The 57,671-nt window shown below is 39.4% G+C and carries 41 protein-coding genes and 2 pseudogenes; 10 read left to right on the top strand and 33 right to left on the bottom strand.

Annotated elements, in window-relative coordinates; genetic code table 11:
• Positions 1-238 precede the first annotated feature (238 nt).
• Positions 239-2,416 carry a GUN4 domain-containing protein gene (locus H6G79_RS21225; RefSeq protein WP_190594854.1) on the top strand — a complete coding sequence of 726 codons (2,178 nt, stop codon included), beginning with the start codon at positions 239-241 and terminating at the stop codon, positions 2,414-2,416.
• 508 nt (positions 2,417-2,924) lie between these two features.
• On the opposite strand, the gene H6G79_RS21230 is transcribed toward H6G79_RS21225, so the two are convergent.
• Both H6G79_RS21230 and H6G79_RS21235 read right to left on the bottom strand, forming a co-directional pair.
• Positions 2,925-3,938, bottom strand: coding sequence for a DUF6745 domain-containing protein (locus tag H6G79_RS21230; RefSeq protein WP_190594855.1), 1,014 nt, complete (start codon positions 3,936-3,938; stop codon positions 2,925-2,927).
• Positions 3,939-3,974: 36 nt separating this feature from the next.
• The gene (locus H6G79_RS21235) at positions 3,975-5,048 is read right to left on the bottom strand and encodes a WGR domain-containing protein (RefSeq protein ID WP_190594856.1); all 1,074 of its coding nucleotides are present in this window, start codon (positions 5,046-5,048) and stop codon (positions 3,975-3,977) included.
• Between the two features lie 566 nt (positions 5,049-5,614).
• On the opposite strand from H6G79_RS21235, the gene H6G79_RS21240 reads away from it, so the two are divergent.
• The 4 genes and pseudogenes from H6G79_RS21240 to H6G79_RS36875 all read left to right on the top strand — a co-directional run.
• On the top strand, positions 5,615-5,854 hold the full coding sequence (locus H6G79_RS21240; protein WP_190594857.1) for a hypothetical protein: 240 nt from the start codon (positions 5,615-5,617) through the stop codon (positions 5,852-5,854).
• Positions 5,855-6,173: 319 nt separating this feature from the next.
• Complete coding sequence (locus tag H6G79_RS21245; RefSeq protein ID WP_190594858.1) at positions 6,174-7,550, top strand: NAD(P)/FAD-dependent oxidoreductase; 1,377 nt, start codon at positions 6,174-6,176, stop codon at positions 7,548-7,550.
• A 688-nt stretch (positions 7,551-8,238) separates the two neighbouring features.
• The gene (locus tag H6G79_RS21250; RefSeq protein ID WP_190594859.1) at positions 8,239-10,362 is read left to right on the top strand and encodes an acylase; all 2,124 of its coding nucleotides are present in this window, start codon (positions 8,239-8,241) and stop codon (positions 10,360-10,362) included.
• A 192-nt stretch (positions 10,363-10,554) separates the two neighbouring features.
• Positions 10,555-13,439 (top strand): annotated as a pseudogene (locus H6G79_RS36875) (tetratricopeptide repeat protein); the annotation flags it as partial.
• A gap of 343 nt (positions 13,440-13,782) precedes the next feature.
• Here the strand turns inward: H6G79_RS36875 and H6G79_RS21265 are convergent.
• The 8 genes and pseudogenes from H6G79_RS21265 to sufR form a co-directional block, all read right to left on the bottom strand.
• Complete coding sequence (locus H6G79_RS21265) at positions 13,783-14,118, bottom strand: HepT-like ribonuclease domain-containing protein (RefSeq protein WP_190594860.1); 336 nt, start codon at positions 14,116-14,118, stop codon at positions 13,783-13,785.
• Positions 14,115-14,405 (bottom strand): nucleotidyltransferase family protein, encoded by a 291-nt coding sequence (locus H6G79_RS21270; protein WP_062295024.1) that lies wholly within the window; start codon positions 14,403-14,405, stop codon positions 14,115-14,117. Before H6G79_RS21270 ends, H6G79_RS21265 begins: the two co-directional genes overlap by 4 nt.
• Before the next feature lie 365 nt (positions 14,406-14,770).
• A complete protein-coding gene (locus H6G79_RS21275; protein ID WP_190594861.1) occupies positions 14,771-15,226 on the bottom strand; it encodes a hypothetical protein in 456 nt (151 codons plus the stop codon).
• Between the two features lie 410 nt (positions 15,227-15,636).
• Positions 15,637-15,738, bottom strand: a pseudogene (locus H6G79_RS36880) (UDP-glucose 4-epimerase); the annotation flags it as partial.
• Positions 15,739-15,765: 27 nt separating this feature from the next.
• On the bottom strand, positions 15,766-16,383 hold the full coding sequence (locus tag H6G79_RS21280; RefSeq protein WP_190594862.1) for a cupin domain-containing protein: 618 nt from the start codon (positions 16,381-16,383) through the stop codon (positions 15,766-15,768).
• 59 nt (positions 16,384-16,442) lie between these two features.
• Positions 16,443-17,018: a sigma-70 family RNA polymerase sigma factor gene (locus tag H6G79_RS21285; RefSeq protein WP_190594863.1), complete on the bottom strand. Its 576-nt coding sequence runs from the start codon at positions 17,016-17,018 to the stop codon at positions 16,443-16,445.
• 313 nt (positions 17,019-17,331) lie between these two features.
• Entirely contained in the window at positions 17,332-17,592 is a 261-nt protein-coding gene (locus tag H6G79_RS21290; protein ID WP_190594864.1) for a hypothetical protein, read from the bottom strand.
• Positions 17,593-17,832: 240 nt separating this feature from the next.
• Positions 17,833-18,537 carry an iron-sulfur cluster biosynthesis transcriptional regulator SufR gene (gene sufR, locus H6G79_RS21295; protein WP_190594865.1) on the bottom strand — a complete coding sequence of 235 codons (705 nt, stop codon included), beginning with the start codon at positions 18,535-18,537 and terminating at the stop codon, positions 17,833-17,835.
• Between the two features lie 225 nt (positions 18,538-18,762).
• Here sufR and sufB point away from each other — a divergent pair, with 225 nt between their 5' ends.
• The 5 genes from sufB (at position 18,763) to H6G79_RS21320 (ending at position 24,542) form a co-directional block, all read left to right on the top strand.
• Positions 18,763-20,202: a Fe-S cluster assembly protein SufB gene (gene sufB, locus H6G79_RS21300; protein ID WP_190594866.1), complete on the top strand. Its 1,440-nt coding sequence runs from the start codon at positions 18,763-18,765 to the stop codon at positions 20,200-20,202.
• A 59-nt stretch (positions 20,203-20,261) separates the two neighbouring features.
• The gene (sufC, locus tag H6G79_RS21305) at positions 20,262-21,050 is read left to right on the top strand and encodes a Fe-S cluster assembly ATPase SufC (protein WP_190594867.1); all 789 of its coding nucleotides are present in this window, start codon (positions 20,262-20,264) and stop codon (positions 21,048-21,050) included.
• Complete coding sequence (gene sufD / locus H6G79_RS21310) at positions 21,050-22,408, top strand: Fe-S cluster assembly protein SufD (RefSeq protein ID WP_190594868.1); 1,359 nt, start codon at positions 21,050-21,052, stop codon at positions 22,406-22,408. The genes sufC and sufD overlap by 1 nt, the downstream gene beginning before the upstream one ends.
• Positions 22,409-22,442: 34 nt before the next feature.
• Positions 22,443-23,705 (top strand): cysteine desulfurase, encoded by a 1,263-nt coding sequence (locus tag H6G79_RS21315; protein WP_190594869.1) that lies wholly within the window; start codon positions 22,443-22,445, stop codon positions 23,703-23,705.
• 357 nt (positions 23,706-24,062) lie between these two features.
• On the top strand, positions 24,063-24,542 hold the full coding sequence (locus H6G79_RS21320; protein WP_190594870.1) for a DUF6174 domain-containing protein: 480 nt from the start codon (positions 24,063-24,065) through the stop codon (positions 24,540-24,542).
• Positions 24,543-24,626: 84 nt separating this feature from the next.
• Here H6G79_RS21320 and H6G79_RS21325 read toward each other — a convergent pair whose 3' ends face one another.
• From H6G79_RS21325 to H6G79_RS21435, 23 genes are all read right to left on the bottom strand, one after another.
• Positions 24,627-25,964, bottom strand: a complete 1,338-nt coding sequence (locus H6G79_RS21325) for an ATP-binding protein (RefSeq protein ID WP_190594871.1) — start codon at positions 25,962-25,964, stop codon at positions 24,627-24,629.
• A gap of 251 nt (positions 25,965-26,215) precedes the next feature.
• Positions 26,216-27,211 (bottom strand): chemotaxis response regulator protein-glutamate methylesterase, encoded by a 996-nt coding sequence (locus H6G79_RS21330; RefSeq protein WP_190594872.1) that lies wholly within the window; start codon positions 27,209-27,211, stop codon positions 26,216-26,218.
• A 260-nt stretch (positions 27,212-27,471) separates the two neighbouring features.
• Positions 27,472-29,688, bottom strand: a complete 2,217-nt coding sequence (locus H6G79_RS21335; RefSeq protein WP_190593147.1) for a hybrid sensor histidine kinase/response regulator — start codon at positions 29,686-29,688, stop codon at positions 27,472-27,474.
• Entirely contained in the window at positions 29,688-30,392 is a 705-nt protein-coding gene (locus H6G79_RS21340) for a chemotaxis protein CheW (RefSeq protein ID WP_190593146.1), read from the bottom strand. The genes H6G79_RS21335 and H6G79_RS21340 overlap by 1 nt, the downstream gene beginning before the upstream one ends.
• A 23-nt stretch (positions 30,393-30,415) precedes the next feature.
• Complete coding sequence (locus tag H6G79_RS21345; protein ID WP_190593145.1) at positions 30,416-32,086, bottom strand: methyl-accepting chemotaxis protein; 1,671 nt, start codon at positions 32,084-32,086, stop codon at positions 30,416-30,418.
• A gap of 179 nt (positions 32,087-32,265) precedes the next feature.
• Positions 32,266-33,918, bottom strand: coding sequence for a methyl-accepting chemotaxis protein (locus H6G79_RS21350; RefSeq protein WP_190593144.1), 1,653 nt, complete (start codon positions 33,916-33,918; stop codon positions 32,266-32,268).
• A gap of 432 nt (positions 33,919-34,350) precedes the next feature.
• Complete coding sequence (locus tag H6G79_RS21355; protein WP_190593143.1) at positions 34,351-35,544, bottom strand: protein-glutamate O-methyltransferase CheR; 1,194 nt, start codon at positions 35,542-35,544, stop codon at positions 34,351-34,353.
• A gap of 138 nt (positions 35,545-35,682) precedes the next feature.
• Positions 35,683-36,144 (bottom strand): chemotaxis protein CheW, encoded by a 462-nt coding sequence (locus H6G79_RS21360; RefSeq protein ID WP_242048492.1) that lies wholly within the window; start codon positions 36,142-36,144, stop codon positions 35,683-35,685.
• Between the two features lie 310 nt (positions 36,145-36,454).
• The gene (locus H6G79_RS21365) at positions 36,455-39,706 is read right to left on the bottom strand and encodes a type 2 lanthipeptide synthetase LanM family protein (protein WP_190593141.1); all 3,252 of its coding nucleotides are present in this window, start codon (positions 39,704-39,706) and stop codon (positions 36,455-36,457) included.
• A gap of 294 nt (positions 39,707-40,000) precedes the next feature.
• A complete protein-coding gene (locus H6G79_RS21370; RefSeq protein WP_190593140.1) occupies positions 40,001-40,318 on the bottom strand; it encodes an NHLP leader peptide family RiPP precursor in 318 nt (105 codons plus the stop codon).
• A 107-nt stretch (positions 40,319-40,425) separates the two neighbouring features.
• Positions 40,426-40,788: an NHLP leader peptide family RiPP precursor gene (locus tag H6G79_RS21375; RefSeq protein WP_190593139.1), complete on the bottom strand. Its 363-nt coding sequence runs from the start codon at positions 40,786-40,788 to the stop codon at positions 40,426-40,428.
• Positions 40,789-40,880: 92 nt separating this feature from the next.
• Positions 40,881-41,258, bottom strand: coding sequence for an NHLP leader peptide family RiPP precursor (locus tag H6G79_RS21380; protein ID WP_190593138.1), 378 nt, complete (start codon positions 41,256-41,258; stop codon positions 40,881-40,883).
• A 172-nt stretch (positions 41,259-41,430) separates the two neighbouring features.
• Positions 41,431-41,838 (bottom strand): NHLP leader peptide family RiPP precursor, encoded by a 408-nt coding sequence (locus tag H6G79_RS21385; RefSeq protein ID WP_190593137.1) that lies wholly within the window; start codon positions 41,836-41,838, stop codon positions 41,431-41,433.
• Positions 41,839-41,907: 69 nt separating this feature from the next.
• Positions 41,908-42,339, bottom strand: a complete 432-nt coding sequence (locus H6G79_RS21390) for an NHLP leader peptide family RiPP precursor (protein WP_190593136.1) — start codon at positions 42,337-42,339, stop codon at positions 41,908-41,910.
• A 227-nt stretch (positions 42,340-42,566) separates the two neighbouring features.
• A complete protein-coding gene (locus tag H6G79_RS21395) occupies positions 42,567-43,580 on the bottom strand; it encodes an aldo/keto reductase (RefSeq protein WP_190593135.1) in 1,014 nt (337 codons plus the stop codon).
• Between the two features lie 53 nt (positions 43,581-43,633).
• Positions 43,634-44,308: a hypothetical protein gene (locus H6G79_RS21400; protein WP_190593134.1), complete on the bottom strand. Its 675-nt coding sequence runs from the start codon at positions 44,306-44,308 to the stop codon at positions 43,634-43,636.
• Between the two features lie 644 nt (positions 44,309-44,952).
• Positions 44,953-48,951, bottom strand: coding sequence for a Pls/PosA family non-ribosomal peptide synthetase (locus H6G79_RS21405; RefSeq protein ID WP_190593133.1), 3,999 nt, complete (start codon positions 48,949-48,951; stop codon positions 44,953-44,955).
• Between the two features lie 160 nt (positions 48,952-49,111).
• Complete coding sequence (locus H6G79_RS21410) at positions 49,112-50,578, bottom strand: radical SAM family RiPP maturation amino acid epimerase (protein ID WP_242048493.1); 1,467 nt, start codon at positions 50,576-50,578, stop codon at positions 49,112-49,114.
• A gap of 53 nt (positions 50,579-50,631) precedes the next feature.
• The gene (locus H6G79_RS21415) at positions 50,632-52,092 is read right to left on the bottom strand and encodes a radical SAM family RiPP maturation amino acid epimerase (RefSeq protein WP_190593132.1); all 1,461 of its coding nucleotides are present in this window, start codon (positions 52,090-52,092) and stop codon (positions 50,632-50,634) included.
• A gap of 348 nt (positions 52,093-52,440) precedes the next feature.
• Entirely contained in the window at positions 52,441-52,743 is a 303-nt protein-coding gene (locus H6G79_RS21420) for an NHLP leader peptide family RiPP precursor (protein WP_190593131.1), read from the bottom strand.
• 577 nt (positions 52,744-53,320) lie between these two features.
• Positions 53,321-54,427 (bottom strand): hypothetical protein, encoded by a 1,107-nt coding sequence (locus H6G79_RS21425; protein WP_190593130.1) that lies wholly within the window; start codon positions 54,425-54,427, stop codon positions 53,321-53,323.
• A gap of 75 nt (positions 54,428-54,502) precedes the next feature.
• Complete coding sequence (locus tag H6G79_RS37660) at positions 54,503-56,053, bottom strand: tetratricopeptide repeat protein (protein ID WP_190593129.1); 1,551 nt, start codon at positions 56,051-56,053, stop codon at positions 54,503-54,505.
• A gap of 104 nt (positions 56,054-56,157) precedes the next feature.
• Positions 56,158-57,633, bottom strand: coding sequence for an MBL fold metallo-hydrolase (locus tag H6G79_RS21435; protein WP_190593128.1), 1,476 nt, complete (start codon positions 57,631-57,633; stop codon positions 56,158-56,160).
• Between the last annotated feature and the right edge of the window lie 38 nt (positions 57,634-57,671).

Raw genomic sequence — 57,671 nt, forward strand, 5'->3', positions numbered from 1 at the left:
CTGTCTTCAAATCTACTGTATACTTCTTTACCATTATGCTATTCACCGCCACACTTCAAATAGCTTACCAAAATCTGCATTCACCCGGCAAAGTTGAGTTGCCAGACCACTAGTAGCATTTTGGATTTAAGATTTTAGATTTTGGACTAGTAAGGGTTGATTGGTAAGCTTTTGAGCGTTAAGATAGGTTTCTCTAGATACAATGCACTTAGCTTTCTTGTTGAGGAACTTCTCATAGATGTGTCCAGTAAGTGTTCGGACTAGTAACTCTACGCGCAACCTAGAAACTGGTGTAGCAAAACTGTGGCTGTTGTTAGTGGGAGTTAATCAATATCAAGATGAGCGCATACCTTGTTTACGTTATTCTGCACAAGATTGCCAAGGTTTAAGTGCAGCGTTAAGTGCAGCAACGGCAGGATTTCCTCAAAAAGAATTGCGAGTTTATTGTGATCATAGTGAGAATTTACCTTTATTAGAAAATATCCGCAATAGTTTAAAAGAAATTGCGGCGGCGGCTCAAGCTATAGATACAGTATTAGTTTATTTTTCTGGTCACGGAATGTTAGAACCATCTGATAAACAGGTGGTTTTGTGTTTGCAAGACACTCAACAAGATAATTTAATTAACACTGGGTTGCAATTACAAGAATTATTGCAAATATTAGAAAATAGTGCTGCCCAACAACAGTTAGTTTGGTTAGATGCTTGTCATAGTGGTGATTTGACTTTTGTGGGGGCGAGGGGCGAAAAAAATCCTTTGCTAGATTCTACACAAGAATTAGTAGAAATTCTCCGCCAAAGAGCAGCCAAGAGAAAGGGATTTTATGCTTTATTATCTTGCGATCGCGGTCAACAATCTTGGGAATTTCCCCAATTAGGTCACGGAGTTTTCACTTACTATTTAATTCGCGGATTGCGGGGAGAAGCCGCAGATTCTCAGGGAATTATTGAAGCTGATGGTTTGTACCGCTATGTTTATCATCAAACACTGGCATATATAGATAAAGCTAATCAACAATTGCGAGTCATTAATCAACTCAAAAAAGGTAGAGGCGAAAATCAAATTCATTCGGAATATACTTTACAAACACCAAAGCGAATTGTCGAAGGTGTGGGTGAGGTAATTTTAGGACTAAAACCAAATCAAAAAGGTGCCACACGTCATCCCCGCCAAGGTTTAATTATTGATGGATTTTCTCAGATTAAAAGTGCTTCCGCTTTCATCAAAACACTCAGCAATTCTGGTAATTTTGAAATTAATTATTGGAACGGGCGTGGCAATAGTATAAATTCAGATGTCCGCAAAGCCATTCAAAAGTGCTTACTTGCCGAATCTTTCTCGGAATCTCCCAAAGAATATCAAATCCAAGAAACTGCTACAATATTTTTATATTTACGTGGACAAGTTCAAGAAACATCTACAGGTGAAGCAGTATTAGTATTAGCTGATGATACCGTAATTCATCGAGCTTGGTTACGCAAGCAGTTACGCCTGTGTAAGTCACAACAAATTATTATTTTAGATTGTCCGTTCCCAGATAATAATATCCGCGATTGGGTAGAGGAATTACAACTAGGCACAGATGCCGGACAATGTTTAATAGCTAGTACAGCACCAGATAATGCGAGTGAGACTTTTGCTAAGACTTTATTAGATATCTTCAATCAAGATAAGCAATCTTCTGGACTCACAGCCGCTAGTTTAATTACTCAATTACAAATCAATTTAGCATCCAGAGAAGTTAAACTATACTTTTGGTTATCTGGTTCCCAAGGAATTATAGAAGTTTTCCCAGAGAAGCATTCATTTGTAACTGAAAGTTCTACTCAACCAACAGAAGATGATGATTTAAGTTCATCTTTAGGCATAGATTACTCGCAATTGCGAGATTTATTACAAGCTGGTAGATGGTTAGAAGCCGATGCAGAAACCACAAATCTGATATTAAAAATGGCGCAAAGAGAACAACAACGCCACCTTGATTTGCAGAGCTTAGAAAACCTACCTTGTATTGATTTACTGACTATCGATCGCCTCTGGGTAAAATACAGTCACGGACACTTCGGTTTCAGTGTCCAGCAACGCATTTACCAAAGCATTGCGAGTTCTGCATCAGACCCGGTGTTATCTTTAATGCTGGGTAGTGCCAAAGTTGCAGCGTCGGAAACTTGCATTGATTTTGCTAACCGAGTTGGCTGGCGGTTAAAAGATGCTTGGCTGAGTTATGACAACCTCACTTGGACAGAAGATGCACCAATGGGACATTTGCCGTTTTTTGGCTTTTTTGAGTCGGTTTGGCGCGTCAAAGTCTTAGGCGTTTGGGAATGGCATAGTGCGATCGCTACTGCTAATTGGTGGCAATTATGCGTTAATCTGTTCTCACGCCTAGAAGTTTGTCAAACACGCTTCAGTTAAGGTGATGAGACTTGATTTCTCAATTTCTGCTCTACCATATTAGACAATGAGCAAGATTTGGTGGATTCTCCCCCAATCCCCCGATTGGGGGACGGTTGCGTCCCCCAAACCCCCTCCAAAATCATTCTTTCGTTTTTTGTTGAGTAATTAACCCTGTTCTGTCACTCTGAAAAAATAAAAATCTGAGCTAAGTTTTCAACTTTGTATATAACAAGGGTTTGAGCGTTTATTTTCTAATATAACCCTGTTCTGTCACTCTCCGAAAAGCTTTATCATTTCTGAATTCTAGAGTTCTGATACAGTGGGCGATCGCCCAGTTTTTTCTGAATTAAAATTCCACAAGATGACCAAATAACTAAATGTTAACGATAAATACCTGAATCTATTGATGTAGCGTATGTTTAAAACTTTTTATTAATAGGAGAAACCGGAAAGTGACAGAAGAGGGATATAGTCCTGCTACCCGACCACGATGATCCCAAATTTGGCGATCGCACCAGCATAAATATCAGCTTTGAACAGCAAACTCAGTTGGATCGATCCCCCAATTTACCCAGCAAATTGCTTCACGGGCAGAACTGATATCTGGTGGAACCCGCAATACATGAATAAAGCCAGTACTGGGACAAGTCATTTTCAGCAAATGTATAGGTTCAATGTCAACCTCAGACTCAATTTGCAGCAAGGTGTATTCTTGCCAGTTGTCGCCTTCCTTCGCTTGCAACTCTTGACAAATCCCTTCATAGCCAATGCCTTGAATCAAAACCCGCCGTAGTTCAGCATTTCGTTGTTCTAGTAACCACTCAGCACGCCAATTTGTTGGGTGGATTTTACCATACTTCTCTGGCAAAGGAATTCCCCGATAGGCATAGACACCATAACCGTCAGGAAACTCGATTGCCGGAATTCCTTCGCCATGAATTTCCCCTGCACTATTGCGGCGAATCAGAGGACGCAAAATTGAGATCGCCACTCCTTCATAAGGAAACATCCAACCTACCTGTTGCATATAGTTGCAAAACAGATTGTATTTGTCTTGTGCCAGTGGAACTCCTAGCTGATGAGCTGCTGTAAACATTGCTGCCCAGCAAATACCCCATTCTGGTAATAAACAATCTCCTAAAAAATCTCCTAAAACCTCAGTTAATCTATCCAACATAATGCGTTGAAAAGAGCCTTCCCATAGTTCAGAGAGGGGATTTCTGATGCGGTGGGTTAATTCAGTTTGTAATGTGCCTAAACTACGAGAGAGCGATCGCCACAAATCTTCGCGTAACACTTCCCATAACTCCGCTAACATACAGTCAGACTGCATACTTTGTTGTTCAATCTGCTGTCTTGCGGCTGCTGGACTCTCAAAAAATTGGACTTCTGGTTGCGCTAATTCGGCATATTTATACAATGCCTGAATTGCAATTGTAGCTTGCTCTAAAACCAGGGGCGTGCTACAAACATTACGCCACTGAGATTGAGTTTGAGAGATAATGAGTTCTGTTTCTGACGATGGCAAATTCTCAGCCATACTATCTCCTAAAAGCAGGCAATAAAAAATTATTGACTAAAACGCACTGCCATAGCAGCTAAATTCATCTTTGTGTTCGGCACACTGAAACACCAGCAAGAGATTATCCCTATCATAGTCAAATCCAGTGTTGCCTTCGTATTCAATACCTTGACCTAATTGATAAAAGATTTGCATGGGTTGACCACAGATCCGACAATACTGATGCTCCACTTGTTGTCCCCAGTAGCCCCACCCTGAAAGCTTATCTGCTGTTCTATCCCAAGCTAATTGAATATCTATTGCTGTCGGTCTGTCGGGGTCGTCTTCCTCGTAGTATTCACAATCCTGTGCATCAACATGGAAGATTAGCATTTCTTCGTATTCAGTGTATTCTGTGCCATAGGTTTCCTGTGCTTCCTCATAGAAAGGATAGTCATCAAAAGGTTGCCATCCGACAATTTGCAGCATATAGCGACCATGAAAGTCATCAATGCCACTGGTTTGAATTACATAGGGTGTCCATGTACTGAGGTTTGCAACATCTTCTACACTAATTTCCGGCTCTGGTGGTGTTGGCGTTGCTGATTCAGGAATTGCCACAATTTGGGGGAATTGTACATAGCACGAGAAACAGGAAAATAGTTGAAATAGTCCAGTGCCAAATTTGCCTTGCAAGCTTTCAGGTAATTCTTGCAAATTCAGTTGCACATGAAAGTCTAGAGATTTTCCACAACGAGAACAATGAGGATAATTTGTACCAGGACTTAGCCAAGGTTTACCCAGATATTTAGATGCGAAGGGTGCATCCAAAGTCGGTTTAATTAAAGGTTTCCAGCCAGTGCGCCGGAGATGGTTTAATCGAGCCAAACGGCGATCGCTTCGAGAAATTGGTTGCTTGGTGCGATCGCCTTTTTTTGCACGTTCATAACCCTTCTTCAGCTTAGAATTAACGAGTTTTGTCACTTCTGCCTGCGCTTTTTGGGCATTATCATAGGCTGTGACAGTTGTTTTGCCTGAATCACCAATTCGCCCATAGCGTACTGTTACTTCTACATCGTTGATTGTGACTTCATAGAACTTGTGCGACTTCCCATCGGAAAGCTCCAGATATGTCGTTTCCGTTTCCATATAACTGCTCCTTCTACAGAAAAGATGATGCTGGACTGGCTTCTCAAGCCACTTTGCCAGTCTAAAAGCCTCAGTAATTTTTCTAAATAAGCTTAAACAAAAAGTACAAATATTTTTTACTGTTCTGTTATAACCCAATACGGTTCAGTGAAAAGAATAGTAGGTTAAGTGTAGCGATAGCATAACCCAACAAAGTATGCGTGAATGTTGGGTTCCGTTCCGCCAGCCAACTACACCTAAATTTTTATCATAGGAACCATATAAGGTCAGACTTAATTAACCGCAGATGCACGCGGATGGACGCAGATAAATTTGTCCATAGATTCGATATTTATGAGGTACAGCAACTGATTGAAAAAAGTAATGAGTCAGAAATTTACTTATTACTCATTACTCATTACTTAATACTTCTGGTGTACCTCACTTACTTCAAAATCGCTGTATATTCATCATTTTTATAAATAATCATCCCTAAGATAGTTTTTAAAGTTTGATTTTTCTTCAAATATTTACTGATGACTCTATTTAACATTAATCAAAATTCAAACTATTTTAAGGGTAAAATTATGAAGTTATTAGCACAAGAATTACCACCACCAAGAGCAATTAAAGAAACTCCACCACCAGGGACAAACCAAGACCCACTGATAGCCAGAAATTTACAGAAAGGTCAATATATCGGCATTATTGGACTAGCGATCGCCCTCGTTGCGGCTGTGGGATTTTTTAGCCGTCGAGTTGAATACGCTATTATGTTTGCCATTGCTTTGAGCGCAGTCTTAATTACTTTCTTTTTATTTATTTGATTGGTCAATACAGTATTTTTGGGTTGAGTGAAGTATAAGTTTATAGAGATTAGAGGTTAGAGGCTAGATGAATTTACCTCATTGGGATGAAAACTGCTGTATTTCAGAGTCAAAATTGATGTTCTACTATGTCTTTAGTACAGGTCAGCGCAAATAAATAAACCACACTTCGACTACTTCGACTACTTCGGCTGCGCTCAGTACAAGTACGCTCAGTGACCATAAGAAATTGCTAAAAGGCTTGTGGTATGACTATTCTTTATTTTTCCTTTTGACTTTTTGTACTAGATAAAATCAATCTGTAAAAATTATAATTTTTATGAATAGTACTGTTTATCAAACTATTATTATCGGCGGTGGTTTTACAGGATTATTTACCGCCTTAAATTTAGCTCATCAACATTATCCGCGTTCGGTAATTTTAATTGATAGCAATGAGCGATTTTGCTTTAAACCATTGCTGTATGAATATTTTGATGGCGAGATGGATTCTATTCAAGTAGTACCGCGTTTTTCGGAATTACTAAAAGGCAGTGGTGTCATCTTTGTTCAAGATACAGTGCAGTCAATAGATTTACATCAACGAGAAGTCAAATTAGTTTCGGGCAACTCTTACAATTACAGTAACTTAGTATTAGCTTTAGGTAGTGTCACTGGCTATCATCAAGTTGCAGGTGCTAAAGAAAATGCCTTTCCGTTTTGGACACAAGCAGATGCGATCGCACTTGATAAACATTTACGTGATTGTTTACAAACAGCTATTCAAACAAAAGATATAGAACAACGTCGCAAACTGTTAACAGTAGCTGTAGTTGGTGGTGGTGCTTCTGGGGTGGAAATGGCTGCAACTTTAGCTGATTTTCTCCCACATTGGTATAAAGCTTTAGGTGGTAATTCTCAAGAAATTCGAGTGATTATGCTCAATCATGGTCACAACATTCTTGATGGAGATATTAACGATCCTTTGCGTCCAATTGCCGAAAAAGAATTACAAAAACGTAGCACAACTATAGAAATTCTAACACAAGCAGAAGCTACTGCTGTTCATCCTTATGCAATTGAATATAAAACTAATAATGAAATTAAAACTCTAGCAACACACACTACAGTTTGGACTGCTGGTACTTCTATCCATCCCCTAATTCAAGATTTACCCATCCCCAAAGAACATCGTGATCATCATCACCGTCCCTTAGTTTCTCCTACGATGCAATTGCTCAATTTTCCCGAAGTTTTTGCTGGTGGTGATTGTGCAGCAGTTATAGATAGTTCCCTACCACCGACAGCGCAAGTTGCTTATCAACAAGGTACAAGTATTGCTCAGAATTTAAAAGCGATCGCTTTAGGAGAAGACCCCAAACCAGCTAGAGTGAATATCCGAGGTACTCTATTAAAGTTAGGCATTAATGACGCTGCTGCAAATTTATTCAACGTTTTTGAAGTTACAGGAGAACCCGCACATTTAATTCGCCAAGGTACTTATTTAACGCTATTACCAACCCCAATTCATGACTTTAAAGCAACGACAGAATGGCTAGATGAAGAGATATTTCATCACCATTTAGACTCTCATAATGTCGGTAAGAAAGTTGTTCAGGCTGTAGAATTAATTGGTGCTGGGGTAGTTAGTGTGTTAGTAGCGCGAAAATTACTGCAAATGTTGGGAGATGAAGGTCAAAAAGACCGAAAGGTTTAGGAGTAGAGTTGAGTCATATTGTATCCGATAACAGACTTATCATAAATGGTGGGCGTTGCATAAATGCGGGATGAATTTAGATGTTTAACAAAAATAAAATATTAATTTTTTGCGTCTTTGCGTGGCAGTCGCTACTCTGCGAGAAGCCGCGCAGAGCGCGTCTACAAGTCGGGAAACCCGCCCAACGCGCTGCCTTGCCTTTGCGCGAAACAAAAAACATCCCACTAATCAGCAACGCTAAATGGTGCAGGGAACTGCGGTGTACACATAAATCTGGATTAAGTCCATCTGTCCCGCCTTGGAATGAATTCCGAGTCTCATAGCGCAAGTCATCTGAAGATGACTCAACTCAAAATGTCTGACAGTCCACTCTTTGTGGACTTTGGCTATGAGCTTGGAACTTTAGTTCAAGGCGGGATAGGGTTTTATACTACAAATTTTTGACTTGTGCATACATGGTAGAACGCAGGGAGAAAAAGAGTTTTGTCTTTCTGCACAGATATGCTGAACCATAACTGATTTACCGGACATAACATTAGCCTGTAAAAATTGTTCAATCTGAGGGCATAAGCTTATTGAGAATATTTTTGAATAGCTATTGATCATTTTTCCAAAAGATACTAGAGTATTTGAGAAATTGAGAAATTCTCTCAATTAGTTTGGCGAATCAACGCACAATCCAACTCTAATGTTCTCTTTTGTTAAAAAAAAAACACTGTTCCTGATGCAGTGGCAAAAAATATCACGCAGATTCTTACCTGTTCTAATTGGTCTTTTTTTGACTTTATTAGTCAGTAGTCCAAGTATTAGTTCAGTCACGAAAACCACAGAAATTCTGTGGGATACTTACGGTATACCCCATATTTATGGGAATAATCCTCAAAATGCTTTCCAAGCTTTTGGATGGGCGCAGATGCAAAGTCACGGAAACTTACTATTGCGTCTCTACGGACAAGCACGAGGCAAAGCCGCAGAATATTGGGGAGAAGATTATCTCGAATCAGACAAATGGGTTTTGACAATGGGTGTACCCAAACGTGCTGATGCTTGGTACACAGCCCAAAATCCTGCATTTCGGAATTATATCCAGGCTTTTGCCAATGGCATTAATAATTATGCTAAAAAGTATCCTGATTTAATTGACAATGAAGTCAAAGTAGTATTGCCAGTTACACCACAAGATGTACTCGCACATTTACAGCGAGTTATGTTGTTTACTTTTGTCGTCGATCAGGGACAGGTTGGTAATATACATCATACAAAATCTGCGCCTGGTTCTAATGGTTGGGCGATCGCACCAAAACGGTCAGCTAGTGGAAAAGCAATGCTATTAGCCAACCCTCACCTACCTTGGGCAGATTTATTTTTATGGTACGAAGCCCAAATTACTGCCCCTGGAATTGATGCCTATGGGGCAACATTGGTGGGTGTTCCTGTTTTAGCGATCGCCTTCAACGATAATTTAGGTTGGACGCATACCGTCAACACCCATGATGGTTGGGATGTTTACGAACTAAAATTACAACAAGATGGTTATCTTTTCGATAACAAAGTTCGCCCTTTTGAAACAACGAACTTTCCCTTAAAAATCAAGCAAAAAGATGGTTCTTTCCAAAAGCAAACTTTCACAGTCAAAAGTTCGGTTCATGGGCCTGTAGTTAGCGCCAAAGAAGGAAAAACCCTCGCGTTGCGTGTCGTTGGTCAAAACAGTCCCGGCATTTTAGAACAGTGGTGGGATATGGCAAGCGCCAAAAATTTCACCCAATTTCAAAAAGCATTACAACGCTTGCAAATACCCATGTTTACTGTTCTGTATGCCGACCGTGAAGGCCATATTATGCACCTATTTAACGGTCTGGTTCCTGTACGTCAACAAGGAGACTTTGCATACTGGCAAAACATTATTCCAGGTGATACCTCAAAAACTCTCTGGACGAAAATGCACCCATATCGAGACTTACCCAGAGTCATAGACCCGCCTAGTGGATGGTTGCAAAATGCCAATGACCCACCTTGGACTACGACTTTTCCTGTCGCTATTAAAGCCGAAAATTATCCACCTTATATGGCACCACAATGGCCAATGGATTTCCGCGCCCAACGTTCTGCCAAAATGTTAGCGGAGGATGAGAGTATTTCCTTTGAGGAAATGATTACTTACAAACATTCGACACGAATGGAACTAGCAGAAAGAATCCTCGATGATTTGATTCCTGCTGCCCAAAAACAAGACAATCAAACAGCACGCCGTGCTGCGGAAGTACTAACAAAATGGGATCGCCAAGCGAACGCCAATAGTCGAGGTGCTGTACTATTTAACGCTTGGGTAGATAATCTCGATTTGAATACAGTATTTAGTACTCATTGGAGTGAAAAATCTCCCCTCAGCACACCCGATGGTTTGGCTGATTCACAAAGTGCAGTCAAAGCTTTAGTAGATGCAGCGACAAAAATAGAACAGAACTATGGAACTCTTGATGTTCCTTGGGGTGAGGTTTTTAGATTGCGGTATGGCAATTTAGACTTACCTGCTAATGGTGGTGATGGCACAAAAGGTATCTTCCGCACCGTCTATTTTGCCCCGGCGGATAATGGACGCTTTCAAGCATTTAATGGTGATTCTTTTGTTGCGGCTGTAGAGTTTTCCCAACCAGTGAAAGCCAAGGCTCTGACTAGTTATGGTAATGCTACACAACCAAATTCACCCCATATTGACGATCAACTACCATTATTTGCTCGTCAGGAATTGCGTCCTGTTTGGCGCACTCGCCAAGAAATTACAGCCCACTTAGAAGCACGTCAAGTCTTCTGATATTTATAGCAAGCGATCGCTTGAGTTTTCCGAAATTTGTGACTTTCACTTCTAATATCAGTTTTTTATCAACTTCTTTACTCCCCTCTCCGACGCGGAGAGGGGTTGGGGGAGATGTCAAACAAACTGTGCCGGAAAAAAACGATTGTGTTGTGTAGCATAAGACTATGCGCCAATAGCATCAGCTACACTATGCCAACTATCACAATTCGGGAAGAATCAACAACAGAAGGCGGATTTAATGCCATTCTCAGCTTTGATGGGAGAGGCGAGTATCCAGTAAAAATTACCGACCCTTTTTCATCCAAGGTAGAAAAACAACTAGAGTGGTATTTTGAGGAATGGTTGATTTTTCCCCTGCTGGATACAGTCAAGGCAGAAGCAGCAGCAGCTAGTATTAAAACTTATGGCGAAGAGTTATTTGAGCAGGTTTTTGCTAATCGCAAAGCTTACAGTGAATATGACCTCTTGCGGAGGAATTTAAGTCAATTACAAATTGAAATTGTCGGTAAAACACCAGAATTTCAAGCACTGCATTGGGAAGCGTTGCGTGACCCAGATTTACCCCGTCCCTTAGCGGTAGATTGTGTGATGGTGCGGAAGAGTAACAAACCAGCACCCATCTATGCGGATGTGCAAACTTCCCCCACAATCAATTTATTAGTAGTGGTGGCGCGTCCAGATGAAGAACAGGACGTAGGTTATCGGACAATTTCTCGCCCGTTGCTGGATTTGATTGAAAATAGCCACCTGCGGGTGAATATAGAATTACTGCGTCCCGGAACTTACCAAGCTTTATCTGATCATTTAGAAGCCAAAGGCGCGGGATATTACCATATCATCCATTTAGATTGTCATGGGGCGTTGATGACTTATGAACAAATACAACAACCCAGCAAACCCGGACGCTATATATATCAAGGGCGCTATGGGCGCAATGATTGGCAGAAATTTGACGGTGTGAGGGCGTTTTTAGCCTTTGAGGGCGAGACTCAGGGAAAAGTTGATTTAGTCGAGGCGCAGGAGTTAGCAGATTTACTCACAGGGAAGGGAATTCCCGTTTGTATTCTCAATGCTTGTCAGTCAGGGAAGCAGGTGAAGAACCCCACCCCCAACCCCCAACCCGCAAGCGAGGAGGGGGCTAAGGCTAATTCTTTCAGCGAGGCGGGGGTAAATGAGAATGCTAATGTTCACCCTTTACCCAACTCCGTAGCCGACGAAGCTAATCAGATTTTCTCTCTTAACCCCTCCCTGCTTGCGGGGAGGGGTGGCGCAGCCGGGGTGGGGTTTTCCGGGGCTATGAATACTAACGAAGATAGCCGGGAAACCAGCTTGGGAAGTCGGTTAATGACGGCGGGAATGCAGATGGTAGTGGCGATGGGGTATTCTGTCACCGTGTCGGCGGCTAAGTTGATGATGGCACAGCTTTATGAGCATTTATTTAATAACAAACCCATCACTGAAGCGATTCGCTTGAGTCGGCGGGAATTGTTTAATAATAAATCACGCAAAGCTTATATTAAGTCGATTGATTTAGAAGATTGGTTGCTACCTGTGGTGTATTGCAATCAGACAGTGAATTTTAATTTACGCCAGTTTACGCCAGAGGAAGAAGAGAAATATTGGGAAACTTTTGGCAGTCAATATCGCTTCCCCTTACCAGAATATGGTTTTGTTGGGCGGGATTTAGAAATTCTCAAAATTGAGAAAGCTGTCCTCAGACAGAATATTTTACTGTTGCAGGGAATGGGGGGAACGGGGAAAACTACTCTGTTAAATTATCTGCGGGAATGGTGGCAACGCACAAATTTTGTGAAGAACGTTTTTTATTTTGGCTATGACGAAAAGGCGTGGACACTCACACAAATTTTGTTTGAAATTGGTAAGCAGGTATATGGCAAATTTGAACAAGCCAAATTTCAAGCCATGAGTCAGGCGGCGCAGGTACAAAAATTAGTCGCAAAACTGCGGGCTGAATCTTACGCTTTGATTTTAGATAACTTAGAATCGGTGACAGGGCAACAACTGGCAATTCAAAATACTTTACCAGAGACAGAACGCAATCAAATCCGCGATTTTTTAGTAAGTTTATTTTCAATCCTGGTATTCCCAAGTATATCGAGCAATTACAAAGCTTTGAGCCATTAAAAGATTATCCTTTTGATAAATTCAGCGATGCAATTCAAGAGGCGATTAACTGGGGTTTGCTTTCACCAATAGATGAAGATTCGCGCTTGTTGATTATTCAACCTGTTTTCCCCTATTTTTTGAAGACTAAGTTAGAAACTCTCGATGAAGCAACTCGTACAGCTTTGCGTGAGGGATTTAAAAAACACTATCAAGGTTTGGCAGGTTACTATAAGCAGTTGATGGATTCTAAAGATGCTCAAGAACGGCAGTTAGGGATATTCTTCTGTAGGCTGGAATATGAAAATCTCTACAATGCGTTGCAAATTTGTTTAGAGAAGCAAGAGAGTATTAGCATATATTTTTGTTTAGATAAATACTTTGAATTAATTAGTGATAACAAAAGTAACCTGAAGTTAGCCGGAACAGTTTGTCAATGTTTAGATAATTATCCTTCTGGATTTATCAAAGGTGAATTAGATTATCAAATAGCATTTGCAGTTGAAAGACTCGGTATTTGTCAACAGAATGCCCAGCAGTACCAGCAAGCTAGACAAACTTATGAAAAGGCTTTAACAATATCTGATGTTATAGATGGTGTAGAAGAAAGACAAAAACAAATCTGGAAGGCAACTTACTACGGACATTTAGGAAATGTTGCCCAAGAATTGCGGGAATTTGAAGAGGCGAGGCGCAATTATCAACAAGCTTTGGATATTAAAATCAAATATGGCGATCGCTATAGTTGTGCCAGACCCTATCACAATTTGGGAAGTGTTGCCAAAGAGTTGGGCGAATTTGAAGAGGCAAGGCGCAATTATCAACAGGCTTTGGAGATTTTTATCGAATATGGCGATCGCTATAGTTGTGCCAGCACCTACCACCAGTTGGGAAACGTTGCAGAAGAATTAGGCAAACTGGAGTCAGCGAAAGCAAATTATCTGCAAGCTTTACATATTTGGGTAGAGTTTAATGATCAGCATAGTTTAGGAATTTCTCTTTGTAATCTTGCCCGTTTCTACCAAGTTACTCAGGATGAGAGTTTATTAGCAGCCGTGTCCGATATTTGGGGGATGTCGCTGGAGGAAGTGAGGCAGCTTTTTGAACAGGTAATGGAAATGTGGGATGATAACTCAGGAGATTTCCAGAAAAATTAGTTTACTGGCGGGAGAGTACCAGAATTACCAGCAGGTGGTTCGGTGTAGTCGCAAAATATATTGAGTCCGATTTTCAGAATATACAACACAATCACAGTAGCGATCGCTTTCCCGTTATCCTTCGTCTATTTAATATTCAAGATAATGTTTGTAAAATCGCTTCAATTTGAGGCTTAAGGTTAGGTAATTCCCGTTCAACAACCAACCAAACAACATCTAAATCGATTTCAAAGTAATTATGAGTTAAAATGTTTCGCATCCCAATCATTTGTGACCAAGGAACACCTGGATTTTCCTCACGAATATCGGCAGATAATACACGCGATGCTTCTCCAATAATTTGTAGGTGTTGAATAAACCAAGTTTGAATTAGTTCGTTTTCTTCAAAAACTTCCCGACCTTGAACTGCATATTTCTCGATACGTTCGATTGCTTCTAAAATATCGCGCAACTTTTCACTATTATCCCTCACAAAGGAACTGCCTCACTTAATACTCGCTCTCGAATACGCGATCGCAATCCTTTTTCCGTGACAACATCAACTTGACAACCAAGTATTTCTTGTAACTCCATCAATAATCCACCCAAATCAAAAAGGCTACGTCCTGGTTCCATTTCAACTAAAAAATCAACATCGCTGTTAACATCTGCCTCACGACGGGCTACTGAGCCAAAAATTCTTATATTATAAGCTCCATATTTTGCCGCAATTTGCAAAATTTCTTCCCGTTTGGCTCCCAATATTTCATAGATATTCATAATTTAATATAAATGTGTATATAGGAATACGGTTTGATTCCTGAATCTAGTTGTGTATGCAGGGAGTAGGGAATGGGGAGTAGGGAGTAGGAAAGACGGCTGATCTGGGTGTACTGATTTTTTTCATAAATCAAATATGAGTCCTATAGTAGTTCTCGTTTGAGTATTGAGTTTTTCCATAGCATAGATAACTTACTTTTTTATATTGTAGACTCAACTCACGAATCGTTGACTTATATATCTTTTTGATACTCAAGAGACATTGCTGAGGAAACTATCTCAGGCGATGTCTCTTAATAAACCTCTGGCGATAAAAACTCACAATCAAAGTATTAAGGAGATTTGGCGATGCCTATATCAGCACATTAATTTGCTGGCGGGAGAGTGCCTGAGTTACCAGCAGGTGGTTCGGTGTGGTCGCAAAATATACTGAGTCCGATTTTCAGAATATACAACACAATCACAGTAGCGATCGCAGGGTCTAGAGGTAAACCATGTGCTGTTGCTACACCCACCAAAGAAACAATCAACCCTGTCAGCAAAGGTGTACTACCGGGATTTTTAGTATACTCCTTGAGTTGACCGCGAAAGCCTTCATCACCGCAGAGTTCCTGACGCAATACTTTCAGCGTTGTTTGCCAAAGCGATTTACCCTCTGGCATTACTACCACACCATTTTGCTCTACCCACAGTTCATCAAAAGAACTATCACAATTACCGTTGTGTTTTTCTAAAATATCTAATGCGTGCTGTGCTGGGGCGTAATTGCTTAATAACTCTCGTGCAGCATTAATTTCATTACTAGTTAGTTGAGTATCCATAGATATAGCGGTTCTCGGTTGGATGAGGTAGATTTCAACCCCACCCCCAACCCCCTTTCAAGGGCAGGTTTTTAAACCTTCGATAAATAGTTGAGAATATTCTCAATTATGAAACGTAGTTTTAACTGTTCAGACAATAATTTTGGTTTTAAAAGCCCAAAAATTTGTCTAATAAAAAAAGCCTGCCCTTGAAAGCCCCCAACCCCTCCCCGCAAGCGGGGAGGGGAGCGTTTGCGTTAGCAAATGCGGGGTGGGGTTCCGACTGTATTATAGGCAAGTAAGAACCGCCATATTCTTAGTTTCACTGACCTAAGAATAATGCTTCTAAGATACAGCGATCGCTGGAGTTTTCAACAATTTGTGACTTTTACTCCTAAAATGCGATCGCATTACATCCAAATCTTGCTCATTTAATCTAATCCCTTCACCCACTGCCATTCTTGTGTTAACCCCTCTCGCTGCAACACTTGTGGCTGATATCCTAAAATTTTCTGCGCTGGGGATATATCCGCAGGTAAAGGCTTGTGATATGAGCTTTTTTACTTTTGCCTTGTTGTACTAGGATATTCATCATCCATTGAGGTATGAAAGTAAAACATACAACCACCATTCGTATAGGGGCTATGCACTGAACCAGGTTCGGAACGGATGTAATCTCCTGCACCGTAAACCTGATTATCAAGCACCAAATCCCCGGAAATCATATAGATTTCTTCAATTGCGGCATGACGATGACAAGGATAATGAATACCAGGATCAGCGTGAAATAATCCCACTACTTCGCGCTTGACTTGATCAATGTGTAAGATGGCGATTTTCACACCAGGGACATCATGTGGTTGCCAATTCAAATTTTGCGATCGCACCGCGAAACATCCAGGCGGTGTTACTGCTTCCTTGGCTGGGGTTGGTGCTGGAGTATCTAAATCTAAACGCTCAAACAGGCGATTTTTTAAATCTGTCGCCATTGGCACAGTAGGAGTAGTATAAGGAATTGCCGTCACTGCTAACTCATACTCTGCTAACTCTGCGGCTAATTCTGGACACTCTGCTATTTGCTGCTCAACCCAATTTCGCTCTTGTTCATCCAACAAATCAAGGGCATACAAGGGAGCTAGTTCACAAAAGCAGTGGTTTTCAGAATTGCGGTGTATCATCGAGTTCTAGTTTAATTTAATACTAAATAAGTCGTGTATGGATTTGGCAAGACACTAACTTAAAATTCTTCCTCAGTGACAAAAATAGATTGTAACTTTTTTAATCCTAGCCGAATTCTAGTTTTGACTGTTCCCAAGGATACACCTGTTGCCTCTGCAATTTGACTTTGAGTCAATCCTCGATAATATGCTAATTCAATTACCAGTCGTTGTTCATCTGGTAATTTTTTCATGGCTGCGATTACCCGACTCCGCCGTTCAGAAATAAATACTGACTCAAACAAGTCTATGTTATCGGCTTGGGGCTGAATTTCTGTGGTATCCAAAGAAAAGGTAGTAGATACGTGAGTGCGTTGCAGTTTGCGTAGACGATCAAGGATGCGACTACGCGCAATGGTAAATAACCAAGTATCCACTCTACCTTTTTGTGTATCGTATCGCTCGGCAATTCGCCACACTTGAGCGAAAACATCCAATACCACCTCTTCACTCTCTTCTACTGACTTCAGGCTTTTAAAGGCGATCGCATAAATAATTTTGCCATAGCGATCGTAGAGAGCAGATAACGCCGATTGGTCTTTTTGGACAATTTTGGTGATCAGTAAAACATCAGTAGTAGTAAATAAACTCTCCATTCAGAGTTGGTTAGTGATTGAGTTCTGGGTATCACTGCGAAGTATACCGAGCTTTTGACTACATTCCAAGCACTTTTAAGAGTTCGCAAACATACTGAAACAATTAAGGTAACGAATGTTTAAGAAATATCAGATTCAGTTTACCCTCCGAATTTTAGATTTTGGATTTTGGATTCTTTAGGGTACAAGCCCCACCCCATGTGTCTGTAAAAATCTAAAATCGTTAATCCAAAATCCCCAAGCCCCGCACCCTTGTGGTCGGGGTCAATCCAAAATCGCAAATCTAAAATCCAAAATTACTTGACTCAATTATTTACCACTTCAAAAATGAAGCTTCAATTCCTTGCTCTCGTCTAATTTTGCTATCTTTCTCAAACCAACTAATAATTTGCTTTGTTGTTAAATCTTCAACATTCACATTGTATTCTTGAGCAATTTGCTTCAAGAGTTTTTGTGATGAAATTGTCAATCTTGTTAAAAACTTTTCTGGTGAAGATAGTAAAGCACCGTCAACTTGTGCTGACTCTTCCAGGGTTAAAAATTGTGTTGATGGTTGCTGAGATGGTAAATCCATAGAAAAGTATGAAGTATGAATTATGAAGTATAAAGTTTGGAATCATCTTATACCAAATCATCATACAATTAGCCTGCGTTCAGCTTTGCCGTTGCCGATAGGCTAGGAAGGCTTTGTTTTTATAGCCCTAGACTTCCAGTCTCTTGGTTTTATATGCTTAACTGTTGTTTATCTTTTAGCCTCTACCATTGGTGCTGAGTAAGTATTTTTCTTAAAATTTCAAACTTCAGACTTGATAAATTAATTCTGTTCTGGCTTGCGAGCTTGGACTAAATAGCCACAACGATGTTCACCGTTAATAATCCAGTGGGTACGTTCTACTATACAGTCTGGCAGTACAGCCGCAAACATTTCCAGTTCATGACCACAAACGCTAGGAAAAGATTCAGCAACGTTGGAAATTGCACAATTATGTTCTATTAAAACAAAGCGATCGCCTACCCTATCAGTCGGGCGATCATCATCTACTTCTACAGAGTGATATTCTGCCATGAATCCTTCGGCTTTGCGTAACTGAACTAAAGTTTCCACCCGCTCTTTTAACGAACCTTGACCGACGCGATCGCGGTACTCTTGGGCTTTACGTTCCCATTGTTTTTGTAAAATCGTCTTCATTTTGTCGTGGCCGACGGTTTCGGCTAGGGTATCCAACAGCGAAACTGCAAATTCGCCGTAACCATCACCAAAGCGATCGCTTGTTGTCCGATGCAGGCGATCGCGTCCCTGACGACTTAACTGATAAATATGCTGTGGTCTCCCCATTCCCGCCTGCGTCGTTGACGCATAGACAATCAATTCTTCCGCCTCTAAATCCTTAAGATGGCGACGAATTGCTTGGGGACTAACATTTAAAACATCGGAAAGCTCAAAAGCAGTTGCTTGTGAGTGTTTGAGCAGATATTCGAGAATCTCTTGCTTGGTTGAGGACTGCTGGGTAGTCGCCATCGTCGTCCTAAATTTTTTTGAGAAAATTTGACTTTAACAACATCATTGTTGTTAATCTAGCGTAAAATGAAGATACGTTAAACAACATGGATGTTGTTTTAATCTTCATCCTTATTGTAACAGCCGTGTAAACCACTCGGTAAAGCGAGACCGGCATCGGCGAGAAACCAGCCCGTCTTCCATCCTTCAAGAGATCCCATTTCGGAACACGAGAGATTATTACAGATGAGTGCCACTGTCAAATCCCTAGTTAACCAACCTTACAAGTACGGCTTTGTCACCGAAATTGAAGCCGATACCATCCCGCGTGGACTCAATGAAGACGTTATCCGCTTGATTTCCGCGAAGAAGAATGAGCCGGAATTCATGCTGGAATTTCGTCTGAGAGCCTATCGCCAGTGGCTAAAAATGACAGAACCAACATGGCCTAGCGTCAAATATCCGCCAATTAATTATCAGGATATCATTTACTATTCTGCGCCCAAGCAAAAGAAAGAAAAACTCAACAGCTTGGACGAAGTAGATCCGACACTCCTGGAAACCTTCGAGAAACTGGGTATTCCCCTTTCTGAACAAAAGCGACTGGCCAATGTCGCCGTAGATGCGATTTTTGATAGCGTTTCTGTAGCTACAACCTTCAAAGAAAAATTAGCTAAAGATGGCGTTATCTTCTGTTCCATTTCTGAAGCACTGCGGGAACACCCAGAGTTAATCAAAAAATATTTGGGTAGTGTTGTCCCCATTGCTGACAATTATTTTGCAGCTTTAAACGCTGCTGTTTTCAGCGATGGTTCCTTTGTCTACATTCCCAAAGGCGTGAAATGTCCAATGGAATTGTCTACCTACTTCCGCATCAACTCTGGCGATACGGGACAATTTGAACGGACTTTGATTGTGGCTGAAGAAGGTAGCTATGTTTCTTACCTGGAAGGTTGCACCGCGCCAATGTATGACAGCAACCAACTCCACGCCGCAGTAGTGGAACTTGTGGCTTTGGATAACGCGGAAATTAAATATTCTACCGTGCAGAACTGGTACGCCGGTGATGTTAACGGTAAAGGCGGGATTTACAACTTTGTTACCAAGCGCGGCTTGTGTCAAGGTGTAAATTCTAAGATTTCCTGGACTCAGGTAGAAACTGGTTCCGCAATTACTTGGAAGTATCCTAGCTGCGTGTTAGTTGGCGATAATTCTGTGGGTGAATTTTACTCGGTGGCGTTAACCAACAATATGCAGCAAGCCGACACCGGAACTAAGATGATTCACGTCGGTAAGAATACTCGCAGTACGATTATTTCTAAAGGAATCTCCGCAGGTAAGTCTAGTAACAGTTATCGCGGTTTGGTGAAGGTAAATCCCAAGGCTGAAGGCGCAAGAAATTATTCTCAGTGCGACTCGATGTTAATTGGGGATAATGCCCACGCCAATACTTTCCCTTATATTCAAGTACAAAATAATACGGCGAAAGTGGAGCATGAAGCTTCAACTTCTAAAATCGGCGAAGATCAGCTATTTTTCTTTGCTCAACGTGGCATTTCTGCGGAAGATGCGATTTCGATGATGATTAGCGGCTTCTGTAAGGATGTGTTTAATCAGCTACCTATGGAGTTTGCGGTGGAGGCTGATAAGTTGTTGAGTTTGAAGTTGGAAGGTAGTGTTGGGTAATTAAACGAACCGCAAAGGGCGCGAAGAGCGCGAAGAAAGAAAGAGAAGAGAGAGAAAAGATGATTATTGAAAATAGTGCAGTTGTGCTGTCGGTGAGAGATTTGACGGCTGAGGTTGGTGGTACGCCGATTCTGAAGGGTGTGAATTTGGAGGTTCGGGCTGGTGAAATTCATGCCATCATGGGGCCGAATGGTTCTGGTAAGAGTACCTTTTCTAAGGTGTTGTCGGGACATCCGGCGTATACGGTGACTGGCGGTGAGGTGATTTTCCAAGGGCAGAACCTATTGGAAATGGAACCGGAAGAACGCGCTAGGGCTGGGGTGTTTTTGGCGTTTCAGTATCCGTTAGAGATTCCTGGTGTGAGTAATTTGGATTTCTTGCGGGTGGCTTACAATTCTCGGCGGAAGGCGCAAGGGTTGGAAGAGGTAGACGCATTTGATTTTGATGATTTGATTGAGGAAAAGCTGGATGTGGTGAAGATGGATGCAGCTTTCCTCAACCGCAGTGTCAATGAAGGGTTTTCTGGTGGTGAGAAAAAGCGGAATGAAATTCTGCAAATGGCGCTGTTAGAACCGAAGTTGGCAATTTTGGATGAGACAGACTCAGGTTTAGATATTGATGCGCTAAAAATTGTCGCGCATGGTGTAAATCAACTGACTAATCCAGACAATGCGACGATTATGATTACCCACTATCAACGTCTGCTCAATTATATTGTGCCGGATTTTGTTCATGTGATGGCACGCGGCAAAATTCTCACCAGTGGCGGTAAGGAACTGGCTCTGGAATTGGAGTCGCGCGGTTATGACTGGATTTTGGAGGAAAGTGCGGTTGAGGTGGGTGTGTAATGTCTATTCAAGTTTCTCCTAGTGCTATTCCTAACTCAGATGCAGTCAGCTTGGTGTCTTCTCTGTTGGATAGAGATGCTTATTTAACTGGGTTGTTAAATCAAGTAAGTGTAACTGAAGCGGACGGGTTAGCGGAATTACGCCAACAAGCTGCAAATTGGGTACGTCACTCAACTATCCCCACAACCCGCGAGGAAGAATGGCGGTTTACTGATTTGTCAGATTTGCGGGGTGTGGAGTTTCGCAAGGCGCAGCCAGTTAATAATGTAGAGAAGTTAAATGTAACATCGCTGACTGATAATCGGTTGGTGTTTGTTAATGGTGTTTATGCGCCGGAGTTATCTGCTGTTAATTTACCTGATGGTATTTTAGTTGGTAATTTAACTGGTTTAACAGTTGCAGGCGATCGCATCCGCAAATATCTGGCTCAAGCTGAGGGCGCTTTGGAAGTATTCACGGCTCTCAATACTGCTGGTTTAACAGATGCAGCAGTTGTATGGGTGGCTAAAAATGTTGTAGTTGACACGCCTATTCATCTGCTGTTTATTTCGGTTGCTGGGGAGACGGCGACTATTTCTCAGCCGCGTTGTTTGGTTGTGGCGGAAACTGGTTCGCAGGTGACTTTGGTTGAGGAGTTTACGAACCGCCAAGACGCAGAGAGCGCCAAGGAAGTATACTTTACCAACACAGTTACAGAAATTTGGGTTGGTGAGAATGCGGCGGTAAATCATACTAGAGTGGAGAGAGAAGGCGCTGAGGCGTTTCACATTGGGAAGACTGCTGTGAACCAAGCTCGTTATAGTCGCTATACCTGTAATGCTTTGAGTTTAGGCGCAAAGTTATCACGGCACAATTTGGAGATTTTGCAAACTGGTGAGCAAACTGAAACCACACTCAACGGTTTGGCGATGATTTCTGGGAAGCAAGTGGCGGATACCCACAGTGCGATCGCTCTCAATTATCCTTATGGTAAAAGTGAACAATTGCACAAATGTATTGTTGGCGATCGCGCTCATGCAATCTTCAATGGTAAAGTATTTGTACCTAAACCCGCCCAGTTAACTGACGCAGCCCAATTAAACCGCAATTTACTACTATCCTCCAAAGCGCGAGTAGATACCAAGCCCCAATTAGAAATTACCGCCGATAACGTTAAATGCGCTCACGGTGCAACTGTGAGTCAGTTAGAAGATGATGAAATCTTCTATTTACAAAGCCGGGGAATTGATGAAAGTGCAGCACGTAATTTATTAATTAACGCCTTCGCCGCCGAAATCATCAACAAAGTTCCTCTTGCTTCCCTCAGAGACATATTGCTAAACACCGTCACTAGTTTTAAGTCTTTGACTAATGACTAATGACTAATAACTAATGACTATTGACTAATTACCAATGACTTTTACAGCTACCAAAACCCTCGCCGATAAAGTCCGCGCTGACTTCCCGATATTACATCAGGAAGTCAATGGTAAACCCTTGGTTTATCTCGATAATGCGGCGACATCGCAAAAACCCTTGCTTGTATTAAATGCCCTGCGGAATTATTACGAGCAGTACAATGCTAATGTCCATCGTGGCGCTCATACATTGAGTGCAAAAGCCACTGACGCTTATGAAGCAGCACGCGATAAAATTGCCAAATTTATTAATGCTGCATCTCGTCAAGAAATTGTCTACACCCGCAACGCCAGCGAAGCAATTAATTTAGTTGCTTATAGCTGGGGGATGAATAATTTACATCCGGGTGATGAAATTATTCTGTCGGTGATGGAACACCACAGTAATATTGTGCCTTGGCAATTTGTGGCACAAAAAACGGGTGCAGTTCTCAAATTTGTTGGACTAACACCAGAAGAAACATTTGATTTAGAACAGTTTAAACAACTGATTTCTGAGAAAACAAAACTGGTGTCAATTGTTCATGTTTCTAACACTTTGGGTTGTATAAACCCAGTGAAAGAAATTGCTGATATTACTCACAGATACGGCGCGAAATTCTTAGTTGATGCTTGTCAAAGTGTGCCTCATACACCTGTGGATGTGCAGGAAATAGGCTGTGATTGGTTGGTGGCTTCAGGACATAAAATGTGCGCCCCCACTGGTATAGGCTTTTTATATGGCAAGCTGGAATTGTTAGAAGCAATGCCACCATTTTTTGGCGGTGGTGAAATGATTGCCGAGGTATATTTAGATCATTCTACTTATGCCGAATTACCCCATAAATTTGAAGCTGGAACACCTGCTATTGGAGAAGCGATCGCCCTCGGTGCTGCCATAGATTATCTTACTAATATAGGTATGGATAAAATTCATGCCTACGAAGCCGAGTTGACTGCTTATTTATTCCAACAATTAGCGAAAATTCCCCAAATTCGGATTTATGGCCCCAAACCTGATGCGAATGGAGAAGGGAGAGCCGCGTTAGCTGCATTCACAGTCGCAGATATCCACGCCAACGACTTATCTACATTATTAGATCAAGAAGGCGTTGCTATCCGTTCTGGACACCACTGCACCCAACCATTACACCGCTATTTAGGTTTACCAGCAACCGCAAGGGTAAGTTTTTCTTTCTATAATACCCGCGAAGAAATTGACGTATTCATCAAAGCATTGAAGGAAACTATTGACTTTTTTACGGGTATTTTTGGTTAACTTTAGCAAATATTTCCATAATAATTGTGCCAATTGTCAGCCTTAAATACGGCTAATAATTGGCACAATTTGTATCATCATTCAAAAGATATAGGAATCCGGTTTGATTTCTGAATTTATTTGTGTAGGTAGGGAATAGGGAATGGGGAGTCGGGAGTAGGAAAGAAGCCTGATCTGAATGCTCCAGTAAGACTTTCCTGATTTATCTCTGTCGCAAATCCCTGTGATATCTAGCTTTCTTAATTTTAAATTGGTATTATCTGTGCAAAATGTGGCAAATGTTAAGAAAAATTTCAGTTACGAGAAATTTTATCTAGCCACGTTGAAGTTTCAAATTGAGTTTAATAAGGGATTGATATGCGCTTACCTATAACTATTGGTGCAATCTTGGTAGCATCTTTAAGTTTCAATGCTCCGGTATTCTCTGCATCTCCTGTGCAAGTAGTACAAACATCACCAAATTCTAACTTAAAGCAGTTAAGAATTAATGAGCAATTATGGAATCGCCAAAACATCAAAAACTACCGTTACACGGTAACTAATAATTGTTTTTGTGCGCCTGAATTTCGAGGCCCATCAATCATTGAGGTACGCAACGGTATCACAGTTTCTATCACCAATGCCGCAACTGGTCAGGCAGTAAATCCTAGTTTATTAAAACCATATAGCACCGTTCCTAGACTTTTTAATTTGATTAGAAATGCGATTCGTGAAAGCTCGGAATTAACTGTGACATACAATCCACAACGTGGTTATCCGACTCAAATTAATATTGGTAATCTTGCTGCTGATGCTGGAATTTTCACGACAATCAGCAATTTTGAAAAAATTCGTTAAGGTGCAGATTGGGTGGAGGAATGGAACCCAATATTATCAAGACTCGATTGGGTTTCATTTCGTTCCACCCAACCTACTTTTCTATCACCTGTTGTTGCTCACTCTGACTGGAATTTCAATGATAAATTCTGCTCCCTTATCTGGCTCAGATTTGACAGAAATAGTACCATGATGACTTTCGATAATTTGATAGCTAATTGCTAAACCTAAACCAGTGCCTTTATTTACAGGTTTAGTTGTAAAAAAGGGGTCGAATATTTTACTTTGAATTTCGGGGGCAATTCCAGAACCATTATCGATAATTCTAACTTTGATGGTTTCTGATTCTGTAGCTTCTGTTTTAATAATAATTTGCTTTTGATGTTCTGATTTTTCATTTTCTAATAAACTATCAATCGCATTATTGATAATATTGCTAAATACTTGGTTTAATTGGGCTGCATAACATTCAACTAGGGGTAATGTTGAATATTCTTGAACTATCTCTATTTCTTGCTTGAGACGATGATTTAGTAAAGATAATGTACTTTCAATACCTTCATGAATATCTACCGCTTTTTGATCGGCTTGGTCGAGTCGAGAAAAGTTTCTTAAAGAAAGGATAATGTCTTTAATTCTGTCAGTTCCAACTCTCATAGAAGAGAGAATTTTTTGAAAGTCATCTACAATAAAATCTAAGTCTACATCACCAATTTTCTCTTGAATCAATTTTTCTGCTTCGGGATATTCTTTTTGATAGATTTCAACTAGCCGTAAAATAGTGTGAATATGTTCGTTGAGATAATTAAAATTGCCATGAATAAAACTCACAGGGTTATTAATTTCATGGGCTAAACCCGCAACCATTCTGCCTAAACTAGACATTTTTTCTGTTTGAATAAGTTGCACTTGAGTTGCTTGCAATTTATGGAGTGTACTTTCGAGTTCTTGTGCTTGTAGTTTCGCTGTTGCTGTGGCAGTTGAGAGCGCCTTTAAATTATTAAAAGCTTTGGAATGATAACGAACACGGGCAATTAATTCTATCGCATCTGGTAACTTAATTAAATAGTCGTTAGCTCCCGCAGCAAAGGCTTCCGCTTTGAGTATTGGTTCTTCTTTACTGGATAACATAATGATGGGAACTTCCTGCGTTGATGGATGAGAACGAAACCAACGCAACAGCATTAAGCCATCCATATCGGGCATAATTAAATCTAACAAAATGACCGTTGGCTCAAGTGCGATCGCACTTTGCAAAGCCTGTGAAGGATTACTAACATAATTGCAAGTAATATCGGTTTCCTTGGCAATCATGCGATTAATTGCCTCACCAAATATTGCCTGATCATCAACTAACAATATTTTGACATCTTCGGTTGGTAATTTTAATTCTTCCAGTAAATCTGGTGATGCTAACTGCATATTTAAATTAGGTAATAGCATTTGATATCCTTAGTGTCAAAGATAGGGATATTAATTGGATGGTAGCCAATTAGGAGAGCAATCAAGAACTATTAAATTTCTAATAATTTGTGAGTTTATTATAACTTAATATATATGAAAGTAAATATGGCTTTAGATATAACTAAACCGATGTTAGTTAATCAAAAATAACTAACAAAATTCACGAATATTCAGTATTTTTTCTGAAAAAATATCGTATATTTACTGTGGTCAAATTAATTTAATGGGGTTTAATTGTCCGACATCCGTAATATCTTGGTACAAGCAGCAGCGATCGCATCAACTGGTAAAACTTCCACAGCCGCTTTTAATTCCACTGCTACTTTTGGCATTCCATAAACAATGGAAGTTTCCTGATTTTGGGCGATGGTATGCCAACCTGCATCGCGTAAAACCTTCAAACCTTGAGCGCCATCTCTTCCCATCCCAGTTAGTAATACCCCAATTCCTGACTCTAGCCAATGTTTTGCCACACTTTGAAATAAAACATCAATAGATGGACGATAAAGACAATTGGCTGGTTGTTCCGCATAGTCAAAACTCAGGTTACTCGTGATCACTAAATGTTGATTTGTCCCAGCTAAAAAAATTTTGCCTGGTTGTGGTCTAGAACCTGTAGTTGCGATTTCCACAGGTAAGATAACTTGTTCATTTAACCAAGCGGCAAAACCTGGAGTAAACTGAGCATCCAAATGCTGCACAATCACAATCGCAGCTGCAAAATTTTGCGGAAATTGCCCCAGAATCTTTACCAATGTTTGGGGGCCGCCAGTGGAAGCACCAATGACAATTAGTGGTGGTGATAATTTCGGCAAAGATGACAGTTTTTTGACTGTTCGCACCTGGGGAGATTTACCAAGTAATTTAGCGATGGTACGAATTTTGTTTAACAGCCCTGTGCTACCCTCAGCAGGTGTATTGATGGCATCTAAAGCACCATAGTGCATTGCTTCTAAGACTTTACCCGCATAGCGATTAATACTCGCAGTCACAATAATAATTGCACAGGGCGACTGACTCATAATTCGCCTTGTGGCTTCCACTCCATCCATACAAGGCATCAAAATATCCATCAAAATTAAGTCAGGGGTATCAACTGCACATTTGCTCACCGCTTCTGCACCATCGTAAGCCACCCAAGCCAAATCATACTCCGGGATTGTGGCTAATATTCGCCGCATCGCTTCCACCATCATCCGCATATCGTTGACAATGGCGATTCTCATAAAGTGGGGAGTGGGGAGTGGGGAATGGGGGGTGGGGAGTCGGGAGTGGGGAATGGAGAGTGGGGAGTGGGGAGTGGGGAGTGGGGAGTGGGGAATGGGGAGTGGGGAGTAGGGAGTGGGGAGTGGGGAGTCGGGAGTGGGGAGTGGGGAATGGGGAGTGGGGAGTAGGGAGTGGGGAGTGGGGAGTCGGGAGTGGGGGGTGGGGAGTGGGGAGTGGGAGAAATTTTTATATCTTGTTGGTGAATGCTGTTCATAGAGTCTTAACCCTGACCAATCAGGTCAATTACGGCTTGTAATAAAGTGTCATCATGAAAGCTGCTTTTGGTGAGATAGTAGTCTGCACCTGCTTCTAAGCCTTGAATGCGGTCTTCTTGGCGGTCTTTGTAAGAAACAATAATTACGGGGATATTTTTTAACTGGGGATGGGTTTTGATTTGGCTGGTGAGTTCAAAACCATTCATCCTGGGCATATCAATATCTGTAATTACTAAATCATAATCGCTAGTGCGTAGGGCGTTCCAACCATCAATCCCATTGACGGCGACATCAACTTGGTAATGGTGATTTTCTAAAAGCTTGCGTTCCATTTCCCGGACGGTAATTGAATCATCTACAACTAATATGCGCTTGTGAGTTTTGCTCAATGTCTGCTGTGTTGATTGATTTACTTGACTTAGTTGACCACTAGCAACCACCTTGGTCATAGAACGAACTAAATCTTCGACATCGATAATCAATACGGGATTCCCATTATCCATGAGGGCGGCGGCGCTAATGTTGGGAATTTTCCCCAGCCTGGAATCTAAAGGTCGGACAACTAAAGTGTATTCACCAATAAAGCGGTCAACAACTAGTCCATAATGATGGAGGCGATCGCTAATCACCACCACTGCTAATAATTCTGGATTTTCCGCAGTTAAGGGTAACTCAAAAACTTGCCGCGCGGAAATCAATTCTACTGGTTGATGATTCAGCCAAAAAAACGGGCGATTTTCTGACAGCGCAATTTCTGATGGCGATAACATCAAAACTTGATCAATTCGAGTTAACCCAAAGGCGTAAGGTTCCTCGGCAATCTCTACTAATAAGGTACGCACAATAGATAAAGTCAAGGGTAACTGCAAATAGAAACTCATCCCTGTTCCTGGTTGAGAAACTGCCCTGACTGTGCCGCCAACTTCCCGCACGGTATTATGGACAATATCTAAACCCACACCCCGTCCAGAAATTTCGGTAATAGTTTGTGTGGTGGAAAATCCTGGTAATAGCAAAAACTCCATTAACTCTGCTTCAGTTAATTGCATGGCCATATCTGCGTTTACCAGTTGTTTTTTGACAACTTCTTGACGCAAAAACTCCAAATCAATTCCCCTGCCATCATCAGAGATGGTGATAAATAACATCCCCGCCCGATGGACAACTTCAATGGTAATTGTGCCTGCTTCAGATTTACCTTGGGCTATCCGTTCTGGAGGAGATTCTATACCGTGATCAACAGCATTGCGGAGGATTTGGGTTAAGCAAGCTTCTAAGCGTTCCAAAATATCCCGATCTACCAAGGTATGCTGACCCTTGATTTCGAGGTTCACGCGCTTACCCAACTGTCTGGCTAGGTCACGTACCATGCGCGGAAACCCTTGCCAGCCCTCGGCAAAGGGACACATCCGGGTAGTAATTAGTTCTCGATACCAACGATGGGCGAGGTTTTCGGAACGCTGGGCAAAGGATTCTAATTCGGTGTGGCGATCGCTAATTAAACGGGTACATTCGCTGGTTTTTTGATGTACTGTACTTAAATGTTCTTGAATATGTTGATCTAGGGTGCGATCGCTAAATAATTCTTGTAATTTAACTATTAATTTCAATAACTCGATTTGATTGGTTCTGACTTGGACAAATGATTCGGTAAATGACTCTAACCATTTACTGCTAACAATGGTTTCCCCGGCTAATCCCATCAAGCGACTGAGATTATCTGTACTCACCCGCACGGTTTGGTTTTGGGGACTGACTAAGGCTTCTGGTTGACGGACTTCGATTGGGGGCGGGGGCTGTATAATATCTTGGGCTGGGATATTCACAGTTGTGGAAATATTAGCGATCGCCTTGACTAAAGCTTGAATCTGGGGCTGGTTTCCTGGTTGTAGTTCGGCATTGGTGGCGATGTTTTGCAACATATCCACCCCTTGCAACAATACATCAATATCATCTGCCGTTAAATTCACCTTGCCAACTTGTGCCGCACTAAAACAATCTTCCATCACATGGGCTAAGGTGACGGCTGGTTCAAGTTGGACAATTCTTGCAGCACCTTTAATACAATGGGCAGCCCGCATTAAAGCCGCTAATTCTGATTTGGGATCAGGATTGGTTTCCAGCGCCAGTAAACAATTGTTCAGCACCACAACCTGAGTTGTGACTTCCATTTTGAACAAATCAAATAAGGATAACTGACTGAGGTCAGCGTTTTCGCTCATTACTGTGCCTTCTTCGCCAAATTGGTAAATAACAATTCATCATCCAAATAACTGACAGTACGCACTGTGGGCAGATTCAGAGGTTGCCAGGAAAATAAACCTTTGGTATAAGTTTGAGTGACATTACGTAACACATCACGCAATTCTCGTCGATGAAATCTGTGGACACCATATATTTCATCCACCGGAAACACCCAAGCATTACCAGCTTTTTCGATAACTGCCATTCGGGAATGAGATACAGGACTCAGACTTGCTTGGGGTGGTTCACTGGGTTCAATTTTTAACAAATGACTTAAGGAAACACATAAAAGCAATTCACCCCGAATGTTAATTAATCCTCGTAAGACTTGGTTGTGGCGATGGGGTAGGGTATGAATCACACTCGGAGGTGTGGTTTCTTTAAACACCTGTGCCGGCAGTGCCAACCATTCTTGATGCAACCGAAAAATTACTACTGTTAGAGTTTCACTGGTTCGCACCGCGTAGGTAGGTAGATGCGGTTTTTTCTGGGCGGGAGATTCCGCAATGAATTGTGTCCACTCATGACGATATTTTTCTGGTGTTGGGCGTTCTAGTAAACAGCGACCAGCCGCCGAATAAACCGGACAGTTGCGACAATGAATATGTGTAGATAATTCCGCACAAGTGCGATCGCCCTCAATGCCAATTACATTCCAACAACTTTCTACTTGAGTGGTCATAAGTCAATGGTCATATCTCTTGATTAAGCTGCTACATCAACTGGGGTGAAGGATGAAAAATCATCACTTTTGACTTTAAACACAGAAACTTCTTGGCGTAAACCACGAGCGACTTGATTAAGTTGGGCAAGCGCCTGATTAATTTCTCGCAGAGAATCGGCAGTTTGAATTGAGGTACTGCTTAACTGCACCATTGCATCACTAATTTGTTGCGCTCCTAATGACTGCATTTCCATTCCCTGATTCACCGCCGCAAAATGGGGATTTAAGTCTTGCACCTGCTGAATAATCTGCCCAACTTGGCTACTAATATGGCTGACATCTGCCACACTCCGCCCGACTTCCGCCGCAAATTTATCCATTTCCATCACCCCTGTTGACACCGAAGATTGCATTTGTTTGACCATCTGTTCAATATCTAATGTGGCGACTGCGGTTTGGTCTGCTAATCGGCGAATTTCTCTAGCTACTACCGCAAACCCTAAACCATATTCTCCAGCTTTTTCTGCTTCAATGGCAGCATTTAACGAGAGCAAGTTCGTTTGGTCGGCGACTTTAGTAATTGTTAAGACAATATTATTAATGTTGTTAGCTTTTTCGCTAATAATCCCTAGTCGCGTGGCGATGGTGTTTGTGGCTGTCGCTAACTGACGCATACTTGTTTCCATGCGCTGCAAGTCTGTTTGACTGATGTTAGCGGCTGTGGTTGTCGCTTGGGACATTGTGACCACTTGTTCCATTGTGTGCGCTAGTTCTTTGGAGGTGGCGGCGATTTCTTTGGCTGTGGCTGTGACTTGGTTTGTTGATGCTACTTGTTCTGTGAGTGTTGTTTCCAATTGTTTGCCGGCTGCGGCTATTTGTGTGGCTGAGGTTGTGACTTGAATACCTGAACCTTGGACTTGGCGAATCAAGGTACTCAATTTCTGTTTCATTGTTTGGAGTGCTGCCATTAGCTTATTAATCTCATGATTGGCAGTGATTTCTACATTACTGGTAAAATCTCCCGCCGCTACTTTGTCAGCTAAATGAAAAGCTGTTTGCAAAGACCGCGCCAACTCCCGACTAGGAATTAAGATAATTGCCAAACAAACAGTTATAGTTACAATCACAATCCCCAAAAAAGTTCCCCAATTCACCAAGACAGCAACACGTTGAATTTGACTAGCTTGCTTTTGTCTTTCGACTAAACTTTGGTCTACCACCGCTAACATCTCATTCATTTTGAGTCTGATGTCATCCATCAAATTTTTACCTTGATCGGATAAAATCAAAGCCAATAATTCTTTTTCCTGCCCAAGTCGCCGCATTTTAATAGTTGTTTCTAGTTCAGCCATTTTTGCTTGGCTTAATTGTTCAATTTCCCCCAGAGTTTTAACTTGTCTAGAATTATCTAAAATTTTACTTCTGACTTGAATAAAAGTATCTTTTAACTTGAATTGAGCTAATTTATATGGTTCCAAATATCTTTCTTCTTTAGTAATAATGAAGCCCCTCTGACCTGTTTCAGCATCAAGTAAAAATTTTTCCAGTTCCTTTAACTGAGATTTGATGGCATAAGTTTGATTCACCCAATTATTCGATGCTATAAGTAAATTAGTATTTGAGTTAGAAATATAGCTGGCAATCCCTGTTAACCCAACAATAAGCGTACATCCACCCATGATAAAATGATTGATTTTTATACCTCGCGGCATCTTATTTTCCTTTGTGATTATTTGTTATTCTAGAAATAGAAATTAATAACTAATCAATCAGAAAATTCATAATTTAAGCATTTAATTCCACTACAACAGCTAAACCTCGGTTAATTAGCCATTAATAGCCTTTGTTGCGGGAAATTGGCATCCGTAATTCGAGGATAATTATTTTGAAATTACGATAAAGTCGGTACTACAGCATTGCTATTAACTTTAAACACAGAAACTTCTTGGCGTAAACCACGAGCGACTTGATTAAGTTGGGCAAGCGCCTGATTAATTTCTCGCAGAGAATCGGCAGTTTGAATTGAGGTACTGCTTAACTGCACCATTGCATCACTAATTTGTTGCGCTCCTAATGACTGCATTTCCATTCCCTGATTCACCGCCGCAAAACGTGGGTTTAAGTCTTGCACCTGCTGAATAATCTGCCCAACTTGGCTACTAATATGGCTGACATCTGCCACACTCCGCCCGACTTCCGCCGCAAATTTATCCATTTCCATCACCCCTGTTGACACCGAAGATTGCATTTGTTTGACCATCTGTTCAATATCTAATGTGGCGACTGCGGTTTGGTCTGCTAATCGGCGAATTTCTCTGGCTACTACCGCAAACCCTAAACCATATTCTCCGGCTTTTTCCGCTTCAATGGCGGCGTTTAACGAGAGTAAGTTGGTTTGGTCGGCAACTTTAGTAATTGTTAAGACAATATTATTAATGTTGTTAGCTTTTTCGCTAATAATCCCTAGTCTCGTGGCGATGGTGTTTGTGGCTGTTGCTAACTGACGCATACTTGTTTCCATGCGCTGCAAGTCTGTTTGACTGATGTTAGCGGCTGTGGTTGTCGCTTGGGACATTGTGACCACTTGTTCCATTGTGTGCGCTAGTTCTTTGGAGGTGGCGGCGATTTCTTTGGCTGTGGCTGTGACTTGGTTTGTTGATGCTACTTGTTCTGTGAGTGTTGTTTCTAATTGTGTACCCGCAGCACCTACTAGGGTGGCGGAGGTTGTGACTTGAATACCTGAACTTTGAACTTGACGAATCAAGGTACTCAACTTTTGCAACATAATCTGAAAAGATGCCATGATTTGACCAAGTTCATCTTTGGTCTTCAATTCGTTCTCAGGCAAAGATAAAGTGAAATCACCAGCAGAAATCTGCTCGGCGACATCTACAACCTGAGAAACTCGACTACCCAAAGACCTAGAAACAACTGAAGTGACAAAAAATGCGATCGCTATAGTTAATATTGTTACTAACACCGCTAATAAACTCATCAAGTTGAGCATCACTTTTGTCCCTTCAATCCGGTTGCTCATAATTTCTTTTTGGTGACTAGCAAACTCCTCATGAATTTGACGGAATTTATAGCTCATATCACCAGATTTTTCTAGATATTGCTCAATTAAAAATCTATTGTTCTCAAAATTTGGTGTTGTGATCGTATCTTTAACCAACATTTCAAATTCATTGAACATATTCTGCATTGTTTTTAATCTTTCTTCCTGAAATTTATCTTCAGCAACCTTAGAAGCAATATTCAATCCTTCTTGAAACCTTTGATTAAAAAAAGCATATCTTTCCAACGCATCTTGATATTTTTTCGGATTATATAAATATCGCCGAATTGCCAAATTCATGTTTGCCAGACTCAAGGCCATATTATTTGTCCCTATAATGGCTTCGTTTGACATTCCCACTTGTTTATAAATAATCCTGGTCTGACTACTAGTGGCATAAACTATCACACTAAAAACAAATATTAAAATTGTCGGGATAGCAAATCCTAACAAAGTTCTATCTTTAAGTTTCCAATTATCTAGCATTTTTATTTTTGATTTATCTGATCAAAGCTTACAAATACTAAGGTTCCCCAACAAAAAAGCAAACTAACAATTCAGTTATTTAAATTTTCTCTAATGTTATTAACTTACTTAAATAAGTGTGAACTTTTTGTAATTGAAGCTCGATAAGAGAGGCTAGAGGTTAGGGGCTAGTACAACAAGGCAAAAGTAAAAAGCGCAAAGTAGGCGGTGTCGGTTTCCGTCCCGCCTAACTTTGTAAGAAGGCAAAAGTAAAAATAAATAATAACGATATCACAAGCCTTTTAGCAATTTCTTATAGTCTGTTTATTTACGCCATACTGTGCGAGGGGTTGTAAATAAATGAAAAAATCCTAAATGAATTACAAACACCTCTACCTTGTCTACTTTGTCTACCCCGTCACCCTTGTCGCCCTTGTCTCGATTATTCACATATCAAAACTGTAATCTGTAGATGCGTTGCCAAAGTAAATCAGCACTGGTTTTATCTCCCTGCTGTTCTTTGAGTAAGGCTAAATGAGTCAATCCTGCTTCATGATTAGGTTGCAGATAAATTGCTTTACGAAAAGATTCTCCAGCTTGTTCATTTTGTCCCATTGCTTGCTGTACTTCACCAAGCAGAACATAAGCTTCAGCATTAATTTGATTTTGCTTGAGGTATTCTTTACATAGTTGAATTGCATCTTCTAAGCGACCTTGATTAGCTGCAAGTTTAGCTAAATCGAATAAATTACTATTAGAATGATTTACAGATATATCTTGGGGTGATGCAATTTCTACCTTGTTGTGAATAGTCAATTCAGATGATTTTTTTGTAGTTATCAAATCTTGGTGATGACTCAACTTTTGATAAGCGATCGCTGAAGATTGACGGACAGCGACTAATTGAGTCTTTATCAGTAATGCAGCTTCGGCAGACGCAACGAATAATAAACCTTCTTTAGCAAGTAAATTTTCGAGAATGTGAATGGTTTGTTCTCTAGTCTTACTGTCAAAATATATTAATAAATTGCGGCAAAAGACTATATCATATTTTTGTTGATAGACACTAAAATTAGTATCGGCTAAATTACCGTTGATAAACCTTACCAAATTTTTGATTGATGATTGCAAATAATATTTAGAATCAATTAATTTAAAATAATTTGCTTGAGCAGTAAAATTATGACCACGAAATGAGTGTTTATCATAAATTGCTGTTTGGGCTTTTAACAAACATTGTTTACTAATATCAACAGCATCAATGTGAAATTGAGTAGATGTTAACCCAGCTTCTAATAACGCGATCGCAATCGAATATGGTTCTTCACCAGTGGCGCAAGGTACACTTAAAACCCGCAACACACCTTGCGGTTTTTTAGGCAACAATTCTGATAATACATAGCTTTTGAGCAGCGCAAATGATTCTGGTTCCCGAAAAAACCAAGTTTCTGGAATAATCACATTCTCAATTAATGCTTCCCATTCTTGGGGAGAATCTTGTAAATATCCCCAATAGCTAGACATCTCTGATATACCGCAATCTGCCATTCGTTGATAAATCGCACTGGCGATCGCACCAGAACCAATTGAGTTAACATCTAAACCAATTTTGCTTCTCAGTAAAGCTTCAATGACAGATTGCACCATTATGACTGTCTTTAAATTACATCAGGCTGGAGGCTAGTGGCTAGAGGCTAGAGATTAGTGTTTTTTATTCAGAAATCAGTTAATACTAACTAATTAAACAAAATATTCATACACATTCTCGTCCCTAACATCGAAGCCCTAAACTCTATTTAAAAGATTTTCCGATAAGAAATTTATTTGCTCTGTTTCCGATAACAAGGATTGAATATCAAGGCAATAAATCATTCCGCGTTCATCTACAATCATTTTGCCCAAATATGGTGCTGTATCTATCTGAATATGAGCATCAATAAATTCAGTTTGAGATTTGTGCAATGTTTCCACTACTTGTTCTGCCATCAAACCCAAAATATGTTGAGTATGATTATCTCGACAATAGTTAACTAATATAATTCGCGTACTCCAGTTATCGCCACAGCTTTTACCCTGCATCAATTGACATAAATCAACAACTGGTACAACAAAACCACGGTAGTTAAATACACCAGCTAGATATTTTGGTGTGTGTGGCAAGTTTTTGAGAATAACCAATGGTATAACTTCCACAACCTCTTGAGATGCGATCGCATATCGTTCATTGCCAACTCTAAACAGTAACATGAGCATGTATTCATTTCCGTATGTTACTTATAGGACTTACAAATCAAAACTAAAAATCAAGGGTTTTGGCGAGGGTATAGGGGTGTACTGATTCAAAATCCTTACACCCCAAACCCTTTCACCCTTACACCCAATCTCCACAGATAATTTTTGTGCGTCAGTCCTGACTTACTCAAGTTACCCACTTTCGCCAAGAAACGAACGTGAATTCAATACAACTGCTCAGAAAGTTCTCATTTAGGTCAGTTTATCTGTTTGGGGAAGTAACGAACGGTATCCGTATCTCGCTCGGATCAATAAGCGGCTCAATTTAATCAAACAGCAAAATAGCAGGTAATAACTTAGGATAACTCAGTCTTAATAATTCATAGCCAATTCCAGCCATACCATTGAACAAACCAGGATTATACATATCTTGGTGATGTGGAGAGAACAAATAGAAATGACCAGTTTCGTTAGCTTTGTTGACAATAGATGCAGCTAGTTTTTGGGCATCTGCTAATAAATCCGGATCTGAAAGCCTAGTAGCAGCTTCGAGGAGAACATCAACAATACCAAAGTTACCACAAGAGAGTCTGTCAACTAAATTTAAGTTACTGTTCTGGATGCTATTTAAACTACTTGTAATTTCTTGACAAATTTCTTCATCATCAAGTATTGTCAAACTACCCAAACGAGCTAACACAATACCCGCAGTACCATGACTCCAACCAAGGGGAAATGAATGATTTTGATTGTTGGTTTCGGCAAGCAAAAGACTACGTTCATAGGCGATCGCCTCTTTTGCACCTAACAAGAAATTACCATCCAGAGTGATATCATATAATCTCAACAAAGCATAGGCAATACCAGCCGCACCATAGGCAAACCCTGGTGACAGTTTCTTTTCTGCGGTATTCCAAGCTGTTATCCCTACATCACTGGTGATTCCCTGCTGTAATAGATGATTTCCACAGCTAACAGCCTGTTCTAAATATCTTTGTTCCCCTGTAACTTTGTGGAAGGCGAGGAATGCTAACAAAGCACCCGCCGAACCTGAACTAATATTTAAATCTTGGTCTTTGCTAATGACTTCTGGTGTGATTAAACTGGCAAATTTTTGGGCATCATCTAACAAATTCGGTTCATCTAGCAGATTACCAATCTGCACTAATCCATAGATAAGTGAACCTAATCCTGTGCAGATACCAACATCTATATTTTCAGTTAATTCTGTGGAATCATCTAAGTTGAAATTACGTAAATTTTGCCGTAATGGTTGCAATCCCTTAAGCGCAAAATGACGATATTGTTCGTCTTTGGTAACTGACCATAATGCGGCTAAGAATAAAGCTACTCCACAACTGCCATCATATAAATGATGTCCAAGGGCTTTTAACTGAAACCTGCGGAATTTCGCAACGTATTCCAAACCAATCCAAGCAGCATCATTCTCAGTAGAAAATGCCTGTGATTGAATTTTTTCAGCAATAGCGATCGCCTGTTTTAAACCTTCTTCTTGGCTCAAGGTTGTCAGATTAAGCGCAGTTGCTTGTGGTGTTTCAACACTAGCAGCAAAACTCTCTTCTAAAGGGTTAACAATACTACTATTAAAAGCCCCACGAATCACTTCTATTTGTCTGCTTAAATCATTATCACTAAGTTCATTAATTCGAGCTATTACCTGTGGAAAAGTAGACATAAGACAATCTGCAAATGGCACAGATGACAATCCAGAAAATATCTGTTCACTATCTGTAATTGCACTAAAGTATGGAATATCCATCTGTAATGCTGCTTGCAATTCTTGTTCTAGCAATGGCCAAAATAAAGGTTTATTTTGCTCAGAAATATACGCTCGACTAAGAAGCTCAAGTTTTATATTGCGGTCAACTCCATCTTTTAAATATTCGGCTCTTTGAGCATTACTTAATACAGAGGCATAAGTCTGAGTACCTCGAAACAAGAACCGAATTCGCTGATGATGAAAGTTCAATAATGGGCTATAATCACTCAATAAAAATTTTTGTTGTGCAATCATGAGAGAATATATTTTTTGAAATCCCATGATTAAATCTTCTACATAATTGTCTGGAGAGATTTGTAAATCTCCCAATTGAGGCAGATGCTTTCCATCTAAATTAATGGAGATTTCTTCATACTTCAGGTGCATTTTGTCAGTGTTAATATCGAGAAAAATAGGTGCATCATATTGACTATTTTCGACATCAGTTACCACTAATGGACTGAAATCACAAACTAATTTACCACCAAATACTACGTGCCATTGAGGTAGTAAATGAGTCTGCAAAACGGAATCCTGTACAATAAATTTCAAAGCCAATTCCACAGCATTAAAAGATTGATTAGTATCTTCTTCCTCCTTGACTGTAGGGTGCATGATCGTTTCTAAATCAATCACAACTGGATGCTCACCACAAGCTATAAGGTTCTCAAGATGACAATCATTACCTTTTAGAATATATAATAAACCTAATAAAACTCCAGTCCTCTGATAAAATCGCTTGATTGCCTGCTCATCTTCGCAAGGTGAATATTCGACAAACTCAACCCAACCATGATTGGAGCGATTTAATATTTTTAAACACTTAAATGCTAAATCAGCTTCTTGTTGGTTAAACCAAGATAGGAAATTGAAATAGGCTTCATCTATATGTAAACCCTTTGGTTTATAGACTAATTTTAAGCCAGAAGCAAAGGTAAGAATTATGACGGTGTGATGATCGTTATGAGGATCGGAAAGATTAGATTTAATTTCTACAACCTGTCCTAAATCTGCATCAGGCTGGAATAATTGCTGAATTTCGCTGTAATCTGCGGCTAAGTGTGATAAAAATTCGCCAATAGCATCAACCCAAAAATCAATGGTGATAGCTAACAGCCTAGCTATCACAGGATATTCTAAGAAAAAGGTAATGAGTCCATCCTGATTGAGCATTTGTTGGATAAATTCTGTATAGCGATCGCGCTTCACATTATCATCCGACTGTCTTAGTATATAAGCAAGAGCAGATTGTCTAGTTGCACGAAAACTAGAAAATTTTAACTCCATAGCGTGAGCAGCCATCTCAGAAAAAGTAATCAACAATCTCCGCTCTAATAACCCATGAGCATTTTCTGAAAGTTGGTGATAATTTTGTCCGGCGCGTGCAGTTAATTTTTGTCTAGCTATATAAACAAATGGTAAAAATATTTCTTCAAAGGGAATTAGTTCTTCAGAATCAACGCAGAGATAATCTATACCTTGTGAAAATGCAACATCAGCAGCTTTCACACCTTCATTTAATGTTTTAGTCCAAGCAGGTAAATTAACTCGATCAACCAAAGATACAGGCGCAACAGCACGACGCGCATCTTCTAAAGTCAACCCATCCCAGGCTAGGCGATTTTCAAATTTTTGATTGTCCCCATTAGCAACAGCTTCGCGCCACTTTTCTAATTTGCTATTTACTAAATCATCTAAGTTTTTTAGCTGACTAACTACAAAATTAGAGCTAAGACGCTCCGATAATGTACTAGATTTTTCTACAATGCTAATTAATTGTTCTTGAGTAAATTCCATAAGATATTAAAAACGTTCTAGAAAGTGATTAACAAATCTGAACACATTGCAAAAGACTAATTAAGTCTAATTCAAGTCAATACATTACTTGCTTTATTCCAGCATCAAAAGTGTTTTTACTTGTTTATAGAATTAGTTGAACTGTTGTGTATAAAAATGCACAGCAGTCAGATGAAATTTAGATGAGAGTTAAGGTGTGAAAATCTATTTGAGGGATGAAGTAGTTATTCATCCCTCCCAACGCCATTTTTATGAAGATTTAGGGTATATTAAACTTTGGCTACGCTAAATAATCTAAGTCCAAGGTTCAACAACTTTTTTCACTGTCTTTTTCACAAATTTTATATATCCGCCTCCTCCAGTGACAGCCTCTAATTCTTCATCGCTAATATTTTCATCAATCTCTGGTGGTAACAACAGATAAAGTTGATTTGAACTCTGTTGTACAACCTCAATAGTCACACCTGAAGGTAAATTTGTCCCTAGTTCTTTTTCTACAACTGCTTTCGCATCACTTAACAAGCGTTCTTTATACGCAGGATCTTCAATTGCCTTAGCAATTAAGCTATTCTTAAATTCTTCTACGTCAAATTCTTGATGATTGCTACTCATGATTTACCCTCCAATAGTTACTCGGCTACAGGCGGTAAGTCTTGATGGGGGTTTCAATTCCCCATCATAGACATTCCTTTGTTGCCTTAATCCTGTTAAGGAAACTTTTATTTAAAAATTTTACTTATTGCTCTGGAAACTTTTGGAGATTGCTTAACAGCATAAGGACTTGCAGCTACAACGGCTGTGAAGATAAATCCTCCTGCTACAGCCTCCAACTCTTCCTCAGCAATTGCCTCATCATCAACAAATTGATCGATATCGACTGGCAATACTAAATAAAGTTCTTTTGGAGTTTGTTGTAGAACTTCAATTGTCAAATTTGCAGGTAATTGTTCACCTAATTCTTCTTGCAATACTGCTTTAGGGTTGTTCAACAAACGTTGTTTATAAGCAGAGTCTTCCATTGCCTTAGCAATGATACGTTCTTGAATTTCTAAAGCGTTGATGGTTTCAGAATTGATAGACATGGTTAATTCTCCAGTATTGATTGAAGTTTAATTGTTTTTGTTATCATTCTTTTACAAGTTATAAATAGCAACTTGTAATTCAGGAATGATATTTACTTTCGTCTTTGTTGCCACTTTTTCAGGGTATGTTCTATACCTGCAAAAACAGAAACTTGAGCAGCTGTGCTGGCAATCAATTTTGATACAAAGGATATTGATGCCCCTGCAACAGCCTCTAGTTCTGGCTGAGAAATAATTCCATCACGCACCAGTTCATCAATATCAATTGGTAATACTAAATAGAGTTGTTTGGGACTCTGTTGTAAAACCTCAACTGATAAATTTTCTGGTAAGTCAGCACCTAATTCTTCTGCTAAAACCGCTCTAGCATCACTTAATAAGCGTTGTTTATAGGCGGGATCTTCTATTGCTTTTGCAATGATAAGTTCTTGCAAACTTTCAGGACTCAATCCTTCAGAATTTGTAGTCATGATGGATGATGAATTTAGAGAACAGTTTGATGAATTGTTCTAACTTATACCAAGTCTCAATGAAGTGGAGTACATAGTTTCATAGAGTATTTAAACCAGTGTGATAGCTTTGAATACCTAGCTATGTACTCCATTCTTAGGCATTTGAATGATTTCGATGAAAAAGGTTATCTTAACCTTTGCGAGACTTGACGTTATAGTAAATTGAACCAATTACAGATGAGATTGTCGCACTAATACCTGAGACACTTTGTAAAAGCTCTGACTTACTTTTTACGTTTCCAGGTTTAGTAATTCTTATGCGTAAGCCGCCGGCTACTGCTTCTAATTCTTCTTGGGTAATGATGCCTTCGCGGACTAGTTGATCCAAATCTGTTGGTAGCACTAGATAAAGATGATTAGCACTTTGTTGCAATACTTGAATTGTGACATCGTCACTTAATTTCTCACCCAATTCTTCTTCTACTACTGCTTTAGCATCATTTAACAAACGTTGCTTGTAAGCAGGGTCTTCTATTGCTTTAGCAATAATACGCTCTTCTAAGGTGCTTGGGGTGAATTCTTCAGAGTTTATAGTCATGGTTGCAGTTTAGTGAATTTGCTTGTGGGAAATATTCAATCTTGAAAATTACTATTTTCTTGCTTGCACTTATTTAGGTCTTGTGGTGTGTCTTTGGCTTAAAACACCAAGAGTTAGGGCAGCCACAGCACTCTTTAAAGAGGCTTCAATATTTTTAAAATTTCGTGTCTGTCCATTCACATTTCCTGGGTGAATACTAATTTTCGCGCTCAATCGGCTGACAACACCACCACCTGCTACTGCTTCTAATTCTTCTTGGCTAATGATGCCTTCACGAACTAGTTGATCAATATCTATTGGTAGCACTAGATAAAGATGATTAGCACTTTGTTGCAATACTTGAATTGTGACATCGTCACCTAATTTCTCACCCAATTCTTCTTCTACTACTGCTTTAGCATCACTTAACAAACGTTGCTTGTAAGCAGAGTCTTCCATTGCTTTAGCAATAATGCGATCTTCCAATGTGGTTGGGTTAAATTCTTCAGAGTTGGTAGTCATAATTGATTCTATGTTGAATTGTTTTTACCTCAGTCAACCTAACTCAACAGTGGAGTTGTTGTTGTGTCTGATTACTTTTATAATAGGTTGATTAAATCAAGTTGTTAATCACGGATTTTTATTATTCACTACTTAATATTTAGCCCTATTCAACAAATAATATTTAAATAAAAACATCCTAGATTTATTAATTAAATCTAGGATGTTTTTCTAATTTATTTAATTGACTAAGTTTGAGGTTGTCGCAGGAGTTTAACCTTTTGAAATGGATGTATTTGATTAAAATCTAATCCGTAACGCACCATATCACCAAAGAGATTAATCTGCTCAATCTCTGCTGGAGATAGTCTACCTTTTTCTACTGCGGCGATCGCTTCATCAATTTCTTGCCTATTTGTCACCCCCATTAAGGCAACATCTACACAATTTTGTGATAAGGAATAACGGTAAAAATCTGGTATATTAGGCCACCAACACCACTCAGGTAAGCTTGGCGGTGGTATTATATGTTCACCCATAGATTTAAACGTCACAATTCCTGAACGTTGTAAATCTTGTGAATCTAAATTAGCAAATATTTTTTTCTGTGCTGTGCGATGAGCAGGATTATGTCTCACCATGACCACATCTAAAAAAGGATGATTTAACCAAGCTTGAGCATGATCAAGATTATGAAAAGACGCACCGACATAACGCACCGCACCCATTTTCTTCAGCCGTTCAGATACACCAAAAGCTTCTTCGACAAACTGTTGATATCCTGTATTTGGCCCCCGCAAATAAGGAGAATGTTCAAAGCAATCTCGAATGGCTTCACCATCGCGATCGCCAACCCAACCCCAAAACAACACATCAATATAATCAATCCCTAATTCTTCAAACTGATCGTATAAAACACCCACTAAAGATTCGGGACTTTTAATATAAGTAACAGTCGCTAACACCACTTTTTCCCGCACTGATGAACCGCGCCCACACAGTTGACGCAATCCATCCGCCATATTTTGATAAATAAAATGATGCAAATCACTAGAATAGAAGAAGTAGTTAATTCCTCGCTCAAAAGCATAGAGTGTATCTTCACTAGAAATACCCCCTCCGCCACCTATACCCAAGCAACTCACTGTTAAATCAGTACGCCCTAGTGGACGGTAAAAAGGTAAGGGAAATTTTTGTTCATGAGAATTGTTTTGATTTAAAAAATTATGATTAGATTCAACGACAGAAATTAGTTGTTCCATAAATTTTATTTTTGAGTGATAGAAAACTTTAATAAAAATATATTGATAATTTGCTATTTACTAATAATGCTATTTGCTTCTTGTGGCGATAATCCCACACTGGCGGCCAATTGCTCTAAAGCAATTCTTTCCCTTGTATTTGTATTCAACATTTCTGTGACAGCAGCCACATAATCTGCATTACCAAGTTGAGTTTGGATATTAACACTTGCAACCCGTGAACTATCAGCAAACTTTTGCATTTGGTAGGTAGCAATTTTCGCGGCTTGACGTGCTTGCAAGTATTCAACGTAATACTGTACTATAGCTACTCTTTTTTGGCGTTTTTCTTCTAGCAACCGAGCTTTCAGAACAGATGATTGTTGAGTAGCAGTTAAGAGCCTAATAGGGTTAACTGTAACACCAATGTAAAACTCTTCATAATTGTTAAATGATCCGTATGTTGTGCCGGAGAAACTAACACTCATCACATCATTAAAGGGACTTAAACCCCTAGCAGCTTTGGCTTCTAAGATGTCGGGAGAATTACGTTCAGCGATACTAACTAACTCGTCAATATTTTTGAGATCCTGTTGTGTAATCTCAGTTTGCAAAACTTTGAATTGTTGATTTTGGTTAATATTATTCTCAGATGCCACTACTATTGCAGGAATACTGACAATTGTAAACGTAGAGAACAACACTATACCATGAAAAAATCGCGGTTTAATTAATTTTGATAGTGTCATTTTGTAACCTAGTAATTTAAATGGCTGTAGCACATCATCAATTCCTTTAGTTTTATTAAATTTAGATTCATGAAAGAAATTGACTTATGATTATTTAATTAAAAAACTTTAAAATCTGAGCAATAAGCAAAATTGCTATTTTTAGATTATCAATTAATTAATAATTAAGAAAAATCCTGTCAATGATTTTAAATTTTGACAGAACTTGGTTTAGAGAGGAGGAATAAAATGAGATGGCGACTGATTTAAGAAATTGTTGGTAATGGATTACAATTGATTTTCCATTACCAAAATTGGGTTATCGATTCCTGGGTTTAATCTACTACTGCATAATACTCTTTAATAAAGAACAACTAAATGCACTATTTTGAGGATTAACTACAGCATTTTTAGCCAGAAATGACTTATTCTATTGCTCAATTTTTCTGCTTTTGCCAGGGATTAATTGATAAAATTCCTAAAAATTAGAGCTTACGCAAGCCTCACAATTGATGGTTGGTGCGTGACGCTATAAATTTCATTACAACGTTCAAATACTTTCGCAGCGTCACACACCCTAAAGAAAAAATATGCTAGTGCTTTGTTCTGGACTGTAAAGACATTGCACGCAACGTCTCTACATCATTTATAAAAGTGAGTCAGCCTTAGTTAACTGCGCGAGATGGAATACCTTGCCAATGGCTTTGAAATGGTAGCATTTCACCTTTCATCACTAGAGATAAAGCATCTAATTTTGCTCCAGCTTCCATTTCCGAGTCATATAGAACTACAGAACGAGGCCCAACACTACAACCACGACCGATTCTTAATTTGGACATTTTCATCACGCGGTCTTCAAACAAATGAGTTTGCAGAGATACCAAATTAGCGATCGCCGCATCATCAGCAACCCGCACTAAATCAAACTCGGTTAAATACGTAGTCTCCATGTAAACTCGGCGACCGATTTTTGCCCCAAATAAACCTAAAAGCGGTGCTAACAATGGTGTCCCAGTAAACCATCTGAGTAAAAATGGTACAGCGACAGTTTCATATAAGCCAGTAATAAACTCTGTACGACGCACAAAGATAGACCACAAAGGCTCTACACGCGGTCGATAGCGTCCAACTACTATCCATTTCAATATCGCCACGAAAAGAGTTACCAAAAAGGAAGAGGCTATAAATAGTCCTGGTGACAAAACTATCAGCATTGGTGTTGATACTTTTGATGTCAACCAAGCTAACCCGACAAGATTCTCAATGAACAGCACATATATAAGGGTTAGTGGTAAAACAATCCGCACAAACTCAATAGCAAGACGACCAAAAACCAGTTTTAGAGGTGGACGGAAAGTCACTCTTTCATCAAAACACTCATCTTGCTGACGACGTGGGAGGAAAATTGCTGGTGAACCAAGCCATGATGAACCAGAGGAGACTGGTTTTTTCGGTGGCACAGACAACACCCCAATTAAGCTATTATCACCAAGATATGCACTACTAGGGACTAAAGCAGCGTTACCCACAAAGGAACGACTACCAATTTCAGTAGCTCCCAAGGCAAAGAAGCCATTGTAATATTTAGCCGCACCAATCGTAGCAAAGTCAGCCACAAAACTTTCACTACCCAATCTCAGCAAGTCTGGATCAATCTGCGATACAGTTGAAACTTCTGATCTCGGCCCGACTTTCGCCCCCAACAGACGCAGCCAAGGCATAGTATAAAGGGTGGCGTAGAGGGTGTTAGTTAGTGACAAACTCGTAAACATAAATTTGTCAGCCAGCCACTTACGCAAACCAAAACCAGAATTTTCTGGAAAAATCCCAGGACGAGTATTGGGCATTACCAACCACTTACCAAAGGCGACTACAGCACAGGTTGTCAGTCCATACAATAAACCGGCAATGGGTGTGTATAAAAGACCTTTGAGCAGTTGTCCTTGGGATACCGCGTACTCAAAAATTAACCCTGGAGTGAAAATAATGAAGGGTAGAGCATCAAGCAAGATAAATCCAGCAACAAAACCCATCCAAAGTCTTGGCGACAATTGCACCGAGGGGGTTTTGCGGTAGTTCATTTCCTTCAAAATCGGATCAGCATCGGTAATTGGCTGCGAGGGCGACCCAGCCCAAACCTGATAATCTGGAATCACTTGGTTTTGTGCTACTAAAGACTGTTCATCTAACTGCACTCCCCGACCTACATGACTACCAAGCATGACTACTGAATTAGTCCCAATAAAGCTATGAGCCCCAATTTCAATGGGTGCTTGATATAACCATCCATCTTCCACTATAAAAGGCTGTACCTGAACACCATAGCCAATGCTCACCCCGTCTTCAATTGTGATTAAATCAGGCAGATGTAAATCTTTCGTGCCGATATGACAGCCTTCACCAATCTTTCCACCCAATAACCGCATATATAAGGGCATGAGAGGCGAACCAGCTAGATAATCAAGTGGGGCAATATCTATAGTTTTTCTCACTAACCACCAACGGCAATAATACCAACCCCACAAGGGATAGCGGCCTGGACGAAACTTACCAATGAGCAACCATTTAGCGATGATGGGGAGTGTGAGACTAATCACAAACCACATCATAGAAAATATGCTGATTTCCGCAAAAACTACCAGTGGTGATGACCATTCATGAAAGTCCTCTAACAGTAAGATGAATGGCATTCCGAAAACGATAAAGAGGACATAGAGCATAACTATTTGTATGCTCCCACTCAACCAGACTCGCAAGTTACTATGATGTCTAACTGTACGTGGATTTGACCGAACAGATGCACTATGTTGTTTTTGGATGCTTTCGATGTGATTGGCAAGCGATCGGATAGTTGTGTGGGAATATAAATCAGCAATAGAAAGATACTGTAATGTTGGTTGCTGTCTCAAGTTAGAGATGATACGCGCCGCAAAAAGAGAATGACCACCTAAATCAGCAAAGAAGTCTTCTTCAACAGATATATGATCATTGCCGAAAATCTGACCCCAAGCATTAGCTAGTTCTTGTTCAAGCTCTGTAGCTGGTGGCACATATAAACCAGAGTTTTTGCTGACTCTCTTAGTCGTGGGATTTGGTAGCTGTGAACGGTCAGCTTTACCATTGGGTAATGTGGGAATCGCATCCAAAATTTCAAGGAATGCTGGCACCATGTAGTTAGGCAGACGGCTACTCAGTGAGTTATACAGGCGATGTTTGAAAGCTTGAGAATCAGTGACAGGAATATGTAGTGTGATATAAGCAACTAATTCTTTGTTTGCATCATTAATAGATACCAGGGAGACAATAGCATTCTCTACTTCTTGATCTTCTAGTAAAACTGCTTCAATTTCTGTTAGTTCGATACGATAACCCCGAATTTTAACTTGATGGTCAATGCGCCCTAAATATTCTATTTCACCATCTGGGGTAAATCGACCTAGATCACCGCTACGATATAGTTTTTCCTCCTTCTCACCTACAGTAAAGGGGTTGGGGATGAACTTAGCGGCAGTTTTTTCGGGAAGATTTACATAACCTTGGGTGACACCAATTCCCCCAATGCAGATTTCTCCAATCTCACCTGGTGGAACTTCTTGTAGAGACTCATCGAGGATATAAACACTGTAGTATGGTAAGGGTTTACCGATAGTGACTGGTTTGTCTGGGACTAATTCCGTCCACAAAGCTGTAACTGTTGTTTCGGTCGGCCCATAAGTATTCAGCATCCGCCGTCCCCCAATACTCCAACGCTTGACTAAATCCTGGGGACAGGCTTCACCGCCGACTATTAAAGTATGGATGGAGGGGACATCTTTATCTACTGTTGCTAGGAGGGTAGGAACACAGTAGAGCATTGTTACCTGCTGTTCAATCAAGAAATCAGCCAAGTCTGTGCCGATTTTGCGATGGTCGGTAGGGCCGACAATCAAAGTAGCTCCCACAGCAAAGGTAGGCCAAATTTCCTCAATAGAGAAATCAAAGGCGATGATGATCCCTTGATAAATGCGATCGCAACTCTTTACGCCATAGATTGGTGTACAAATAGAGATAAAGCTGCATATATTAGAGTGATTGACAGCTACACCTTTAGGTCTGCCAGTCGAGCCGGAAGTATAGATAATGTAACAGATTTCGTCTTGTGCATCTGACAACAAAATCCGCGTTTTTGGCTGTTTGGCAATATCTTCAGCTACAGCATCCAACATCAAAACTTGACAGCCAACCCCAGCAGTTAGTTCACTGAATTTTGTGGTACTAATCAGTAAATTCAGAGATGCGTTTTCTGCAATAAAGGTGATTCTATCTTGGGGAAAGGACGCATCTAGAGGGATGAAAGCTGCACCACTCTTGAGTATAGCCAGCAACGTCACATAGGTATTAATTGAGCGTTCCAGCAGAATACCAATTCTGTCCTCTTGATTGATACCTTGATTTACTAGGTAATGGGCTAACTGATTTGCTCGTACATCAAGTTCTCCATAAGTGAGCAACTCAGTATCACATATCAAAGCCACAGCATCAGGACTAACATCACACCGATTTTCAAAAAAGTAATGCAGACGTTGTGGTGTTTCTGTGTGACTAAAATTGTCAAACTGAGTATTTAGAGAGTTGACAATTTTGTAATTATTTGGTCTATTTGACTGATGATATCTAGTTTCCATGCCAAATCTTTCCAATGATCATCATAGCTAGTGAGTAGTTTAAGAAAGTGGGCGATCGCTATCCTATTAATTGAGGTTTACTCACTAAAATTGCAGGAGAAATCCCCTGCAATGGCGAGTCTAGAAACTTGTATTAGCGCAAAAATATTTGTTTCTTACTTTATCCCTCTTGCGGTTGAGGCTCAGAATCTAACACTCCGCGCTCAAACAAAACATTCAGATAACAAGATATTCTTGCTGATGTCACTCCTTTAAGAGTTAACAACTCTGTAATCTCTGCGGTTGTATACTGACCGTGGTGAATTAAAGCACCTAACTCCTGCCATAACACATCATGGTGAAATTTAAAAGTTTTAATGCGAGTTGAGAGTTGAAAACCATCCACCAGAGTTTGATAATTCAGATCACGCCGGAAGCGGATCAAGTCGCTAGGTCTGAGGATTCGCGGCATATGATCCTGAATCATCCTTTCAATCAAAATCTTCAGGTCATCAGCATCTACAAAAGTGCCTTGATCATAAACCATATAACCCAATGGCCAGCGTTCATCAGCATTACAAGGGCTAATCAGCTTAACACTGCGCTCCACCATATTAAATAAAAATCCTGACACACAAGCAATTGTTCCTTGTCTGTGAGCCTCTTCATCTCCTTGACCTTTTTGCAGGTTTGCTTGTCGCTGTCTCCCTGCATGAGCTTTAACAGCATTTTCTGCCTCTTCATTGAGAAAATTCATCTGCACATTCAACAGTTCTTCATCGCTAAACTCTTGATAAACTCTGTCTAACATCTTCAAAGACAGAATTGAAAAGCGATTGCAGATACCATTTTTCTCTTTTGAGAGTTTTAAAATTGCCCGTGTTTGCTCAACATTTTTCAGAGGTTGAGCAGTCGTCATCTGGGGGAGAGAACCAGTAATGGCGTGAAAATCATGGCAAAACTTTTCATAATCTGGGTTATCTAGAGGATCAGTAGCCCAATAGCAAAAACCTTTCCCAGCCGCAGAACCTAAAAAGTCTGTGATGACTTCTAGCACGCCGCGCCATAATTGAGCATTTTCGGGAGTATATAAGAAAATATCGCTAAATTTCAGTGCAGATACAGCACAGAATCGACATCCCACAGAACAACCCTTGCTCAATTCAAAACAAACTGGGATGTGTTGAATTACTTTGTGAACAGCTAAGTTAAATTGGCTGGCGGTACGTGCAATTTGTCTTTCCCGCCATGCACGAATATTTAAGTGACTAACATCAGAATCGATATCTGTTACTTTATCTAAGCGATCAAAAAATGCCTGACTTAGTGTTAGCAGTGGAAAATCTGATATATTTTTACAGTTTTTATCCCATTTAGGTCTGACATCTTCAGGATTTAGTTTCAACCCATAGCGCAAAAATGCACTGTAAGGATCTTCAACGACTTGTTCCCGAAATTTACTATCTGCTTCCCAATGTTCTTGAAACCGCTTAACTTGACTAAATTTACTTAGGAGTTGCGGATCAACCTGATCGATAGTTTGAAAACTATCGTGGTAATCTAAACAAAATTCTTTAATGTTAAAAGAACGTGCAATTATTTCTTGTCGTAACTCTTCAGTGTGCATCATAATTGGTAAATATATCATCAGGCTTAGTGTAGACTGTAGCTTTTGAGATTTTCAAAGGTTTCAAAAACCCTCTAAATTTGAGGCTCAGAGTCTAAAACCCCACGCTCAAATAAAAGATTGAGATAGTAAGATGTTTGTGTCGCTAACACACCTTTATTCGTAAAAAATTGGGTAATCTCTGCGGTTGTGTGATTACCTTGATGGATTAAAACCCCTAACTCTTTCCACAAAGAATCATGACGGAACTTGAAGGTTTTAACATGGGTAGAAAGTTGAAAGCCATCAACAAGAGCTTCATACTTCAGATCAGGACGAAAGCGTAACACATCGCCTAGTCTCACTGTCTGCGGCATATTATCCCGAATCATTCGCTCAATCAAACTCTTGAGGTCATCAGCATCTACGAAAGTTCCTTGATCATAGACTATATAACCTAATGGCCATCGTTCATTGGCATTACAAGGGCTAATCAGCTTGACACTACGCTCCACCATGTTAAATAAAAATCCTGATACACAAGCAATTGTTCCTTGTGCATGAGGTTCTTCATCTCCTTGACTTTTTTGGAGGTTTATTTCTCGTTGTCTCCCTGCATGAGCTTTAACAGAATCTTCTGCCTCTTCATTCAGAAAATTCATTTGCACATTCAACAGATCTTCATCGCTAAACTCTTGATAAACTCTGTCCAACATCTTCAAAGACAGAATTGAGAAACGATTGCATACACCGTTTTTCTCTCTTGAGTATCTTAAAATCGAGCGTAGACGGTCTGGATACTTTAACGGTTGACTAGTTGTAGTCCGGGGGAAAAATCCCGTAATCGCATGAAAATCAAGACAAAATTTTTCATAGTCTGGGTTATCTAGGGGATCAGTCGCCCAATAGCAAAAGCCAGCACCCGCAGAAGTTCCTAAAAAACCTGTCATCACTTCTAATACTTCACGCCACAATTTGGAATTTTCAGGAGTGTATAAGAATATCTCAGTGAGAGGGGGTGCTGATACAGCACAGAATCGGCATCCTACTGAACAACCCTTGCAAAGTTCAAAAGAAACTGGAGCATGAATAACAATTTGGTTAACCAATGGTTGAAACTGACTAGCAGTACGTACAATTTGCCTTTCTCGCCATTGTCGAATATAGATATTACTGGGAGCAGTCTTTAAGTGGATATTTTGTAAATAGTCCAACCTTTCAAAGAACTCATTACTCAATTTCAAGAGTGGAAACTCTAATAGTCCTTGTTCCCACTTGCTATTGCAATCTTCATCCCATATTGGTCTGACATCTTCAGGATGTAATTTCAAACCGTGGCGCACAAAGGCACTATGAGGATCTGTAAAAACTTGTTGACGAAACTCTACGTCTACTTCCCAACGTTCTTTAAACCGCTTGATTTGACTAAATTTAGCTAGTAATTTTTGATCGATTGTGGTGAAATCTGCATGGTGATCTATATCGTATTCTGTAATATCAAAAGGTGGAAAAATAAATTCTGCTTTCATTTGATGATTTAGTTCTTGAGTTGACATAAACATTGGGAATTATATTAACTATTACAAAATTTTATAATTAATAACAATCAAATTAAATGTGATGAATGACTAAATCTTTTTCTCAGAAAGATTTTTAACGCTTTAGTTTCCTTATGTTCTTAAAATTTTCTGATACTTTGAAAGCTAGAGATGAATTCGTAATTCAGTATAGGTAGAGGAGAATGTAAACTCCACTATAGTCTGATGTTTACATTCTCCTAATATCGAGTTTGCAATTAATGCTGACTCAATTCAAAAGATGTGTTAATGATGTTGAAATTTATCGTGAGAATCTCTATTATTCTCACTTATTCGTCAGCTTTTATTTTGCTGCTATCAACAAAATTAACCTATGATAAAGACCCTGCCTCTCTTTCTAGTTGCTACATAGCCACCAGCAACTTGCTCTAATGCCTCATCGCTTAGTTCTTCTTCCACACCTGGTACTGGTGGAATCACTAGATAGATGTTGTTATTATCTTCTTCAAACACATGAATCTGCAAATTATCAGGCATAGTTGTTCCCAATTCTTTGGCTATAGCTGCTTTGGGATTAGATAATAACTCTTGTCTAAATGCAGCATCCTGCCAAGTTTTTGCAGCGATTTGTGCGTTAAACTCATGACGTGAAAATTCTTGTCCTGACATGAAATTACTCCTGAATTGAGGTTAAATTTACAAAAAGTGTATGTATGATTTACTCCCATAGGTTCTGCCAATCCTTGGTAATTTATAGATCATCCTTAAGAATCGTCAGATATATGGGGTGAGTATCGACTTAAATCACATAAACTTAACTCATCAACTATTAACAATGCTTATTTATCTAGTTTTTGCTTAGGTTTATGCTAGCAAGTTTATTTGATTATGCTGTTAATCGCTCATCCCTTAGCAATAACTAATTTGACACATTCTTGTTGATGAATTTTTTATTTGGTCTAAGTTGATAATTAAATAATATAGTAATTTCCTAATGGGAATAATGCACAATCATTTGATCTGAATACACATTTTGTAGATAAAGTTTTGATTTATAAAAATAAAAAATACCTAATTTCTTATAGTAATTAGGTATGATGATTTGAGGTAATTCTAATTAATCATCATTTCTGATGGCGTATAGTGTAGTTTAAGTCCTCGCTAATTGGTGTGTTACTTAAACTACAGGGATTTAAATTTTCACTTTTAACAGTTAAATTTGTAGTAATTAAATTTAATGAATGTGTTATTTACAGACAAGACTGCGACCAAATGCTAAATACCCTTTAGCTTCTAAGTATCCGTCTGGATGATAATTTATCTTTATATGATTTAAATTTCTAAAATAAATGCTATGCCATCTTGAACCAAGAAATTGAGATACTTTAATCAAATTATCAGGCCATAACTCTGGATAATTCTGTGCGTGACAATATCCAGACCAATTGAGAACAGCATCATATTTTTCTGGGGTACATAATTCATGTTCTACTAAACAATTTAAAAGTAATTGCCATTTTGGTTCACATCTTGTACTTTTATTATTTAATAGGCACTCTAAACCTAGCTGCGGAAAAATACTAGTTCCTATATCGATATTGAGGATTATTGTATCTACAATTTGAGTTAGTGACTGAATTATTTCTTTGAGAGGTTCAATTGAATATTTCCAACCAATTTGAGCAAGGTAATCTTCAAGATATTCAGGAGAAATCCCACTAATATTGACTCTAACAGCATCTAAATGGCGAGAAAACATAACTCCTACATAAAGTATTTGAGAGCCTTGTGGTAAGGAATTTACACAAATACCTAGATTATTTTCAATTATTGGTGAAACATGATCATCAAATAATATGTGCAAGGCCGTTTTCACAGTTTGTAGTTGCTCATTAGCACTTTGAGATATCTGGATACTATATTTTTCTGAATTTAGTTCTTTGAATCCTAAAAACAAGCTAGGAATTGGTAAATTTTGGGGATCTTTATCAAGATCAAATTCCAGCCAAATATTGTCTATATTGTTAGATAGTAGGGAGTTTGTTCCACAACAGGCAGAACAAAAATTTTGAATACGTCTCCAGATAGGATTTGAAGAAAATACTTCTGGTAAGTTCACTAGAAAATCTAGTTTTTCAAAGCTCTGATGACTTGAACCTAAATTTGTAGCAAGGACTGAGAAATCTACCCTGGAGTTATTCGCACCTAGACGGCACTCAAATAACCCCTCGGATGAAAGTGGAAAAATCCTTGTTATTGCTTGAATATGAGATAAAGCTTCGGGAGAAACTAACTTAGGTGAAAGGTGGGGTACAACAACCTGAAGATAATTTTCTAATGTACAGCTATTCATGGTAATTTTGATTGATAATTAAGACAATTTGTCAAGGCTATGTTGATTTAAGACAATAGCGGCTATTATTAATAATTATGTAAATTTTTGAGACAAAAATTTCATGTGATAATATTTGCTTATTTGATGGTTGTAGCTTGTTTCATCTCCTATTTCTTTGTATAATTTAGCTAATAGTTTCATTGCTAGTTCATCAGTAGGTACAATTTCTCCAGCTAATATCAAATTTTCTTCCGCTATCTGATACTGACCCTGCTCTAGATAAATTTTCCCAAGCATTTTATGTGCTTCAGCCTTGCTCGATTCATCAGCCAAAGCCTGCTCAAAAAAGCTAATTGCTTTCGTGTAATCCTTATTTTTCATAAAGATACAACCTATATTCAAACTTAAATCAGGATAATTGCCTGGTTTGATTTCTTGGCAATATCTATAATGTTTAAGACTCTCTTCTTTTTCAGACTTTAGACTATATAAAATTCCTAGAGTATAGTGACTTAATATTTTTTCTTCAATGTCTATTTCAGCTAGCATTAATTTATTTTCTAAAAAGCTTAGTGTATTTTTATCATATTCTAAGTCACGGCTTAGAATTGCATTAGCTGAATGTAGTACACTAGGGCAATAGCTAGGGCAAAGTTTTCCTGCGATTAGTTCGTAATTAACAGACTTTTGAGGCTCAGTTTCACAAAGGCTTAATAAGTAATAAGTAGCGGCACAATTTGGCATGATTTGTATTTCTTCAAGACAGCCTGCTTTAGCGGCTTCTATGTTGTTATTTCGTGCTTGTAGATCAAGAGCATATAAACGGCGATAGTGTTCTATTTCACGCAGGTCATTTTGCCAAAGAGCTGCTAAATAATCAGCCAAAAAATAGTAACGTAGTGGCATATAACCACTACTCACAGAACGAGTCAAAGTGACAGTATCATAATTAATAGGTAAAGATTTTAAACAGGCAAAAACATTTTCTGGATCTACCAAAGGATATTGCTCAGGCAAGCCAATAAAGTAGTCAATATCAATATCAATAAAAGTGTTTTCGGGAAGGTTTAATTTCTTTAAATCTTCATAACCACATACCGTTATTTTTAATCCAAATACTGTCGCCGTAGCTATATCTTCTGTAATGGTAATATTTGTTATATCGTTAACAGTAAATGCATTATGCTGTTGTAAAAACCCCCGTAATTTACGCATATATTTTATAGAATTTGGTAGTTTATTTTTGGGAGTTAGAGTTACCCAAATGAGATTTTCAATTATTCCCAAGCGATGAGCCGCAAAAAGGAAATTTTCGATACCATAACTATATTTATCATCAGGAAATATATGACTAGGTCTTTCTAGTTGAGCTAATTCTGCTGAAGTTTGGCATTTTTTCAATGCTGTTATATGATTTTCACTAATATATTGAAAATCTAGATGTTCATCTAAATAAATTAGAGTAACATTTTTCCAGCCTAATTGATGCCAAACATGAAGTTGAGAAGAGTGTTCTTCTGTGATGATGCTCTTGACACTGTTTTTGATTGTATTCATAAATATTTCTTCCTTTGGTTTTAGATGAGGGTATAGCATTAAAATCGCATTTTTAGAGTTAGCTTCAAAATCTGAAAAACCAGCCACAGCCAGCAATAAAGGCTTTGTTTATGTTTTATTTAGCTAATTTATGCCAAGATTAATGAAAATTATCAGCTATGACTTAACTTATAAAGATTTCAAGATGCTATCTACACACTAGTTGTTATCAATTGTTGGTTATTGATATTTTTTGGATACATTCTAATAAAAGAATTACCTAGTTTCATGATTTTTGATTGATTTTCCCCAATAAATTGATTGGGTTGAGATTGTTTCGACCATTTTTCCACTTCTTTATTCAACACTTTTTTGAAAACTTCCTCATAAGGAAACTTTAAAGCTAAAGGAGAAATATTCAGTGATTTAATATCGGGACGTATAGCACCGTGAGTGCTGGCTATATATATTTTTTCAAATGCACGTACATATCCGCCAATACCAGGATAATCCCAGGTTTTATCAGATTTTAACAATGCATATAAGCTGGAAGCGGTGATGACATTAAACACGTTAGCTAAAGGACTAGATCCTGTTCGGCACTGAATAGGATCTTCCGTAAAGTCAAAATACCATGTTTGAGAACCATCTGGAAATATTACTTCTAGTTGGTATCTGACTTCCCAATGGAAATATTGGGCAAATAAATCTTGTTTATGTTCCATGATGAACTTAGGTAAGTTAACACAAACCTCTTCTTCGATTGTCCTTTTCACTTCATGAATATCATAGTTATTTGGGTTACTGTCAATCATTTCGCCATTTACTGTCACAGGCGAGAAAGATAAAATATTTCTATCATCTTTAACTGTTTTGACAAATTGCGATTGAGCAGGTAGATAGGTAGATGTGCCATTTTCAATTTCACAAATATCTCCTGGCTGAAGAGCAAAAATATTTTCTGTTGCTGGGCAAACTTTTTTGATGTCTTGACAAAACTGCTCTTGAGTAACTGGGAAGACAACTTTATTTAACCAAGCTGAACCATCTATAAACTTGAAGCCATTCGCACCAGGAGAAATAGCTCTTGGTTGAGTCAAGCCCATCAATTGCAGAATATAGCTATAACCAGAAAATGGGAATGCACAGCTTTGATTATATTGATACTCAGTTTCTAACATTGGTTGCCAGCATGCCAACAAAAAGTCTATTGTTGGGTATTGAGATTTGACAAAATTAATTGTATTTGCATTTACTAATGAGTCTACTTGATTCCAGAAAACTCCCGATGGGTCAGCAAATACCATCCCATATTCAGGTACGCGATTTTCTGAACGGGTAGCCAGGAGCGTAGTAGAACCAATCTTGACTTCACTAAAGTCACTTAAAGTATAGATGTGGGAATATCCTAATTGACGCAGACAATTTTCTATTAACTGATCTTTGGGAATAAAAACATCAACATTTTTAGGCAGATAAGCAAGAGAACGAATATCAAAGTGATCTAAATGTCTATGGGAAATTACTAGTACATCATACTCAGGAATTTGGTCGTAAATAACTTCTCGCTCAGGGCATATACTTGTTGTCACTTCACAAAATTTATCCCAAAGCACTGGGTCCATCATTACTTTGCAATCTTGTGTTTCTACAAATATGGAAGCATGACCAATCATTTGAATTTTCATTTTGCACCTCTATGTTTATGGTCATTACAAGCTATGAC

Source organism: Anabaena sp. FACHB-83 (assembly GCF_014697485.1).
Lineage (GTDB): Bacteria > Cyanobacteriota > Cyanobacteriia > Cyanobacteriales > Nostocaceae > Nostoc_B.

What these genes read in the sequence shown, in the direction of transcription:
- H6G79_RS21390 (WP_190593136.1), bottom strand. Translation starts at nt 42,339, where the DNA reads ATGACTACCAACTCTGAAGAATTTAACCCAACCACATTGGAAGATCGC.
- H6G79_RS21280 (WP_190594862.1), bottom strand. Translation starts at nt 16,383, where the DNA reads ATGATACACCGCAATTCTGAAAACCACTGCTTTTGTGAACTAGCTCCC.
- H6G79_RS21405 (WP_190593133.1), bottom strand. Translation starts at nt 48,951, where the DNA reads ATGGAAACTAGATATCATCAGTCAAATAGACCAAATAATTACAAAATT.
- H6G79_RS21380 (WP_190593138.1), bottom strand. Translation starts at nt 41,258, where the DNA reads ATGACTACAAATTCTGAAGGATTGAGTCCTGAAAGTTTGCAAGAACTT.
- H6G79_RS21245 (WP_190594858.1), top strand. Translation starts at nt 6,174, where the DNA reads ATGAATAGTACTGTTTATCAAACTATTATTATCGGCGGTGGTTTTACA.
- H6G79_RS21330 (WP_190594872.1), bottom strand. Translation starts at nt 27,211, where the DNA reads ATGAGAATCGCCATTGTCAACGATATGCGGATGATGGTGGAAGCGATG.
- sufB (WP_190594866.1), top strand. Translation starts at nt 18,763, where the DNA reads ATGAGTGCCACTGTCAAATCCCTAGTTAACCAACCTTACAAGTACGGC.
- sufD (WP_190594868.1), top strand. Translation starts at nt 21,050, where the DNA reads ATGTCTATTCAAGTTTCTCCTAGTGCTATTCCTAACTCAGATGCAGTC.
- H6G79_RS21385 (WP_190593137.1), bottom strand. Translation starts at nt 41,838, where the DNA reads ATGACTATAAACTCTGAAGAATTCACCCCAAGCACCTTAGAAGAGCGT.
- H6G79_RS21435 (WP_190593128.1), bottom strand. Translation starts at nt 57,633, where the DNA reads ATGAAAATTCAAATGATTGGTCATGCTTCCATATTTGTAGAAACACAA.
- H6G79_RS21345 (WP_190593145.1), bottom strand. Translation starts at nt 32,086, where the DNA reads ATGCCGCGAGGTATAAAAATCAATCATTTTATCATGGGTGGATGTACG.
- sufR (WP_190594865.1), bottom strand. Translation starts at nt 18,537, where the DNA reads ATGGCGACTACCCAGCAGTCCTCAACCAAGCAAGAGATTCTCGAATAT.
- H6G79_RS21230 (WP_190594855.1), bottom strand. Translation starts at nt 3,938, where the DNA reads ATGGCTGAGAATTTGCCATCGTCAGAAACAGAACTCATTATCTCTCAA.
- H6G79_RS21315 (WP_190594869.1), top strand. Translation starts at nt 22,443, where the DNA reads ATGACTTTTACAGCTACCAAAACCCTCGCCGATAAAGTCCGCGCTGAC.
- H6G79_RS21250 (WP_190594859.1), top strand. Translation starts at nt 8,239, where the DNA reads ATGTTCTCTTTTGTTAAAAAAAAAACACTGTTCCTGATGCAGTGGCAA.
- H6G79_RS21225 (WP_190594854.1), top strand. Translation starts at nt 239, where the DNA reads ATGTGTCCAGTAAGTGTTCGGACTAGTAACTCTACGCGCAACCTAGAA.
- H6G79_RS21320 (WP_190594870.1), top strand. Translation starts at nt 24,063, where the DNA reads ATGCGCTTACCTATAACTATTGGTGCAATCTTGGTAGCATCTTTAAGT.
- H6G79_RS21350 (WP_190593144.1), bottom strand. Translation starts at nt 33,918, where the DNA reads ATGCTAGATAATTGGAAACTTAAAGATAGAACTTTGTTAGGATTTGCT.
- H6G79_RS21340 (WP_190593146.1), bottom strand. Translation starts at nt 30,392, where the DNA reads ATGACCACTCAAGTAGAAAGTTGTTGGAATGTAATTGGCATTGAGGGC.
- H6G79_RS21425 (WP_190593130.1), bottom strand. Translation starts at nt 54,427, where the DNA reads ATGAATAGCTGTACATTAGAAAATTATCTTCAGGTTGTTGTACCCCAC.
- H6G79_RS21365 (WP_190593141.1), bottom strand. Translation starts at nt 39,706, where the DNA reads ATGGAATTTACTCAAGAACAATTAATTAGCATTGTAGAAAAATCTAGT.
- H6G79_RS21375 (WP_190593139.1), bottom strand. Translation starts at nt 40,788, where the DNA reads ATGTCTATCAATTCTGAAACCATCAACGCTTTAGAAATTCAAGAACGT.
- H6G79_RS21290 (WP_190594864.1), bottom strand. Translation starts at nt 17,592, where the DNA reads ATGGATTTACCATCTCAGCAACCATCAACACAATTTTTAACCCTGGAA.
- H6G79_RS21285 (WP_190594863.1), bottom strand. Translation starts at nt 17,018, where the DNA reads ATGGAGAGTTTATTTACTACTACTGATGTTTTACTGATCACCAAAATT.
- H6G79_RS21335 (WP_190593147.1), bottom strand. Translation starts at nt 29,688, where the DNA reads ATGAGCGAAAACGCTGACCTCAGTCAGTTATCCTTATTTGATTTGTTC.
- H6G79_RS21275 (WP_190594861.1), bottom strand. Translation starts at nt 15,226, where the DNA reads ATGGATACTCAACTAACTAGTAATGAAATTAATGCTGCACGAGAGTTA.
- H6G79_RS21360 (WP_242048492.1), bottom strand. Translation starts at nt 36,144, where the DNA reads ATGTTACTGTTTAGAGTTGGCAATGAACGATATGCGATCGCATCTCAA.
- H6G79_RS21410 (WP_242048493.1), bottom strand. Translation starts at nt 50,578, where the DNA reads ATGATATATTTACCAATTATGATGCACACTGAAGAGTTACGACAAGAA.
- H6G79_RS21235 (WP_190594856.1), bottom strand. Translation starts at nt 5,048, where the DNA reads ATGGAAACGGAAACGACATATCTGGAGCTTTCCGATGGGAAGTCGCAC.
- H6G79_RS21355 (WP_190593143.1), bottom strand. Translation starts at nt 35,544, where the DNA reads ATGGTGCAATCTGTCATTGAAGCTTTACTGAGAAGCAAAATTGGTTTA.
- H6G79_RS21400 (WP_190593134.1), bottom strand. Translation starts at nt 44,308, where the DNA reads ATGACACTATCAAAATTAATTAAACCGCGATTTTTTCATGGTATAGTG.
- H6G79_RS21270 (WP_062295024.1), bottom strand. Translation starts at nt 14,405, where the DNA reads ATGAATATCTATGAAATATTGGGAGCCAAACGGGAAGAAATTTTGCAA.
- H6G79_RS21395 (WP_190593135.1), bottom strand. Translation starts at nt 43,580, where the DNA reads ATGGAACAACTAATTTCTGTCGTTGAATCTAATCATAATTTTTTAAAT.
- H6G79_RS21420 (WP_190593131.1), bottom strand. Translation starts at nt 52,743, where the DNA reads ATGTCAGGACAAGAATTTTCACGTCATGAGTTTAACGCACAAATCGCT.
- H6G79_RS21370 (WP_190593140.1), bottom strand. Translation starts at nt 40,318, where the DNA reads ATGAGTAGCAATCATCAAGAATTTGACGTAGAAGAATTTAAGAATAGC.
- H6G79_RS21240 (WP_190594857.1), top strand. Translation starts at nt 5,615, where the DNA reads ATGAAGTTATTAGCACAAGAATTACCACCACCAAGAGCAATTAAAGAA.
- sufC (WP_190594867.1), top strand. Translation starts at nt 20,262, where the DNA reads ATGATTATTGAAAATAGTGCAGTTGTGCTGTCGGTGAGAGATTTGACG.
- H6G79_RS21325 (WP_190594871.1), bottom strand. Translation starts at nt 25,964, where the DNA reads ATGCTATTACCTAATTTAAATATGCAGTTAGCATCACCAGATTTACTG.
- H6G79_RS21415 (WP_190593132.1), bottom strand. Translation starts at nt 52,092, where the DNA reads ATGTCAACTCAAGAACTAAATCATCAAATGAAAGCAGAATTTATTTTT.